We start from the raw sequence: 57,671 nt of genomic DNA on the forward strand, positions 1-57,671 counted from the left end.
GATCGCGCCCATCGCCATGGAAGAAGGCCTGCGCTTTGCCATCCGCGAAGGCGGCCGCACCGTCGGCGCCGGCGTCGTGGCCAAGATCATCGAGTAATCGGTTCGGGTCCGCCCGGGCAGAGAAAGCAACGTAGGGGTATAGCTCAATTGGCAGAGCGTCGGTCTCCAAAACCGAAGGTTGGGGGTTCGATTCCCTCTGCCCCTGCCACCTGACAGGAACCGAAAGAGCCCAACAACGCTCTCTGTCTCGTGCGCCACAAGCCCACCGAAGTCGTCAAGACCTCTGGTGGGCTTGCGTGTCTCATGCCTCGGTGGCTTGAGGCGCGCTGTTCGAAAACCTTAGTCTTAGTCCACATGGCTTCCTCCGACGTTCAAACCGTTCACTCCGGTGCCGACAAGGCCAAGCTTGCCTTGGCCGTCGCGCTCGTGGTCGTCGGTTTCGTGGCCTTCTACCTGCTCACGGGCCGTGGCGCGTTGGCGCAGTGGGGCGCCCTGCTGGTGGCGCTCGCGGCGGCCGTCGGGGTGTTCGTGGCGTCCGAGTCGGGCCGCCAGCTCATCGCCTTTGGCCGCGATTCGTGGAAGGAAGTCAAGAAGGTCGTCTGGCCCGCCCGCAAGGAGGCCATGCAGATGACGGCCTATGTCTTCGCCTTCGTGGTGGTGATGGCCTTGTTCCTGTGGCTGACGGACAAGACCCTGGAGTGGGTCTTCTACGACCTGATCCTGGGCTGGAGGAAATAAGCGATGACCGAAGAACACAGCCCCCTGGCCACGCTGGCGCCCGCCGAAGGCATGCGCTGGTACGTCGTGCACGCCTACTCGGGCATGGAAAAGGCGGCCGAGCGCAACATCATCGAGCGCATCACGCGCGCCGGCATGCAAAGCAAGTTCGGCCGCATCCTGGTGCCGACTGAAGAGGTGGTCGAGGTCAAGAACGGCCAGAAGCGCACCACCGAGCGCAAGTTCTTCCCCGGCTACGTGCTGGTGGAAATGGTGATGGACGACGACACCTGGCACCTGATCAAGCACACCAACAAGGTGACGGGCTTCGTGGGCGGTGCCAAGAACCGCCCGGTGGCCATCTCCGAAGAGGACGTGCAGAAGATCGTCAGCCAGATGCAGGAAGGCACCGACAAGCCCCGCCACAAGGTGGAGTTCGTCGTCGGCGAGTACGTGCGCGTCAAGGAAGGCCCGTTCACCGACTTCAACGGCACGGTCGAGGAAGTCAACTACGAGAAGAACAAGATGCGCGTGTCGGTGACCATCTTCGGTCGCGCCACGCCCGTCGAGCTCGAATTCAGCCAGGTCGAGAAGACCTGATGCCCTTTCAGGCGCAGGTGGGCCGGCCCGACACCTGCGCTGTTGTCCTTACCGGGTCCCAACCGCGAGGAGGTGGTGTCAAGCCCACCGTTTGCACTCGCAGGAGCTGAAAAATGGCGAAGAAAATCGTCGGCTTCATCAAGCTGCAGGTGCCAGCTGGTAAGGCCAACCCCTCCCCCCCGATCGGTCCGGCGCTGGGTCAGCGCGGCCTCAACATCATGGAGTTCTGCAAGGCGTTCAACGCGCAGACCCAGGGTGTGGAGCCGGGCCTGCCGCTGCCGGTGGTGATCACCGCGTTCGCGGACAAGAGCTTCACCTTCATCATCAAGACGCCGCCGGCGACCACCTTGATCAAGAAGGCCATCAAGCTCGACAAGGGCTCGTCGGTGCCCAACAAGAACAAGGTCGGCAAGATCACCCGGGCCCAGCTCGAGGAAATCGCCAAGACCAAGATGAAAGACATGACCGCCGCCGATCTGGACGCGGCCGTCAAGACCATCGCCGGTTCTGCCCGTTCGATGGGCGTGATCGTGGAGGGCGTGTAAATGGCCAAGCTCACCAAAAAACAGAAAGCGCTCGAAGGCAAGGTCGACAGCACCAAGCTGTACCCGCTGGCCGACGCGCTGAAGATCGTCAAGGAAGCCGCCACCGCCAAGTTCGATGAGTCCATCGACGTGGCGATCCAGCTCGGCGTGGACGCGAAGAAGTCCGACCAGGTGGTGCGTGGCGCCGTCGTGATGCCCAACGGCACCGGCAAGACCAAGCGCGTGGCGGTGTTCGCCCAGGGCGCCAAGGCCGAAGAGGCCAAGGCCGCCGGTGCCGACATCGTCGGCATGGACGACCTGGCGGCCGACATCAAGGCCGGCAACATGAACTTCGACGTCGTGATCGCCTCCCCCGATGCCATGCGCATCGTGGGTACCTTGGGCCAGGTGCTCGGCCCGCGCGGCCTGATGCCCAACCCCAAGGTCGGCACCGTGACGCCCGACGTGGCCACCGCGGTGAAGAACGCCAAGGCCGGCCAAGTGCAGTTCCGCGTCGACAAGGCCGGCATCGTGCACGGCACGATCGGCCGCCGCTCGTTCGACGCCGCGCAACTCCAGGGCAACCTGGTGGCGCTGCTCGACGCGCTGAACAAGGCCAAGCCGGCCACCAGCAAGGGCATCTACCTGCGCAAGGTGGCCGTGTCGTCGACGATGGGTGTCGGTGTCCGCGTGGACACCCAGACCATCTCGGCGTGATGAATTCGGGCGCCCTGGGGCGCCCGGGTGTGGTGGGTTCGCGGCGCGCCTTCGGGTGCACCGTGAAGCCATCCAAGACCGTTGGCGCCGGCCCTCGCGGGTCGGCTTAATCGTCAAGGCCAACGCAGATGGCGATCCCGCCGCTGAAGGATTCGAGAGTGTCCTGCAACGGTTGATCGCTGCAATGAGGCGTGTGGCGGGTGGTGACACCCCCGCACATTGAAGGAGTGAACCTTGAGTCTGAATCGCAGTGAGAAAGAAGCGGTCATCACCGAAGTGACCGGCCTCGCCGCCAAAGCTCAAACCCTCGTGATGGCGGAGTACCGCGGCATCACGGTTGCCTCCATGGACAAGCTGCGCGTGAGCGCCCGCAACAGCGGCGTGAGCCTGAGTGTGTTGAAAAACACCCTGGCCCGCCGTGCGGTCGCCGGCAGCCCGTTCGAGGTGGTGGCCGACAAGATGACCGGTCCGCTCGTCTACGGCTTCTCCGAAGACGCCGTGGCCGCCGCGAAAGTGGTGGCCGAGTTCGCGAAGACCAACGACAAGCTGGTCATCCGCGGCGGTGTCTACGCGGGCAAGGCCCTGGACGTCGACGGTGTGAAGCAGCTCGCCAGCATCCCCTCGAAAGAGGTTCTGCTCGCGCAGCTTTGTGGCCTGCTCAAGTCGCCGATCTCGCGCACCGCGGTGGTGCTCGGCGCGCTGGCCAAGAAAAAAGGCGAAGGCGAAACGGCTGCCGCCTGACGGTCGCAGCTTCCCGCAAACATCAACCGATTGATTGGAAATTCAAATGGCATTCGATAAAGACGCATTTCTGACGGCCCTGGACAGCATGTCCGTCATGGAACTCAACGACCTGGTGAAAGCCATCGAAGAGAAGTTCGGCGTGAGCGCCGCCGCCATGGCCGCCCCGGCCGCCGGTGGCGCGGGTGGTGGCGCCGCCGCCGCCGCGGAAGAGAAGACCGAATTCAACGTGGTGCTGGCCGAAGCCGGTGCCAACAAGGTCGCCGTGATCAAGGCCGTGCGCGAAATCACCGGCCTGGGTCTGAAGGAAGCCAAGGACCTGGTCGACGGCGCGCCGAAGAACGTGAAGGAAGGCATCGCCAAGGCCGACGCCGAAGCCGCCGTGAAGAAGCTGGTGGAAGCCGGCGCCAAGGCCGAGCTGAAGTAAATCGGCCCGGGCCTACTGCGCGACCCGATCTCGGCGCGGCGGTGCTCACCGTACATCAGTACGGTTGCGCTCCTCGCACCGACCTCGGGCCGCTCGCGACGGCCCGCATCCGATTTACACCGGGCAGGTTGCGTGACCTGCCCTTTGCGCTTTCAGAGCGCACCTGGAATCGCTGCCGCGCAGCGCTTCCAAGTGTCTTCTGAACCCGACTGCAGAAGACCACTTGGTTCGGGCCCGCGTGCAACGCGCGGGCCGTCCGCCATCGGTTGGTAGAGGCCAGCCACCAAGCTCGTCAGCGCAGCGCGCCGCTGACCGACAGTCGCCAAGACCTCAAGCCCGGAGATCTCATGGCATCGAAGTACTCATACACCGAACGCAAGCGCATCCGAAAGAGTTTCGGCACGCGCGAGAACGTGCTCGCCATCCCTTATCTGCTGCAGATGCAGAAGGATGCCTACACCGCCTTCCTGCAGGCGGACGTGATCCCCAAGCAGCGCACCACCGAAGGCCTTCAGGCCGCATTCACCGCCGCCTTCCCGATCGTCTCGCACAACGGTTTTGTCGAGATGAAGTTCGTGGAATACAACCTGGCCAAGCCCGCGTTCGACGTGCGTGAGTGCCAGACGCGCGGCCTGACCTTCGCGTCCGCCGTGCGCGCCCGCGTGCAGCTCATCATCTACGACCGCGAGTCCTCCACGCCGCAGTCCAAGGTGGTCAAGGAAGTGAAGGAGCAAGAGGTCTACATGGGCGAAGTGCCGCTCATGACCGACAAGGGCTCCTTCATCATCAACGGCACGGAGCGCGTGATCGTCTCGCAGCTGCACCGCTCGCCGGGTGTCTTCTTCGAACACGACAAGGGCAAGACGCACAGCTCGGGCAAGCTGCTGTTCTCGGCCCGCATCATTCCCTACCGCGGCTCCTGGCTGGACTTCGAATTCGATCCGAAGGACGTGCTGTTCTTCCGCGTCGACCGTCGCCGCAAGATGCCGGTCACGATCCTGCTCAAGGCCATCGGCCTGACGCCGGAAACCATCCTGGCGAACTTCTTCGTCAACGACCACTTCCGCATCATGGACAGCGGCGCGCAGATGGCCTTCGTGCCCGAGCGCCTGCGCGGCGAAGTGGCGCGCTTCGACATCACCGACAAGTCGGGCAAGGTGGTGGTGGCCAAGGACAAGCGCATCACCGCGCGCCACACGCGCGAGCTGGAGCAGTCGGGCACCACGCACGTGAGCGTGCCCGAGGACTTCCTCATCGGCCGCGTGGTGGCCAAGAACATCGTTGACCCGGACAGCGGCGAGATCATCGCCAAGGCCAACGAGGAAATCACCGAAGCCCTGCTCAAGAAGCTGCGCGCCGCCGCCATCCAGGAACTGGCCTGCATCTACACCAACGAGCTGGACCAGGGCGCCTACATCAGCCAGACCCTGCGCATCGACGAGACCGCCGACGAATTCGCCGCGCGCGTGGCCATCTACCGCATGATGCGCCCCGGCGAGCCGCCGACCGAGGACGCGGTGCAGGCCCTGTTCCACCGCCTGTTCTACAACCCGGACACCTACGACCTCTCGCGCGTGGGCCGCATGAAGTTCAACGCCCGCGTGGGCCGCGACGAGGCCACCGGCCCCATGGTGCTGTCCAACGACGACATCCTGGCCGTGGTCAAGATCCTCGTGGACCTGCGCAACGGCCGTGGCGAAGTCGACGACATCGACCACCTGGGCAACCGCCGCGTGCGCTGCGTCGGCGAACTGGCTGAGAACCAGTACCGCACCGGCCTCGCCCGCATCGAGAAGGCCGTGAAAGAGCGTCTGGGTCAGGCCGAGCAAGAGCCGCTGATGCCGCACGACCTGATCAACTCCAAGCCGATCTCCGCGGCGCTCAAGGAGTTCTTCGGTGCCTCGCAGCTGTCGCAGTTCATGGACCAGACCAACCCGCTGGCCGAGATCACGCACAAGCGCCGCGTTTCGGCCCTGGGCCCGGGCGGTCTGACGCGCGAGCGCGCCGGCTTCGAGGTGCGCGACGTGCACGTCACGCACTACGGCCGCGTCTGCCCGATCGAAACGCCTGAAGGTCCGAACATCGGCCTGATCAACTCGCTGGCCCTGTACGCCCGCCTCAACGAGTACGGTTTCATCGAGACGCCGTACCGCCGCGTGGTGGATGGCCAGGTCACGAACCAGATCGACTACCTGTCGGCCATCGAGGAAGGCAAGTACGTCATCGCGCAGGCCAACGCGGCGCTCGACAAGGACGGCCGCCTGGTGGGCGAGCTGGTCTCCGCGCGCGAGAAGGGCGAATCCATCCTGACCGGCCCCGACACCATCCAGTACATGGACGTGTCGCCGGCGCAGATCGTGTCGGTGGCCGCCTCGCTGGTGCCCTTCCTGGAGCACGACGACGCCAACCGCGCGCTGATGGGCGCCAACATGTCGCGCCAGGCCGTGCCCGTGCTGCGCCCCGAGAAGCCCTTTGTGGGCACCGGCATCGAGCGCGTGGCCGCGGTCGACTCCGGCACGGTGGTGACGGCCACCCGCGGTGGCGTGGTCGACTACGTCGACGCCACCCGCATCGTGATCCGCGTCAACGACGAGGAAGCGGTGGCCGGCGAAGTGGGCGTGGACATCTACAACCTCATCAAGTACCAGCGCTCCAACCAGAACACCAACATCCACCAGCGCCCCATCGTCAAGAAGGGCGACAAGCTGGCCAAGGGTGACGTGATCGCGGACGGCGCGTCCACCGACCTCGGCGAGATCTCGATCGGCCAGAACATGCTGATCGCCTTCATGCCCTGGAACGGGTACAACTTCGAGGACTCGATCCTCATCAGCGAACGCGTGGTGGCCGACGACCGCTACACCAGCATCCACATCGAGGAGCTGGTGGTGATGGCGCGCGACACCAAGCTGGGCGCCGAGGAAATCACCCGCGACATCCCGAACCTGGCCGAGCAGCAGCTCAACCGCCTGGACGAGTCCGGCATCATCTACGTGGGCGCCGAGGTGCTGCCCGGCGACGTGCTGGTCGGCAAGGTCACGCCCAAGGGCGAGACCACGCTCACGCCCGAAGAGAAACTGCTGCGCGCGATCTTCGGCGAGAAGGCCTCCGACGTGAAGGACACCTCGCTGCGCGTCGAACAGGGCTCGCAGGGCACGGTGATCGACGTGCAGGTCTTCACCCGTGAAGGCATCCAGCGCGACAAGCGCGCCCAGCAGATCATCGACGACGAGCTCAAGCGCTTCCGCCTCGACCTCAACGACCAGCTGCGCATCGTCGAGGCCGACGCCTTCGACCGCATCGAGAAGCTGCTGGTGGGCAAGGTCGCCAACGGCGGTCCGAAGAAGCTGGCCAAAGGCACCACCATCGACAAGGCCTACCTGGCCGATGTCGAGAAGTACCACTGGTTCGACATCCGCCCGGCGGACGACAACGTGGCCGCGCAGCTCGAGTCGATCAAGAACTCGATGGAGCAGACGCGCCACAGCTTCGACCTCGCGTTCGAAGAGAAGCGCAAGAAGCTCACGCAGGGCGACGAGCTGCCCGCTGGCGTGCTCAAGATGGTCAAGGTCTACCTGGCCGTCAAGCGCCGCCTGCAGCCCGGCGACAAGATGGCCGGCCGCCACGGCAACAAGGGCGTGGTCTCCAAGATCGTGCCGGTGGAGGACATGCCGCACATGGCCGACGGCACCCCCGCCGACGTGGTGCTCAACCCGCTGGGCGTGCCTTCGCGCATGAACGTGGGCCAGGTGCTGGAAGTGCACCTGGGCTGGGCCGCCAAGGGCCTGGGCCAGCGCATCGGCGACATGCTGCAGCGCGAAGCCAAGGTGGCGGAGGTGCGCCAGACCCTCGAGTCCATCTTCAACACCATGGGCAAGAAGGAAGACTTCGCCGGCCTGTCCGACGCCGAGGTCATCGAGATGGCGCAGAACCTGCAGCACGGCGTGCCCTTCGCGTCGCCCGTGTTCGACGGTGCCTCGGAAGACGAGATCCGCGCCATGCTCAAGCTGGCCTACCCGGACGACATCGCCGCGATCAAGGGCCTGACCGAGACGCGCACCCAGGCGCAGCTCTACGACGGCCGCACCGGCGACGCCTTCGAGCGCAAGACCACCGTGGGCTACATGCACTTCCTCAAGCTGCACCACCTGGTCGACGACAAGATGCATGCCCGCTCCACCGGCCCGTACTCGCTCGTCACCCAGCAGCCGCTGGGCGGCAAGGCGCAGTTCGGTGGCCAGCGTTTCGGCGAGATGGAGGTCTGGGCGCTGGAAGCCTACGGCGCGTCCTACATCCTGCAGGAGATGCTCACCGTCAAGTCCGACGACGTGCAGGGCCGCACCAAGGTGTACGAGTCCATCGTCAAGGGCGAGCACACCATCGACGCGGGCATGCCCGAGTCGTTCAACGTGCTGGTCAAAGAGATCCGCTCGCTCGGCATCGACATCGAACTCGAGCGTTCGTGATCCACTGAAGTAAAGGAAAGCTCACATGAAATCCTTGCTCGACCTGTTCAAGCAGTTCACGCCCGACGAGCATTTCGATGCCATCCGCATCGGCCTGGCCTCGCCGGAAAAAATCCGCTCCTGGTCCTTCGGTGAAGTCAAGAAGCCCGAGACCATCAACTACCGCACCTTCAAGCCCGAACGCGACGGCCTGTTCTGCGCCAAGATCTTCGGTCCCATCAAGGACTACGAGTGCCTGTGCGGCAAGTACAAGCGCCTGAAGCACCGTGGCGTGATCTGCGAGAAGTGCGGCGTCGAAGTGACCCAGACCAAGGTGCGCCGCGAGCGCATGGGCCACATCGACCTGGCCGCGCCCTGCGCGCACATCTGGTTCCTGAAGTCGCTGCCGTCGCGCCTGGGCCTGGTGCTCGACATGACGCTGCGCGACATCGAGCGCGTGCTGTACTTCGAGGCCTACGTGGTGACCGACCCCGGCATGACCCCGCTGAAGAAGTTCGGCATCATGTCCGAGGACGATTTCGACGCCAAGCGCAAGGAGTACGGTGACGAGTTCGTCGCCAAGATGGGCGCCGAGGGCATCAAGGAGCTGCTGGAGAACATCGACCTCGACATCGAGATCGAGAAGCTGCGCAACGACCTGACCGGCTCGGAACTGAAGATCAAGAAGAACGCCAAGCGCCTGAAGGTGCTCGAGGCCTTCAAGCGCTCGGGCATCAAACCCGAGTGGATGGTGCTCGACGTGCTGCCCGTGCTGCCGCCGGACCTGCGTCCGCTGGTGCCGCTGGACGGCGGCCGCTTCGCGACCTCCGACCTCAACGACCTGTACCGCCGCGTCATCAACCGCAACAGCCGCTTGAAGCGCCTGCTCGAACTCAAGGCGCCCGAGATCATCGCGCGCAACGAGAAGCGCATGCTGCAGGAAGCCGTGGACAGCCTGCTGGACAACGGCCGCCGCGGCAAGGCCATGACGGGCGCCAACAAGCGCGCGCTCAAGTCCCTGGCCGACATGATCAAGGGCAAGAGCGGCCGCTTCCGCCAGAACCTGCTGGGCAAGCGCGTCGACTACTCGGGCCGTTCGGTCATCGTGGTGGGCCCGACGCTCAAGCTGCACCAGTGCGGCCTGCCCAAGCTGATGGCGCTGGAGCTGTTCAAGCCCTTCATCTTCTCGCGCCTGGAAGCCATGGGCATCGCGACCACCATCAAGGCCGCGAAGAAGGAAGTGGAAGCCGGCACCCCCGTGGTGTGGGACATCCTCGAAGAGGTCATCAAGGAGCACCCGGTTCTGCTGAACCGCGCGCCCACGCTGCACCGCCTGGGCATCCAGGCCTTCGAGCCCATCCTGATCGAGGGCAAGGCGATCCAGCTGCACCCGCTGGTCTGCGCCGCCTTCAACGCCGACTTCGACGGTGACCAGATGGCCGTTCACGTGCCGCTGTCCGTGGAAGCGCAGCTCGAAGCCCGCACCCTGATGCTGGCCTCCAACAACGTGCTGTTCCCGGCCAACGGCGAGCCCTCCATCGTGCCCTCGCAGGACGTGGTGCTGGGCCTGTACTACGCCACGCGCGAGAAGATCAACGGCAAGGGCGAAGGCATGATCTTCGCGGACCTGCCCGAGCTGCAGCGCGCGCTGGACAACGGCGTGGTGGAACTCACCGCGCGCGTGAGCGTGCGCCTGGTCGAGTGGACCAAGGACAAGACCAGCGGCGAATTCGTCGCGGGCCTCAAGCTGGTCGACACCACCGTGGGCCGCGCGCTGCTGTCCGAGATCCTGCCGAAGGGCCTGCCCTTCTCGGTGCTGGACAAGCCGCTCAAGAAGAAGGAAATCTCGCGCCTCATCAACGCGAGCTTCCGCAAATGCGGCCTGAAGGAGACCGTGGTCTTCGCCGACAAGCTGCTGCAGAACGGCTTCCGCCTGGCCACGCGCGCGGGCATCTCGATCGCCGTCGACGACATGCTGGTGCCCAAGGAGAAGAGCGGCATCATCGAGCGCGCCGAGTCCGAGGTGAAGGAAATCGCCCAGCAGTACGCCTCCGGTCTGGTGACCGCCGGCGAGCGCTACAACAAGGTGGTCGACATCTGGGGCAAGGCCGGTGACGAGATCTCCAAGGTCATGATGGCCCAGCTGGCCAAGCAGAAGACCACGGACCGCAGCGGCAAGGAAGTGGACCAGGAGTCGTTCAACTCCATCTACATGATGGCCGACTCGGGCGCCCGCGGTTCCGCGGCGCAGATCCGCCAGCTGGCCGGCATGCGCGGCCTGATGGCCAAGCCCGACGGCTCCATCATCGAGACCCCCATCACGGCGAACTTCCGTGAAGGCCTCAACGTGCTGCAGTACTTCATCTCCACGCACGGCGCCCGCAAGGGCCTGGCCGACACGGCGCTGAAGACCGCGAACTCGGGCTACCTGACGCGCCGCCTGGTGGACGTGACGCAAGACCTGGTGGTCACCCACCAGGACTGCGGCACCTCCAACGGCACGCTGATGCGCGCCATCGTCGAGGGCGGTGAGGTCATCGAGTCGCTGCGCGACCGTATCCTGGGCCGCACCACGGCCGAGGAAGTGATCCACCCCGAGACGCGCCAGCAGCTCGTGCCCGCGGGCGAAATGCTCGACGAGGACACCCTCGACCTGCTCGAGGCCGCCGGCGTCGACGAGGTCAAGGTGCGCACCGCGCTCACCTGCGAGACCCGCTACGGCCTGTGCGCCAAGTGCTACGGCCGCGACCTCGGCCGCGGTGGCCTGGCCAACATCGGCGAGGCGGTGGGCGTGATCGCCGCGCAGTCGATCGGCGAGCCCGGCACGCAGCTGACCATGCGCACCTTCCACATCGGCGGCGCGGCCTCGCGCGCGGCGGTGGCCTCCAGCGTGGAAGCCAAGTCCAGCGGCGTGATCGGCTTCAACGCCACCATGCGCTACGTGACCAACTCCAAGGGCGAGCTGGTGGTGATCGCGCGTTCGGGCGAGATCATCATCCAGGACGAACACGGCCGCGAGCGCGAGCGCCACAAGGTGCCCTACGGCGCCATCCTGGCGATCAAGCCCGACCAGCAGATCAAGGCCGGCACCATCCTGGCCAACTGGGACCCGCTGACCCGACCCATCATCACGGAATTCGCCGGCACGGTGAAGTTCGAGAACGTGGAAGAGGGCCTCACGGTCGCCAAGCAGGTCGATGATGTGACCGGTCTGTCCACGCTGGTGGTGATCGATCCCAAGCGCCGCGGCGCCACGAAGGTGGTGCGCCCGCAGGTCAAGCTGATCGACGCGTCCGGCAGCGAGGTGAAGATCCCCGGCACCGACCACGCCGTGACCATCGGCTTCCAGGTCGGCGCCCTGATCCAGGTGCGCGACGGCCAGGACGTGGGCCCCGGCGAGGTGCTGGCCCGCATCCCGGTCGAAGGCCAGAAGACCCGCGACATCACGGGTGGTCTGCCGCGCGTGGCCGAGCTGTTCGAGGCGCGTTCGCCCAAGGACGCTGGCATCCTGGCCGAGATGACCGGTACCGTGTCCTTCGGCAAGGAGACCAAGGGCAAGATCCGCCTGCAGATCACCGACCCCGAGGGCAAGGTCTGGGAAGAGCTCATCCCGAAAGAGAAGAACATCCTGGTGCACGAAGGCCAGGTGGTCAACAAGGGCGAGAGCATCGTCGACGGTCCGGCCGATCCGCAGGACATCCTGCGCCTGCTGGGCATGGAAGAGCTCGCGCGCTACATCGTCGATGAGGTGCAGGACGTCTACCGACTGCAGGGCGTGAAGATCAACGACAAGCACATCGAGGTGATCGTTCGCCAGATGCTGCGCCGCGTCGTGGTCGAGAACCCCGGCGATTCGTCCTACATCGGCGGCGAGCAGGTGGAGCGCTCGGAGATCCTCAACACCAACGACGCCCTGCGCGCCGACGGCAAGATCCCCGCGACCTACAGCAACGTGCTGCTCGGTATCACCAAGGCCTCGCTGTCGACCGACTCGTTCATCTCCGCGGCCTCCTTCCAGGAGACCACGCGCGTGCTGACCGAAGCGGCCATCATGGGCAAGCGCGATGAGCTGCGTGGCCTGAAGGAGAACGTCATCGTCGGCCGCCTGATCCCCGCGGGCACCGGCATGGCCTACCACGAGGCGCGCAAGGTCAAGGAGAAGATGGACGACGAAGAGCGCCGCGCCATCGCCGAGGCCGATGCCCTGTCGCTGGCGGCCGACCAGGCCGACGCGGCGGCTGGCGAGTCCGCCGAGTAAGCGGCCCGACGCCGGTCACCGCCGACAAGCCCCCGGTCGACAGGCCGGGGGCTTTTTCTTTGGGCGCGCATACCCCGCGCGCTATAGTCCCCCGCCCGCCAATCGCGGGCGAGCGAGGAGGAAACACACGATGGGTGTTCTGCAATGGGTGCTGCTGCTGGCGGCGCTGCTGGTCTTCTTCTGGGCGGTCGGGGCCTACAACCGGCTCGTGCGCCTGCGCAACGGCATCGCCAATGCGTTCGCGCAGATCGACGTGCAGCTCAAGCGCCGGCACGACCTGATCCCCAACCTGGTCGAAGTGGCCCGCAAGTACCTCGAGCACGAGGCGCAGACGCTCGAGGCCGTGATCGCCGCGCGCAACCAGGCGCGCAGCGCCGAGCAGGCCGCCGCCAGCGCGCCGCTGGCGCCCGGCGTCATGGGTACCCTGTCGGGCGCGGAGCAGCTGCTGGGTGGCGCGCTCGGTCGCCTCATGGCGGTGGTGGAGAACTACCCCGAGCTCAAGGCCGACCAGAGCATGCGCGAGCTCAGCGAAGAGCTGGCCAGCACCGAGAACCGCATCGGCTTCGCGCGCCAGGCCTACAACGACCAGGCCAACGACTTCAACGACGCCGCGCAGCAGTTCCCCACGCTCCTCGTCGCGCGCCTGTTCAATTTCCTGCCCCAGGCCATGCTGGAAGCGACCACCAGCGAGGCCGAGCGCGAGCCGGTCAAGGTGCGGTTCTGAGCCACCGACACTGACGCGGGCGGCGCATGCGGTTCATCGACTCTCAGCGCGAAGCGCGCGCGCGCAGTCGCCGGCTGGTGGCGGCCTTCGGCCTCACCGTGCTGCTGCTGGTGCTGGCCGTCAACGCGGCCCTCGCCGTGGGCTGGCTGCTGTCGGGGCCACTCTGGCTGGCGGGCGGGTGGTACTTCCCGCGGCACTTCTGGGCCGTGAACACCGGCGTGACCCTGCTCTTCGTGCTGGGCGGCTGGTGGCTCGAAACCTCGCAGCTGGAACACCAGGGCGGCGTGCGGCTGGCCGAGCGCATGGGCGCGCGCGCGGCCCGGCCCTCGGGCCGGCTCGACGAGCAGCGCTTCGTCAACATCGTCGACGAGCTGTCCATCGCCTCGGGCCTGCCGCGCCCCACCGCCATGGTGGTGGCGCGCGACCAGGCCATCAACGCCTTCGCCACCGGCTGGACGCCGCAGGACGCGGTGGTGGCCGTCACCCAGGGCGCGCTCGACCACCTCACGCGCGAGGAGCTGCAGGGCCTGGTCGCGCATGAACTGGGTCACATCGGCGAAGGCGACACGCGCCTGAACCTGCGCCTGGCGGGCATGGTGTTTGGGCTGGAGATGGTCCATCGCCTCGGCCAGCGCCTGGCCGAGCCGGGCGAGGACGGCCGCCGCTTCATGGGCGCGCTGATGGGCCTGTGCCTCATGGGCGTGGGCTGGCTCGGCTGGGTTGCGGGCCATGCGCTGCAGGCCGCGGTGTCGCGCCAGCGCGAGTACCTGGCCGACGCGCGCGCCGTGCAGTGGACGCGCAGCCGCGACGGTCTGGGCGGCGTGCTGCGCAAGGTCATGACGCAGCAGCGCGAGGGCCTGCCATCGCGCGCGGTGGGCCCCTCGCTGCAGCACCTGCTGCTGGTGGGCAACGGGCATGGCGCGCTCGCGCGCCGCTTCGACTCGCACCCGCCGCTGGCCGAGCGGGTGCGCCGCATCTACGGCCGGCACATGGGCCCCTTGCCACTGCCGGCGCAGCGCACGGTGGGCGACCCCACCGTGGTGCACGCATGAACACGGGTGCCCACGCGCGGCCACCGCACGGGTCGCTGCAGGCGCCCGCGCTCAGCGAGCAGCTCGCGCTGGCGGCCCAGGCGGTGCTCGCGGTGCGCCAGGGCCGCTCCCTGGGCGACGCACTCGCGGCCGTGCCCGCGCCGCTGCGCCCGGGCGTGCAGGCGCTGGTCTTTCACAGCCTGCGCCTGCTGGGCCACTGCGAGGCGCTGGTGGCCCGCCTGGCCGACCGCGCGCCGCCGCCGCCCCTGCGCTCGCTCATGTGCGTGGCGCTGGCGCTGCTGCTGGCGCCCGACGCCCCCGGCGCCAGCTACGCCGCGCACACCGTGGTCGACCAGGCCGTGCGCGCGGCCCGGAAGGACAAACGCTGGCAGCGCCAGGCCGGTTTCCTCAACGCCTGCCTGCGCCGCTACCTGCGCGAGGCCGCTTCGCTGCAGGCCCCGCTGGCCCAGGACCCGGTGGCGCGCTGGAACCACCCGAGCTGGTGGATCGAACGCCTGCGGCGCGACCACCCGGCGGACTGGGAGCGCCTGCTGCTGGCCAACAACCGGCCCGGGCCCATGACCTTGCGGGTCAACCGCCGCCGCACCGATCGCGAGGCCCTGGCCCGCGCGCTGGCCGACCAGGGCGTGGCCAGCCGGCCCGTGGGCGAGGACGGGCTGGAGCTGGCGCGCCCGCTGCCGGTCGACCAGATCCCCGGTTTCGCCGAGGGCCACTGTTCGGTGCAGGACGAGGCCGCCCAGCTGGCCGCGCCGCTGCTGCTTGACGGGCTCGCCGCGCGCCCGCGCGTGCTGGACGCCTGCGCCGCGCCCGGCGGCAAGACCGCCCACCTGCTGGAGCGCGCCGATGCCGAGCTGCTGGCGCTGGACGTCGACGCCGCGCGCTGCACCCGCATCAGCGACAACCTGCGCCGCCTGGGTCTGGTGGCCGAGGTGCGCCACGCCGACGCCGCCCGCCCCGCCGACTGGTGGGACGGCCGGCCCTTCGACGCCATCCTGCTCGACGCCCCCTGCACGGCCTCGGGCATCGTGCGCCGCCACCCGGACGTGCGCTGGCTGCGCCGCGACAGCGACGTGGCGGCCCTGGCGGGCACCCAGCGGGCCCTGCTCGACGCCCTGTGGCCGCTGCTGCGGCCCGGCGGGCGCCTGCTCTACGCCACCTGCTCGGTGTTCCGCGCCGAGGGCAGCGAGCAGGCCGAGGCGTTTCTTCAGCGCCACACCGACGCCCGGGCAGGCGCCGCTCCCGGCCATCTGTTCCCCGGTACACCCGGGGGTGCCGGACAGTTCAACGACAATGCCTCGGGTGGACCGGACGGCTTTTTCTACGCACGTTTTGACAAGGCCCGCGGCGGCTGATCGGGTCCGAAGCCTTCTTCGCCCCCGGCATTGGCTGCTGCTGGTGCTGGTCGGCCTGGCCCTCGCGCTGGCCCGCGCCCAGCCGCCCCAGGTGCAGCAGCTCGCCCTGCAGCGCACCTCCGACGGCTTGTTCCTGAGCGCTCGCTTCGAGCTCAGCCCGCATGGCGCCGTGCAGGACGCCCTGATCAAGGGCGTGCCGCTGTACTTTGTCTGGCAGGCCGACGTGCTGCGCGAGCGCTGGTACTGGACGAACAAGCGCGTGGCCGGTGCCACCCGCACCCTGCGCCTGGCCTACCAGCCGCTGACCCGCCGCTGGCGCGTCAGCATCTCCACCGAGGCCGGCGGCGGCACCGGCGGCGGCGCCGGCCTGCCCTACGCCTTGCACCAGAACCACGACACCCTGGAGGAGGCCCTGGCGGCGGTGGGCCGCGTCTCGCGCTGGCGGCTCGCCGACGCGGGGCAGCTGGAGCCGGGCGCCTCCCACCTGGTGGAGTTCGGCTTCCGCCTCGACCTCAGCCTGCTGCCGCGCCCCTTCCAGATTGGCCTGGGCAACCAGGAAGAATGGTCCATGGCGCTGGAGCGCGAGCTGGGCGTGCCCGAGGCCGCCACGCCCGAGCTGCCCGCGCCGGCCGAGCCGCGCGCCACGTCCCCCGCTGCCGAGGCCAAGGCCGGCGGTGAGGCGCCCGCCGCCGAATCCCCGTCCCGCTGAGCCCCGCGCCGCCACCCCGCACGCCCTCCGTGCCGTGAACACCCTCACCCCGCCCCACTCGCGCAAGCCCGCCGCCACCCGCTGGGCGGTGGTCGCCGGCCTGATCTTCATGACCGGCCTGGGCATGGTGTTGCTGTTCCTGCTCACTCTGGGCACGCGCAACAGCGTCTTCTACGAGCGCAACTTCGAGCTGCTGGTCGGCATCAACGTGGCCGCCGCCGTGGGCCTGGGGCTGGTCATCCTGTGGCTGGGCGCGCGGCTGTTCATGCGCCTCAAGCGCGGCAAGTTCGGCAGCCAGCTGCTGGTCAAGCTCGCCGCCATCATCGGCCTGGTGGGCATCCTGCCCGGGCTGCTCATCTACACCGTGTCCTACCAGTTCGTCTCGCGCTCCATCGAAAGCTGGTTCGACGTGCGCGTGGAGTCCGCGCTGGGCGCGGGCCTGAACCTGGGCCGCACCACGCTCGACACCCTGGTGGCCGACCTGTCGAACAAGACCCGCCTGGCCGCCGACGGCCTGGCTCGCCAGAGCAACAGTGGCGCCGTGCTCGCGCTCGACCGCGTGCGCGAGCAGCTCGACGCCAGCGACGTGGTGCTGTTCGGCGCCACCGGCCAGCTCCTGGGCAGCTCGGGCAGTTCGCGCTTCGATCTCGCGCCCGAGCGGCCCAGCCCCGCCACCCTGCGCAACGCGCGCGCCAACCGCGTGCTCGCGCAGATCGAGGGCCTGGAGGAGGGCGAGGGCGGCGACCTGCACGCCGCGCTGGCTGCGGGCCAGGCGCGCATCAAGGTGCTGGCGTTGGTGAACCCGCCCAGCTTCGCCGTCAACGCCGAGCCGCGCTACCTGCAGGTCTCGGCGGCCCTGCCCTCGGCGCTGATCGTGGACGCGCTGGCCGTGCAGGTGGCCAACCGCGAGTACCAGGAGCGCGCGCTGGCGCGCGACGGCCTGCGCCGCATGTACATCGGTACGCTCACGCTGGCGCTGTTCCTGGCCGTGTTCGGCGCGGTGCTGCTGGCGGTGCTGCTGGGCAACCAGCTGATCCGCCCGCTCATCGTGCTGGCCGAGGGCATGCGCGAGGTGGCGGCCGGCAACCTCGCGCCCAAGGCCGCGCTGCCCTCGCGCGACGAACTCGCGGGCCTCACGCGCACCTTCGCCCTCATGACGCAGGACCTGTCCGACGCGCGCGAGGCCGTGCAGCACAGCATGGAGCAGGTGGACGCCGCGCGCGAGAACCTGCAGACCATCCTGGACAACCTCACCGCCGGCGTGCTGGTGTTCGACGAGCGGGGCCACCTGCTCAGCGCCAACCCCGGCGCGGCGCGCATCCTGCACGCCGCGCTGAACGCGCACATCGGCCAGCCGCTGGACCAGGTGCCCGGCCTGGAGCAGATCGCTGGCGGCGTGCTGCAGCAGTTCGAGCGCTTCCTGGCCGAGGACTCGCCGCACGAGGGCGGCTACTGGCAGGAATCCTTCGAACTCAGCGCGGGCGAGGGCTCGCCCTTCGAGCAGGGCATCACCCTCATCGCGCGCGGTGCCCTGCTGCCCGACAACCAGCGCCTGCTGGTGTTCGACGACGTGTCCGAGGTCGTTTCGGCCCAGCGCGCCAAGGCCTGGGGCGAGGTGGCGCGCCGCCTGGCGCACGAGATCAAAAACCCGCTCACGCCCATCCAGCTCTCGGCCGAGCGCCTGGCCATGAAGCTGGACGGCAAGCTGCAGCCACCCGAACAGGCCCTGCTCGACAAGTCGGTGCGCACTATTGGCGATCAGGTCGAGGCCATGAAGCGTCTGGTCAACGAATTCCGCGACTACGCGCGCCTGCCCGCGGCCCAGCTCGCGCCGCTGGACCTCAACGCCGCCGTGCGCGACATCCTCAGCCTCTACGACAACGCCGCCGTGCCCGTGCGCTGCGAGCTCGCCGAAGACCTGCCCAAGGTGCGCGCCGACGCCCAGCAGGTGCGCCAGATCGTCCACAACCTGGTGCAGAACGCCCAGGACGCCATGGGCGGCATGGCCGGCGCCGAGGTGGTACTGCGCACCCGCCGCTCCGACAGCGGCCAGTGGGTGCGCCTGGTGGTGTCCGACAGCGGGCCCGGTTTTGGCGAGAACATCCTCAAACGGGCCTTCGAGCCCTACGTCACCACCAAGGCCAAGGGCACCGGCCTGGGCCTGGCCGTGGTCAAGAAGATCATGGACGAACACGGCGGCCGCGTGGACTTGTCGAACCGCGTGACGGAAGGGCGCGTCATCGGCGCGCAAGTGTCGTTATCATTCGCAGTTGCAAATTGACAACAGGTACCGAGGGACTCCGCACGCAATGGCAACGATTCTGGTCGTAGACGACGAACTGGGCATACGGGACCTGCTGTCCGAAATCCTCAACGACGAAGGCCACGCCGTCGAACTGGCGGCCAATGCGGCCGAGGCGCGTTCGCTGCGCCAGCAGATGCGGCCCGATCTGGTGCTGCTCGACATCTGGATGCCCGACACCGATGGCGTGACCCTGCTCAAGGAGTGGAGCAGCACCGGCCTGCTGACCATGCCGGTGATCATGATGAGCGGCCACGCCACCATCGACACCGCCGTCGAGGCCACGCGCATCGGCGCCTCGGCCTTCCTTGAAAAGCCGATCACGCTGCAGAAGCTGCTCAAGGCCGTGGACCAGGGCCTGAACAAGGTGCCCAAGGCCGCGCCTGGCGGCGCCGCGCTGGTGCCGCCGCGCCTGGTGGGCATGGAGGTCACGGTCGAAGAGGCCATGACCCACCACCACGTCAACGGGGTGGCCCCGGTGAACGGCAACGGCCTCATGCCCACGCTGCCCATGGGCCCGCAGGCGCAGCAGACCTTCAACCTCGACAGCCCCCTGCGCGAGGCGCGCGACGAGTTCGAGAAGGCCTACTTCGAATACCACCTGGCCAAGGAGTCCGGCTCCATGACCCGCGTGGCCGAGAAGACCGGTCTGGAGCGCACCCACCTCTACCGCAAGCTCAAGCAGCTGGGCGTGGACCTGGCCCGCGCCAAGCGCAACGGCCTGGGCTGAGGCGGGGTCCGCCAAGCTGCTATACTCCTGGGCTTCCCAAGGCCCGGTAGCTCAGTTGGTAGAGCAGCGGATTGAAAATCCGCGTGTCGGTGGTTCGATTCCGCCCCAGGCCACCAAGATTCAACGCCCAACCCTTCCGGTTGGGCGTTTTGCTTTCCAGGTCTCTCCCGCAGCTCGCAGCCAGATGAACCGCTCCGCGTTGATCGACAGCCTCAAGGCCCTGGCCTCGCAGCTCATCGTGCTGCACCACCTCTCGCTCTACGCGCCCATGACCGACTGGATCGCGGACGCCTGGCCGCGGCTGGTGCAGTTTCTGTACGAGGACGGCCGTTACGCGGTGCAGCCCTTTCTGGTCATCGGCGGCTTTCTCACCGCGCAATCGCTCAGCAAGCGGCGCGACCTCGCCCCGGTGCCGCTGATCTGGCAACGCTACCTGCGCCTGGTGCCCCAGTTCCTGGTCGCGCTGGCGCTGGTGGTGCTGGCCACCGGCTGGCTGGGCCCGGAGCTGGCGCAGCACGACTGGGTCTCGCCCCTGCCCTCGGTGGGCCAGTTCCTCGCGCACCTGTTCTTCCTGCAAGACGTGCTGGGCGTGCCTTCGCTGTCGGCCGGCGCCTGGTACGTGGCCATCGACCTGCAGCTGTTCGGCCTGTTCGCCCTGCTGGCCTGCTTCGCGGCGCGCTCGTCCACGCCCTTGGCCGATTCTTTCGTGCCCCTGGTGGTGGCCGTCGCCACGGTGGCGTCCATCGAGGTGTTCAGCCGCCGGCCGACGCTGGACGTCTGGGCCATCTACTTTCTCTCGGCCTACGGCCTGGGCGCGTTGGCGGCCTGGGCGCGCGGCGGCGCGCGGGCGGCCCTGTGCTGGTGGCTGGTGGCCGCGCTGCTGGCCCTGGACTGGCTGCAGGACCCGCGGGCCCGGCCCATCCTGGCCCTGGCGACCGCGCTGGCCCTGTACGCGGGCTCGCACCTTTCCTGGCGCGCCGTCCTGGGTCCGGTGCGCCGCGCGGTGGAGCACCTCAGCGACGTGTCCTACAGCGTCTTCGTCTGCCACTTCGCGGTGATCATCGTGGTCAGCGGCCTGTGGGAGCGGCTCGACCGCGGCGGCCTGGGCCAGGCCTGGCTGTGGACGGCACTGGCCTGGGCCGCGGTGCTGCTGCTCGGCACCGGCGTGCAGCGGCTGTGCGACCGCTGGGTGCCGGCGTTCACCCGAACGCTGTCCCTGGCCGGTGGTTCGCGATGAATACCGGCTCGATCACCCGCGCCGGTGCCCTGTGCCTTGCGCTGCTGCTCGCCGCCTGCGGCGCGGATGCGGTGGGCTCGGCCGCCACCGGCGCCGCCGTGAAGCAGCAGGAGCTGGAGAACGCCCAGCGCACCCAGCAGCAGGTGCAGCAGGACCTGCAGAAGGCGCTCGAGATGCCGGCCGAGCGCGCGAAGCGGCTCGATCAGTGAACGCCCGCCGAGCTCAGCGCGGCAGGACCATGGTGGCCTCCACCTCCACCAGCACCTCGTCGCCCGGCAGGAAGCGCGAGACCTCCACCACCGTGCTCACCGGCGGCTCGTCCGGGTAGAACAGGCCGCGCACGCGGTTGTAGGGCGCGTAGTCGCGCAGTTCGCGGAAGTACTGCACCAGCTTGACCACGTCGGCCATGCGCCCGCCATGTTCCTCGGCCAGCTGGCGGATGCGGTCGAGCACCAGCCAGCTCTGCGCCACGATGGGCGCCTCGAAGATGTCGACCGACATCTGCCCGGTGTCGTAGCCCAGCGCGCGCAGCGCCGTGCGGGCGGCCTCGGGCAGGTCCTCGTAGCGCCGCACGGCCTCGCGCGTCGCGGGGTTGACGGCGACCACGCCGCTCATGAAGACGATGTCGCCCACGCGCCGCGCGGCGGCGTAGCGGGCCATGGGTTGGCCGGTGCTCATGGAGAACCTCCTCGCTCAGTGGGGCAGCTTCCAGGCGCGCATCTTGCCCGGGTTCAGCAGACCCGCGGGGTCGAAGCGCTGCTTCATGTCGATCACGCTTTGCGGCAGGTCGCCGCCCACCTTGCCTTCTTCAATGATGTAGGTGTGCGGGTTGTTCACGCGGATGCCGTTGTCGCGGAAGGTCTGGATGATCTGGTTCAGCCGCTCCTCGGTGCTGAAGCGCACCAGCGGCAGCGAGGTGCAGGTGGTGAAGCCGTCCATGCTGCGCAGGAACTCCACGTGCATCAGCACCTCGTCGCCGAACAGCGATTGGATGGTGCGCACCTGGTCCAGGTGCTTGCCGGGCGTGAAGGTGGTCTGCAGGTAGGTCAGGCCCTTGTCGGCCTTCAGCGCGTTCAGCGTGGTGTGGTTCCAGCAGTACTCCAGCAGCGTGTGGTGCTGGGCCTGCACCTCGTCGGCGGTGCGGCGGTAGGTGATGCGTCCGCCGTGCGCGGCCACCAGCTGCAGCGCGGCGGCTTCCGAGAACTCGGCCACCAGCAGCAGCGCGGCGTGGCAGCCCTGCGGCAGGTGCTCGGCCAGCGGCGCCATGTAGCCCGGGATCGGGTCGGCCAGCAGGGCGATGTTCTTCTTGACGATGCCCGGCGCGTGCGCGAGCGCGTTGCCGAAGGTCAGCGCGCGGTCCATGTCGTCGAAGGCGACGATCATCTCCAGCCAGGGATGCGCCGGCGCCAGGGCCATTTCCACTTCCAGCACCAGGCCGTTGGTGCCCCACAGGTGGTGCAGCAGCAGGGCTTCGGGGCCGCGCAGCTCCACCACCTGGGGCTCGGCCTCGACGCTCATGGCGCGCACGCCGAGGATGTTGCCAGGCGCGCCGATGGGGCCGTAGTTGATGGAGCCCGCGCCGCCAAAGCCGCCGCTGAACAGGCCGCCGAGCGAGGCCGTGCGGAAGGTGGAGGGGATGCAGCGCAGCTCCCAGCCGCTCGGGCGCGCGGCGGCATCGAAGTCGCCGATGCGGATGCCGGCCTGCGCGCGGCCCACGCCGGGACGCGCCCACAGAAACTGGTTGTAGCCGCTCATGTCGAGCAGCACGCCGCCGTGCAGCGGCACGCACTGGCCGTAGTTGCCGGTGCCGCTGCCGCGCGGCGTGAGCGGCACGCCCAGGCGCGCGCAGGCCGAGGCCAGGCGGCGCAGCTCGTCTTCGGTGCGCGGGCGCGCGGCGATGTCGCCGCGCTTGCCCAGCAGCTGGCGCTTGAGCACGGGGCTGAACCAGGAGAAGTCCTGCGACAGCCGGCCGACCTTGATGGGGTCGGTGACCCAGTCAAGATCGGGCAGCTCCTGCTGGAGCGATTGGATGGAAGCGTTCATTCAGATTCCTTGCGTCAGCCGTGCCTCGTCGAGGGCACCGCGGAACCGGCTCTGCCGGGCCGCAGGTGCCGCCCCCTTGAGGGGGACGCGCGAAGCGCGGCGGGGGTGTTCAATCCTGCGCGATCTCGCTGGCGTGCCAGGAGCCGAGCGCGAGCTTGGTGAGCCAGGCCATGAGCACGAACAGGAACACGCCGGCCAGCGAGATGAGCAGCAGGGCGGCGAACATGCGTGGGATGTCGAGCTGGTAGCCGGCCATCAGGATCTGGTAGGCCAGGCCGGTGTTGGTGCCGCCGGTGCCGGCGACAAACTCGGCCACCACGGCACCGATCAACGCCAGGCCCGAGGAGATGCGCAGGCCGCCGAAGAAGTAGGGCAGGGCGCTGGGGATGCGCAGGCGCCAGAGCATCTGCGCGCGCGAGGCGCGGTTCATCTTGAAGTAGGCCTGCAGGTCGGGGTCGACGCTGCGCAGGCCCAGGGTGGTGTTCGAGATGATGGGGAACAGCGCGACCAGCGTGGCACAGACCACCAGCGAGGCCGTGGGCTGCTTGACCCAGATGATGATCAGCGGGGCGATGGCCACGATGGGCGTGACCTGCAGCAGCACCGCGTAGGGGAACAGCGCGGTCTCGATCAGGCGGCTCTGCACGAACAGGAAGGAGATCAGCACGCCGACCACCACCGCGACGATGAAGGACAGCACCGTGATCTTCATGGTGATCATCAGCGAGTCGAACAGTGTGCCCCAGTCGCCGATCAGGGTCTGCATCATCAGCAGCGGCGAGGGGATGAGGTAGGGCGGCAGCGCCAGGCCGACGACCAGCGCCTGCCACAGCGCGATCAGCACCACCGCGACCAGCGAGGGGTAGAGGACGCGCTGCACGCGCGGCTGGGCGAGCAGGGAGGGTTGGGGCACGGTGTTCATTGCGACACCTCCTCGTTGGTTTCCTGGGTGTCGCGGCTGGCGCGGTGCAGGCTGTCCTGCAGGTTCTTCGCGTGGTGGCTGAAGTCGGTGCTGACCATGAACTCGGGGCGGCGGGGATAGGGTTCGTCGATGCGGAATTCCTCCACGATGCGGCCCGGGCGCGCGGCCATCATCACCACGCGGCTGGAGAGGAACACCGACTCGTGGATGGAGTGCGTGACGAAGACGACGGTGAGGTTCTTCTTCTGCCAGAGCTCCAGCAGGTCGGCGTCGAGCTTGTGGCGCGTGATCTCGTCGAGCGCGCCGAACGGCTCGTCCATGAGCAGCAGCGTGGGCTCCACCACCAGGCCGCGCGCGATGGACACGCGCATCTGCATGCCGCCCGAGAGCGAGCGCGGCAGCACCTTGGCGAACTTGGACAGGCCCACCAGCGCGAGCGCGTCGGCCACGCGGGCGTCGGCCTCGGCGCGCGGCACGCCGGCCAGGTCCAGCGGCAGGCGCACATTGGTCTGCACGTTGGCCCAGGGCATGAGCGTGGGCGCCTGGAAGACGAAGGACAGGCGGTGGCCCGAGCGTTCGAGCTGGTTCACGCCCTCGCCCCAGAGCTTGAGGCTGCCGCTGCTGGGCTCCAGCAGGCCCGCGATCATCTTGAGCAGCGTGCTCTTGCCGCAGCCCGAGGGGCCGAGCAGGGTGACGAACTCACCCTCGCGAACGCTCAGGTCCACCGGCTGCAGGGCCACGGTGCCGTTGGGGTAGGTTTTCTGGACTTGTCGGATGTCGATGGCCACAGGGGGCGCAGCGGCAGGCGAGGGCGGGCTGGTCATTGTTGGGTGCGGGTTCTTGGAAAGAGAAGGGCCCGCGCCACGAAGCGGCGCGGGCCGGGGAAAGGCTCAGGGCAGGACCTTGATGTCGCGGATCAGGTCGAAGTCGTAGGCCTGGTCGAGGTTGACCTTGGCCGGGTCGATGAGCTGGTTGTCCACCAGGAAGGCGTGCGTCTTGAGCAGGCGTTCGCGCGTGATGACGCCGATGCCCAGCTTCTGCGCGTCGCCGCTGGTGATGATCCCCATCTCCTTGAGCTTGCCGACGCCGTAGGCGAGCTGCTCGTCGGTCATGTTGGGGTTGTCCTTCTTGATGAGCGCGTTGCCGGCGCTGGGGTCGGCGAGGTAGGCCTTCCAGCCCTCGGCGCTGGCGCGCACGAAGGCAGCCACGGCCTGGCGGCGCTCCTTCACCGTCTTGTCCATGCAGGAGATGGTGTTGGCGTACGGGGGGTAGCCGTGGTCGGCGAGCAGGAAGGTGTTGGCCTTGATGCCCTGCTTCTGGATGGCGAAGGGCTCGGACGAGAGATAGCCCATCTGCACGATGTTCTTGTCGGCCACGAAGGGCTGGATGTTGTAGGTGTAGGGCCGCACCTGCGAGTCCTTGAAACCGTACTTGCCCTTGAGCCAGGACCAGTAGCCGCGCATGGCGGTGGGCGCGATCAGGATGGTCTTGTCCTTCATGTCCTCGAAGGACTTCACCTGCTCGTGCGCGATGAGCACCTGCGGGTCCTTCTGGAAGACCGCGGCCACGGTGACGATGGGCAGGCCGTTGTTGCGCGCGACCATCATCTGCGTGTCGGTGGCGCCCATGATGCAGTCGGTCTGGCCCGCGCCCATGATCTGCAGGATGTTCACCTGTGGGCCGCCCATGCGCAGGCTCACGTCCAGGCCGTGCTTCTTGTAGAGCCCGGTGGCCAGGGCGGTATAGAAGCCGCCGTGCTCGGCCTGCGCGTACCAGTTGGTCATGAAGGTGAACTTCTCCTGGGCCTGCGCGCTGGGGGCGAGGCCCAGCAGGCCGAGGGCGGTGGCACCGAGCGCGCGGCGCAGGCGGAACAGGGGGCGAGAGGTCATGGCGGGCCTTTCTGGCTTGGGGGTGGTGGGGACGGGATCGGTGGGTGGCCTCAGTCGGCCAGGGTCTGCTGGATGTGGCCCGTGTGGTGGCCGCGCTCCCAGGTGGTTTGTTCGCGCACGACCCATTGCATGGCGTGCAGCTCGGTGATGGCCTGGACCCAGCTGTTGGCCAGGCTGTCGAGGATGGCCTCGCCCTGCTCGCGCGTGGCCGTGGTGGGATCGCCGATCACGCCGCTGGGGCCGAAATCGCGCGCCACCCAGGCGCAGGCGGGGCGGCCGTCGGGCGAGAGGATCTTGGAGGGGAAGACCGGCGGGAAGGCGGCCTCGGCGCGCTCCATGTGCACGGTGTCGGGCGCCAGCGCGAGCATGAGCGCGGTCTCGGAATGGCCCGCGTGCATGGACTGCTTGCGTTCCTGGTCGCTGATGAACTGCCCGGACACGTTGGGCACGCGCGAAACGCCGAAGGGCACGATGACGAAGTCGCCGTGGCGCAGGCGCAGCTCGCGCGCGGCCATCTCCAGCACCTGGGGCTGGCCGCCGTGGCCGTTGGCGAAGACCAGCTTGCGAAAGCCCGAGCGGTAGACCGATTCGCCGAGCTCGATCATGGTGGAGAGCAGCGTGGTGCCGCTCAGCGTCATGGTGCCGGCGAAGTGCAGGTGCTCCTCGGACTTGCCGTAGCTGATGGGCGGCAGGCCGAAGGCGCGCACCTCGGCGGGCAGGCGCTCGAAGGCCTTGCCGATCACGCCGGCCGCGATCACGGTGTCGACCGAGCAGGGCAGGTGCGGGCCGTGCTGCTCGGTGGCGCCCACGGGCAGCACGATGACGGTGTTCTCGCGCTCGGGCAGGGCGGTGATTTCGGTCCAGCTCAGGTAGGGCAGGAAGCGGTGCGGGGGGAAGTAGCCGTGCAGCATGGGTGGGGTTCTCTGGGGGGTGGCGGGTTCAGCGCGCGGGGGTGCCGCTGTCGCTGGTGTCGGTGTCGGTGTCGATGGCGCGGCCGCCGCGCAGCACGCGGCGCGGCGCGGCGCGTGAGGGCCAGGCCGTGGCTTCGGCGCGGTCGAAGATCACCAGGTCGGCGGGCCGGCCTTCGAGGCCGGGCGCGGCGGCCGGTGCCTCGCGGCCCAGCCAGTCGGGGCGGCACACGGCCATCGACCAGTGGTCGAAGGCCTCGTCGAGCTGGCCAGCGAGCACCGCGGCCTGCATGGCCTCGACCGGGTCGAGGCTGCCGACGCGGCAGAACGGGTCCTGCACGTTGTCGCTGCCGATCAGCAGCGGGATGCCGCGCGCGCGCGCTTCCTTGATGAGGGTGAGGCCGCGCTGGCGCGGCGTGCGGCCGGTGGCGGCGTCCTGCAGCAGCAGGTTGGTGATGGGCAGCGACACCAGGGTGATGGGCGCGCGCGCCACCGCGTCCAGCGTGGCCAGCGCGCGCGATTCCGGCTGGGCCGCCAGCGCGCAGGTGTGGCCGCAGACCACGCGGCCGTCGAAGCGCGTGGCGCGCAGGTTGCGGGCGAGCCAGGCCAGGCCCTCGGCGTCGGGGTTGAGCTCTTCGTCCACGTGCAGGTCGAGGTCCAGGCCCGCGTCCTGCGCGGCGCGCAGCAGTTCGCGCAGCGCGCCGGGGTTCCACTGGCTGCTGTGCACGAAGCCGCCCAGCAGGGCACCCGGTCCGTCGGCGGCGATGCGCCTGGCCAGGGCCTGCGCCACGGCGCGGTCCTCGCAGGGGCCGAGCTTGACCAGCGCGACGCGCTCGATCGCCAGGCGATCGCGCCATTCGTGCGCGAGCTCGCCCATCACCTCCCAGGCCAGTGGCGTGGCCTGCGGGTCCCACCAGTCGATGTGCGTGCGCAGCCGCGTGGTGCCGGCCTGCCAGGCCCAGTGCAGGCCGCGCCGCATGCGCGCGCGCAGGTCCTCGCGCGTCCAGCGCTCGCGGTCGGCGATCACCGCCTCGATGGCGCCGAGCAGGCCCGGGCGCACCGCGCCCAGGCGGGGGCCGATGAAGGCCTTGTCGAGGTGGGCGTGGGCTTCCACGAAGCCGGGCAGCACCGGCGCGCCGTGCAGGTCCCAGCGCGCCTGGCCGGCGGGCCCCTCGGCGGTGGGCAGCGGGCGCACGCGGGCGATGCGGCCGTCGGCCAGTTCGAGGCGCGCGAGCGCGGGTCGGCCTTCGTGCGTCGGCCAGTCGGCGGGCAGCAACCAGCGCGGCAGGCGCGCGCCATGCAGCGCGGCGGGCGTGTCGGTGTCGGGCGCGGGGGGCTGGGGGTTCATGCGGGGCTCGTGTGCACCGTGTCAGATGTCCAGCGTGAGGGTGGGCGTGAGCGCGCGCGCGCAGCACACCGCCACGTGCGTGGCGCGCTCCTCGTCGGTGAGGCAGCTGTCCTGGTGGTCGGGCGTGCCATCGAGGTAGGGCGTGATGCAGGACGCGCAGATGCCCTGCTCGCAGACCGTGTCCACCGGAATGCCCGCGCCGTGCAACACCATCGCGATGCTCTTGCCCGCGGGCACGTGCAGGCGCTGCTGGCGCCGCGCCAGGATCAGCTCGAAGCCGGCGCCGGTGCCGGGCGTGGCCGCTGCCGGGGGCGCGCCGAAGTGCTCGAAGTGCACGCGCTCGGCCGGCCAGTCGCGGCTGGCTTCGCGCAGGGCGGCCATGAAGCCCTCGGGACCGCAGTAGTAGAGGTGCGCGCCGGCCGGCGCCTGGGCCACCAGGGCGGCGGGGTCGGTGCGCGTGGCGGGCGCGTCGTCGCGGTGCACCGTCACGCACCCGCGCCAGGGCGCGGCCTCCAGCGCCGCGCGCAGCGGCAGGTGCTCGGCGCTGCGCACGAACACGTGCAGGTCGAAGGCCGCGCCGCGCGCATGCAGGGCGTGGGCCATGGCCACCAGCGGCGTCACGCCGATGCCGCCGCCCAGCAGCCGGTGGTGCGGCGCCTGGGGCGCCAGCGGGAACAGGCAGCGCGGGCGGCCGATGCGCAGCAGCCGGCCTTCGCGCAGATGCTCGTGCACCGCGCGCGAGCCGCCGCGGCCGGCGTCCTCGCGCTTGACCGCGATCTCATAGCCTTCGGCGCTCAGCGCCGGCTCGCCGCAGAGCGAGTAGCTGCGCGCCAGGCCGCCGGGCAGGTAGAGATCGATGTGGGCGCCGGCTTCGGCGGCGGGCAGCGCCTGGCCGTCGCAGCGCTCCAGCCGATAGCCGCTCACCTCGGCGGTGTGGCGCAGCACGCGGGCCACGCGGACGGTGAATTCTCCCCGGGTGGGGTCGGCGGAAAGGGCGGCCGGCAGGGCCGTGGTGTCGGGGGCGTTCAATTTTGACCGAATACTTTGACCAATTGGTCAGTATAGAGACGGAACCGCGCCTGCACAGGCGGGAATACCCGAAGCAAGAAGGGAGGGCGCCGGGGCCGCGGGGCGGCGCTCAGGGGGGCAGCAGGCCGCAGCCGCGCAGCACGAAGGGGATCAGCTCGCTGGCCACGGCCTCGCGGTCCAGCGGCGCATGGGGCCCCTGGCCGCAGATCTCGCGCACCTGCAGCGCGAAGTCGGCGTGGTGCTGCGTCATGGCCCAGATGTGCATGAGCAGCAGGTGGGCGTTCATGGGCCGCATCAGGCCGCGCGCCATCCAGCCGTTGATGATGGCCACCTCTTCCTCGACCCAGATCCGTGCCTTGGGCCAGTAGCGGTCAAGGTTGTGGCCGCCGTCCAGGATTTCACGCGTGAAGATGCGCGAGACGGTGGGCTGGTCGAAGGCGTGGTCCAGCTTCAGGCGGATGTAGTGGGCCAGGATCTCGGCCGGCTCGGTCATGCCGGGCGGGGCGAACTGGATCTTCCAGGCCATCATCACGGAGTCGAGCAGCTCGGCGTAGAGCTCCTCCTTGCCGGCGATGTAGTAGTGCAGCTGGGGCTTGGTGAGGCCCGCGCGTTCGGCGATGGCCTGCGTGGACGTGCCCTTGAGGCCGTGCAGGCTGAACTCCTGGATGGCGGCTTCGCGGATGGCGGCGAGGATGCGCTGGCGGCTTTCGCGCGCGGGGCGTCGCGCCGGGGGTGGGGCTGCTGCGGTCATGGCGGGCGGGCATGATAGCTCGCCCGCCCCGGGGACCGCCGGCGCGGACTCAGGCCCGCGGCTTGAGCGCCACCGCCTCGATCTCCACGCGCACCGGCGCGATCAGGCCGGCGATCACGGTCGAGCGCGCCGGCGCCGTGGCGGCCGGGAAGCGCTCGGCGTAGGCCGCGTTGAAGCCGGGGTAGTCCTGGCCGTCGACCAGCCACACGGTGGTCTTCACCACGTCGGCCAGCGTGCAGCCGGCGCGGCGCAGGATGTCTTCGATCAGGTCGATCGTGTAGTGCGTCTGGCTCACGATGTCCTCGCCCGCGGGCTGGCCGTTGCGCATGGGCACCTGGCCGGCGACGAAGACCAGGCGCTGATCGGCCACCACGGCGGGCGAGATCGGTTGCACCACGCCGGCCCGCTGAACGGGCGGGCCGATGTGGCGGATGTCGGGGTTGCTCGGCATCGCTGGGCGGGACTCAGTCGGGCTTGACGCCAGCGGTCTTCACGATGGTGGCCCACTTCTTGTTCTCGGCCTCGATGAAGGCCTTGTACTCGGCCGCGCCGCTGCCGCCGAGCTTGAAGCCGCGCGAGACGAAGTACTCCTGGATGTCGGCGCTGGCCAGCGCGGCGTTCACGTCCTTGTTGAGCTTGTCGACGATGGCCGCGGGCGTGCCGGGCGGCGCGAACAGGCCCTGCCACGACAGCGCCTCGAAGCCCGGATAGCCGCTCTCGGCCACGGTGGGCACGTTGGGGAACATGGGGTGGCGTTCCTTGGAGGTGACGGCGATCGGCGTGAGCTTCTTGGCCTCGATCTGCGGCATCACCACCAGGATGTCGCCGAACATCAGGTCGATCTGGCCGCCCATGAGGTCGCTCAGCGCGCCGGCGCTGCCGCGGTAGGGGATGTGCAGCAGCGCGGTCTTGGTCGCCAGCTCGAACATCTCGCCCGTGAGGTGCATGGACGTGCCCGTGCCCGGCGAGCCGTAGGTGATGGAGCCTGGCTTGGCCTTGGCGGCGGCCACCAGCTCGGCCACCGTCTTGGCGGCCACGCGCTCGCCCTTCACCAGCAGCAGCGGTGCGGTCACCACGGCCGTCACGGGCGTGAAGCCCTTCACCGGGTCGTAGGGCAGGTTGGGGTACAGCGAGCCGGCGATGCCGTTGCTGCCGGTCACGCCCAGCAGCAGCGTGTAGCCGTCGGGGGCCGACTTGGACACGTGGTCCGCGCCCACCGTGCCGCCCGCGCCGGGGCGGTTGTCCACGATGACGGTCTGCTTCCATTGCGCGGCGAGTTTCTCGCCGAGCTTGCGCGCCAGCAGGTCGGTGCTGCCGCCGGGCGGGAAGGGCACGACGATGCGAACGATCTTGCTCGGGTAGGCGTCCTGCGCGGACGCGGCCAGCGGGGTGAGCGCGGCCAGGCCCAGGGTGGTGCCCGCGGCCAGCGCGCTGACCAGGGTTCTGCGGTTGAGGGCGAAACGTTTCATCGGGGATCTCTCTTTCAAATGGGTGGGTTCATTGGCGTGGCATGGCCTCGCCCCATGCGCCTCCTCCGGCCGTTTCTATGACGAGCCTGTCTCCCGCGGACCAGTCGACGCGCGCCCTCGCGGGCAGCACGTCGACGCGTCCATCGGTTCTTTCGATGCGCGCGGCCGAGGGCGCGCCGTCGCCGCCCCCTTCGCTGCCGCGCGCACGGCTGACATGGCGCTCGCCCCGGTAGGAGACGCTGCCATGGCCTTCCAGCAGTTCATACACCCGGCGCACGCCATGGCCGCCGCAGAAGCGGCCCGCGCCGCCCGATCCCTCGCGGATCGCGTAGCAGTGCACGCGCACCGGCGCCTCCGACTCGATCACCTCGAGCGGCGTGTTGCGCGCGTTGCCCACGTCGGTGGACACGCCGCTGGTGCCGTGGCCGCGCGCGCTGGCGCCGGCGCCGCTGGCGATGATCTCGGTGAACAGCCAGCGCTGACCGTCGGCGCGCGCGCCACCGAGCGAGAGCACCGTGGCCACGCCGGCGTTGGCGGCCATGGGCTCGCGCGCCGCGCCCGAGGACCAGGCGCCGAGCAAGGCGTTGCAGGCCAGCTTGAGCGTGGCGGTGCGGGCATTCACGGCGGCCGGCAGGCGCGGGTTGACCACGCTGCCCTCGGGCAGCACCCAGCTGGCCGGCGCCAGGCAACCCGCGTTGTTGGGCGCCTGCGGCGCCAGCGAGCGCATGAAGAACAGGATGGCCGACACCATGCTGGAGGGCGAGGCGTTCACCGGCCCGCGCGTCTGCGGCGAGGAGCCGGTGAAGTCGATGTGCAGCGTGTCGCCCCGCTTGCGCAGGGCCACCGCGATGCGCACCGGCGTGTCGCTGATGCCGTCGCCATCGAGCTGGTCCTGCCAGTGCCACTCGCCATCGGGCGCGGCGCGCAGGGCCTCGCGCGTCAGGCGCTCGGACTGCGCGAGCAGCGCCTCGCACACGGCCTCGAAAGCCGCGCCGGTGCGCGCGCGCAGCGCGGCGGTTTCCTCGGCGCCCAGGCTCACGGCCGACCATTGCGCGTTCAGGTCGCCCAGCAGGTTGCCGGGCGTGCGGCTGTTGGCGGTGAGCAGGGCCTCGATGTGCGGATCGGGCGCGCCGGCCACGCGCCAGCGCACCGGCGGTATGCGCAGGCCTTCCTGGTAGATCTCGGTCGCGTCGGGCGGGATGGAGCCGGCCGCGACGCCGCCCACGTCCTGGTGGTGCAGGATGGCTGCGGCCAGCGCGATCACCGCGCCGCCGCCGAACACCGGCCGCACCACGATCAGGTCGGGCAGGTGCGTGCCGCCCGACCAGGGGTCGTTCATCAGCCAGGCATCGCCATCGGCCATGGCCTCGACGGGGCAGCGCTGGAGCAGGCCCGCGACCGCCGGAATGAGCGAGCCGAGCAGCAGCGGCAGCGAGCGCGCCTGCGCGAGCAGGCGGCCGTCGGGCAGGAAGACCGCGGCCGCGCAGTCGCCGCCCTCGCGCGCGATGGAGGAATAGGCCGCGCGCATCATGCGGCTCTGCATGCGGTCGGCGATGCCCTGCAGCGCCAGCCGCACGGGCTCCATGAGGATCAGGTGCTCGTGGTTCATGCACTGGGCTCCCGGGCCCCGTCGCGCGACAGCAGCAGCGCGCCGTCGGCCACCAGCGCCCAGCGCCAGCCCGCGGGCACCCACACCGTGGTGGTGGCGGCGAACAGCGCGCGTGGGCCCAGGCCCTCGGCCGGACAGCCGGCCCACAGCGCGGGGTCGGGGCGCAGGTGCCGGGCGCCCACGCCGGGCTGGGGCAGGGCCTGTTCGAACACGCCGCGCAGCAGCAGGGCCTGCACATCGAAGCGCGCGGGCAGCTGTCCGCGCAGGGCCTCGTAGCGCTCGGCGAAGCGCGCGCGCAGCGCGGCCAGATCGTCGCCGGCCTCCCAGGGCACCTCCACCGGGTTGCCCTGGCCCACGATCAGCAGTTCCAGGCTCCAGCGCGGCGTGCCCTCGCGCACCGAGCGGCGCAGCGCCTCGCGCCGTTCGCTCAGTGCGCCGAGGCCCTCGTGGTCGAGCGCCAGCGCGCAGGACCATTCCAGCGTGCGCGTGGGCGGCGAGGCCAGCAGGCCCAGCGCGGCGATCACGCCGGCGTGGGGGATCACGCGCACGCGCGGCACGCCCGCGAGTTCGGCCACCTCGGCCACGTGCTGGGCCCCGCCGCCGCCGGCGGCCACCAGCTCGCAGTCGGCGGGGTGGATGTCGCGCTGGAAGGCGCGCATCTTCACGCTTTCGGCCATGGCGGTGGCGGCGGTGGCGACGATGGCGCGCGCGGCGTCCTGCGCGTCCAGGCCCAGCGGCGCGGCCACGTCCTTCTGAATCGCGGCGCGCGCACGCGCCGCGTCCAGCGCCACGCCGCCCGACAGCCGCTCGGGCAGGCGGCCCAGCAGCACCAGGGCGTCGGTCAGCGTGGCCTCGGTGCCGCCCAGGCCGTAGGCCGCGGGGCCGGGCCAGGCGCCCTGGGAGCGCGGGCCCAGGCGCAGGCCGCCGCCCGCGTTCACCGTGGCCAGGCTGCCGCCGCCGATGGACAGCGATTCCACGTCGGCGCAGCGCAGGCGCAGCGTGAGCTCGCCGCACTGCAGCGCATCGGTGAACAGCGGCCGGCCGCCGTCGAGCAGGCCGATGTCGGTGCTGGTGCCGCCCACGTCCACGGACATCACCACGCGCGGTTCGTCGGCGGGCAGGCTCGCGGCCACGCCTTGCAGGGCCGCGCAGGGGCCCGACATGGCCAGGCCGATGGGGCGCGAGGCGGCCTCGGGCCAGGGCGCGATGCCGCCCTCGGAGCGCATCAGCGCGGGCTCGGGCAGGCCGCGCTCGCGCAGCGCCTCGCCCAGCGTGCGCAGGTAGCGCTGCACCAGGGGCTTGCTGTAGGCGTCGAAGGCCGTGACCAGAAAACGTTCGAACTCGCGCGGCTTGGGGTCGACCTCGCTGGAGAGCGAGACCAGCAGCCCGGGCTCGGCCTGCAGCAGCCAGTCGCGCACCTGTTGTTCGTGCGCGGGCCGCAGGTGGGCGAACAAGAGACACACCGCCACCGAGGCGATGCCGCGCGCGCGCAGCTGGCGCGCGATCGCCGCCACCTGCTCGCGGTCCGGTGCCTCGACCTCTTCGCCGCGCGCGCCGATGCGGCCCCGGATCTCGAAGCGCAGTTCGGCGGGGAACAGCCGGCGCTCGGGCGTGGGCGGCGCCACCACCGGGGTGTAGAGGTCGCGGCGGTCCTGGCGCGCGAGCGCAAGCACGTCGCGCAGGCCGGCGTTGGTGAGCACGGCCACGGGGCCGGCGTCCTGTTCGAGCAGCAGGTTGGTGACCACGGTGGAGCCGTGCACCAGGCGCGCCACCTGCGCGGGCGCGATCTTCTGTTCGTCCAGCAGGCGCTGCACCGCGCCCAGGATGGGCTGCACCAGCTCACCCGCTTCGCGCGGGTGTTTGAGGGCGCGCAGCTCGCCGTCGCTGGAGCAGGCGACCACGTCGATGAAGGTGCCCCCCATGTCCACGCCGATGGCCCACTGCGTGTTCATGGCCGTCCTCAACGGAAGCGGGACGCGCGAAAGGGCGCCAGGTCCACCTGCGTGGCGCGGCCGGCCACCAGGTGCGCGACTTCGCGGCCGGTGGTGGCGCCCATGCACATGCCCATGTGGCCATGGCCGAAGGCCATCCAGGCGTTGTCCGCGCCGCGGCTGCGGTCGATCACCGGCAGGCTGTCGGGCATGCAGGGGCGGTGGCCCATCCACTGCGTCACCTCGGAGGTGTCCAGGTGCGGAAACAGGCGCAGGCCCTGGCGCAGCAAGGCCTGCGCGCGTTCGTAGTTGGGCGCGGGTCGCAGGCCGGCGAACTCCACCGTGCCGGCCAGGCGCAGGCCCATGGCCATGGGGTTGATCATGAGGTTGGCCTCGGAGGCCATCACCGTGTGGCGCAGCTTCAGGTTGGAGCTGCGCACCGTGACGTGGTAGCCGCGCTGCGTCTCCAGCGGCACGCGGTCGCCGAGCTGGGCCGCGAGCGCGCCGGACCAGGCGCCGGCCGCGATCACCACGCCGTCCACCGCCAGCGGCTCACCGCTGTCCAGACGCAGCCCGGTCACGCGCCGGCCCTCGCGCTCGAAGCCGGTGACCGAGCGGTGGTCGTGGCGCGCGCCGTCGCGCAGGGCCTGGCGGACCAGCGCCTTCACCAGTTGCGAGGGGTCCAGCGTGGAGCCGTTGTCGGGCGCCAGGATGCCGAAGCGGAACTGGCCTTTCAGGTCGGGTTCGAGCTCTTCGAGTGCTTCGCGCTCCACGTCGACCAGGTTCACGCCCAGCGAGCGGCGCAGGTCCATGCCCCATTTCCACTGCGCCGCGGCCTCGCGAGAGGAGTAGACGTACAGGCAGCCGGTGCGGCGCACCAGTTCGTTGGCCTGCGCGTGGTCCAGCAGCGGGCCGTAGCAATCGAAGATGGGGCGCAGCAGGGTCTGCAGCGCGGTGGCGATGCGCGTGACCTCCTGCGGCGTGGAGTGGCGCAGCATCTGCACCAGCCAGGGCAGCACGCGCGGCAGGTAGCCGGTGCGCACGGTCAGCGGGCCCAGCGGGTCGAGCAACCACTTGGGCACCTTGCGCCACATGCCCGGCATACCCACGGGCAGGCAGGCGCTGGGCGAGAGCGAGCCCGCGTTGCCGAAGGAGCAGGCCTCGCCCGGCTCGAGCGGGTCGACGAAGGTGATCTGGTGGCCGTCGCGCTGCAGCCAGGCGGCGCTGCAGGCGCCCACGATGCCGGTGCCTATGACGGCGATGTGCATGGAATCAGGGGAGAAAAATCGACAGGGGATGGGACGGTGCCGGGCATTCTAGGAACGGGCTTACCATCAACCAAGCGAATTGTTTTGATAGATCAATCATGAAACCTGATGGTGGTGCACGCGCGCGGCGGATGCACCGGCATCGATCGCGGGACACGCCATGAACATCAGCCTGCGCCAGATGCGCGCCTTCGCCGCCGTCACGCACAGCGGCAGCTTCACGGGCGCGGCGCGCCAGCTCAACCTCACGCAGTCGGCGGTGAGCATGCTGGTGCAGCAGCTCGAACAGGAACTGCACCTGCAGCTCTTCGACCGGGGCCGCACGGCGATCACGCTCACCGAGGCGGGGCGCAACCTGCTGCCGCTGGCGCAGCGCATCCTGGAAGACGTGCGACAGGTGGTGGACGGCGCCTCCGAGATCCGCGCGCTGCGGCGCGGTTTCCTGCGCGTGGCCACCTCGCAGATGATGGCCTGCACCTGGGTCGCCTCCATCCTTGGCGAGTTTGGCGAGCAGCACCCGCAGATCAGCGTGCGCCTGAAGGACGCGGTGGCCGACGACGTGGTGGACACCGTGCGCCACGGCGCGGTGGAACTGGGCATCGGCCCCGACCGCCCGAGCGGCGACGACGTGACGCGCAGCTTCCTCATGAACGTGCCGCTGCGCTTCGTCTGTCCCCAGGGGCACCCGGCCTACGGGCGCGCGAGCGTGCCGTGGAAGGACCTGCGCGAGGAGCGCTGGATCGGCTACTCCAATGAATTCAATCGCTACCTGGAGCGCAGCCTGCACGCGCACGGCCACGACTTCGCGCTCAACACGGTGAGCGACGTCGGCTTTCTCACCACCGCGCTGGCGCTGGCCGGGCACGGCCGGGGCGTGCTGGTGGCGCCGGAGTACGCGCGCTCCTTCGCCGACAACTTCGGCGTGCGCTTCGTGCCGCTGCGCGGGCCGGCGGTGCAGCGCGAGTACTTCGTCTACCAGCGCAAGGGGCAGTCGCTGTCGCCGGCGGGGGCGGCCTTCCTGGCGCTGCTGCGCCAGCGTGGCGGGGTGCCCCGGCGGGCGGCGGCGAGGTAGCCGCCGGCTGCCTGTTCGGTGGGCAAGGGGGCCGCTCCAGTGGTCCGCCAAGGGGGGGTGAACGCCCCAGATTGGGCGGCCCTGGCGCCCTCCTGGGGGCTTGGCCCCTCGGGACGGGGTGCGCGGTCAATGCAAAATGGTGCGTTTTTCTATCCAACGCACCATTTTGGAATCACCGTGAAGTACACGTCCGCCGAGCAGTTCCTGCACACCGTCGCCGAGCGCAACCCTGGCCAGCCTGAGTTCCTTCAGGCCGTGACCGAGGTGATGGAGAGCCTATGGCCCTTCATCGCCCAGCACCCCAAATACGCCGAGCACAGCCTGCTGGAACGCCTGGTGGAGCCCGAGCGGGTGGTGATGTTTCGCGTGTCCTGGGTCGACGACCACGGCCAGGTGCAGGTCAACCGCGGCTACCGCATCCAGCACAGCATGGCCATCGGCCCGTACAAGGGCGGCCTGCGCTTCCACCCCTCGGTCAACCTGTCGGTGCTGAAGTTCCTGGCCTTCGAGCAGACCTTCAAGAACGCGCTCACCACCCTGCCCATGGGCGGTGGCAAGGGTGGTTCCGACTTCGATCCCAAGGGCCGCAGCCCGGGCGAGGTGATGCGCTTCTGCCAGGCCTTCGTGAGCGAGCTGTTCCGCCACGTCGGCTCGGACACCGACGTGCCGGCCGGCGACATCGGCGTGGGCGGGCGCGAGGTGGGCTTCATGGCCGGCATGGCCAAGAAACTCAGCAACCGCGCCGACTGCGTGTTCACCGGCAAGGGCCTGAGCTACGGCGGCTCGCTGATCCGCCCGGAGGCCACGGGCTACGGCACGGTGTACTTCGCCGAGGAGATGCTCAAGACGCGCGGCATGTCCTTCCAGGGCATGCGCGTGTCGGTGTCGGGTTCGGGCAACGTGGCCCAGTACGCGGTGGAGAAGGCCATGGCCCTGGGCGCCAAGGTGGTCACCGTGTCCGACTCCAGCGGCACCATCGTCGACGAGGACGGCTTCTCGCCCGACAAGCTGGCCGTGCTGATGGACGTGAAGAACCACCACTTCGGCCGCGTCAGCGACTACGCCGAGCGCACCGGCGCGCACTTCGAGGCCGGCAAGCGCCCCTGGCATGTGCCGGTGGACGTGGCCCTGCCCTGCGCCACGCAGAACGAGCTGGACGAGCACGACGCCGCCACGCTGATCGCCAATGGCGTGAAGTGCGTGGCCGAGGGCGCCAACATGCCCTCGACCATCGCCGCGGCCACCGCCTTCGAGGCCGCGGGCGTGCTGTTCGCGCCGGGCAAGGCCAGCAACGCGGGCGGCGTGGCCACCTCGGGCCTGGAGATGAGCCAGAACGCGCTGCGCCTGTCCTGGCCGCGCGACGAGGTCGACGGCCGCCTGCTGCAGATCATGCAGGGCATCCACACGGCCTGCGTGCGGCACGGCCGCCGCGCCGATGGCCGCGTGAGCTACATCGACGGCGCCAACATCGCCGGCTTCGTGAAGGTGGCCGACGCCATGCTGGCGCAGGGCGTGGTCTGATGGGTCGGACCGCCTGAGGCGGCCCGGGGCCTCAGCGCCAGCCCGGGGCCTTGTCCAGGCGGAACCGCAGCACCGGCTCGGGCGCGCGGGCGGTCTCGCTGGGGCGGCGCGTGCCGGTGATGCTCAGGCGTCCGCCGCAGTCCTCGGCCACGCCGCTCCACACCGCCGCCATGCCGACGCCGTCGTCGGACTCGTCGAAGTGGAACTCGCCGTCGGTGACGTCGCCCGACACGATGGAGCGGCGCACCCGCTCGCCGGTGCCGCGCCGCAGCTCCCCGCGCACGCTGCCCCCGTATTCGGGGTGGCGCTCCAGGTGCAGCACGCCGCTGTCGCTCGGGCGCTCGGGCGATCCGCCCTCGTCCCAGAAGCGGGCGCTCCACTCGCCGCTCAGGCGCGCCGGCGGCAGCTGGTCGGGCACGGTGCAGGTGGCCGGGGCCTGCGCGGCCGCCCAGGCCGGCAGCAGGCCCAGCGCGATGGCGGTCAGCGCGCGCCGCATCAGGCCGTCGCCTTCTGTTCGGCGCTGCCGTCCTGCGCGCGCTTGGCGAACTCCGCGCGCAGGGCCTTGAGCTTTTCGCGCGGGTCTTCCTTCACGGTGGCCTTGTCCAGCGCCATCTCGGCGATGAAGCGGCTGGCCGCGCCGGGCACGCTTTCGCGGCCCTTCTTGCGGCGCTTGAGCCAGCTCACGGCCAGCGTGCGCTGCGCGCGCGTGATGCCCACGTACATCAGCCGGCGCTCCTCCTGGATGCGCTGCTGCTGCACCTCACCGCTCAGCTCGTCGTCGTCCACCTTGAACGGCAGCAGGCCTTCGTTCACGCCGGCCAGTGTCACGTGCGGCCATTCCAGGCCCTTGGACGCGTGCAGGGTGGACAGCGTCACCACGTTCTGGTCCTGCTCGCGCTCGGACAAGGTGGAGATCAGCGCGATGGTCTGCACGACCTCGAGCAGGGTCTTGCGTTCGGTCTCGGTGGTGGTGCCGCCCTCGTCCTCGATCTTTCCGCCGCAGCGCCCGGCCACCCAGTCGCAGAACTCCATCACGTTGGTCCAGCGCGCGGCGGCCACCTTGTCGTTGTCCTCGTTGTCGTACAGGTGCTGCTCGTAGCCGATGTCCTTGAGCCATTCGGTGAGGAAGCTGCGCGCCGCCTCGTGCCCGACGGTGTGCCGCGCGCGGTACTCGAGGTCGTTCACCTGGCGGCCGAACTCGTGCAGCGCGCCGATGGCGCGGTTGGACACCGCGCTGGGCAGCGAGTGCGAGAACAGGGCCTCGAACAGGCTCAGCTTGTACTGCGTGGCGAAGTTGCCCAGCTGCTGCAGCGTGGTGTGGCCGATGCCGCGCTTGGGCGTGGTGGCCGAGCGCAGGAAGGCCGGGTCGTCGTTGTTGTTGGTGAGCAGGCGCAGCCAGGCGCAGAGATCGCGGATCTCGGCCTTGTCGAAGAAGCTCTGGCCGCCCGACACCTTGTACGGGATCTGTGCGCGGCGCAATGACTGCTCGAAGGTGCGCGCCTGGTGGTTGGCGCGGTAGAGGATGGCGAAGTCGCGCCACTCCTTGTGGGGGGAGCTGGCGCGCAGGCTCTGGATGCGCGCCACCGCGCGCTCGGCCTCGTGCTCCTCGTTGTCGGCGTCCACCACGCGCACCGGCTCGCCCTCGCCCAGTTCGCTCCACAGCGTCTTGGGGAAGAGCTTGGGGTTGGGGCCGATGACGTTGTTGGCCGCGCGCAGGATGGCGCTGGTGGAGCGGTAGTTCTGCTCCAGCTTGATGACCTTGAGTTCGGGGAAGTCCTGCGGCAGGCGCTTGAGGTTGTCCAGCGTGGCGCCGCGCCAGCCGTAGATGGACTGGTCGTCGTCGCCCACGGCGGTGAAGCGCGCGCGCTCGCCCACCAGCAGCTTGAGCAGCTCGTACTGCGTGGCGTTGGTGTCCTGGTATTCGTCTACCAGCACGTGGCCCATCTTCTTCTGCCACTTCTCGCGCACCTCGGCGTGCTCGCCCAGCAGCTTGAGCGGCAGGGCGATGAGGTCGTCGAAGTCCACCGCCTGGTAGGCCACCAGGCGCTCCTCGTAGCGCTGCATGATCAGCGCCGTGGTGCGCTCGTGCTCGTCGCGCGCCTGGGCCAGTGCGGCGGCGCCGTTCAGGCCGGCGCTCTTCCAGGCGCTGATGGTCCACTGCCACTGGCGCGCGGTGGCGGCGTCGGTGGTGGTGCCGCAGTCCTTGAGCAGGCTGGTGATGTCGTCGGTGTCGAGGATGCTGAACTGCTTCTTCAGGCCCAGCACCTCGCCGTCCTCGCGCAGCAGGCGCACGCCCAGGGCGTGGAAGGTGCACACCAGCACCTTCTTGGCCTCGCGCCCGACCAGGTGGCCGGCGCGCTCGCGCATCTCGGCCGCGGCCTTGTTGGTGAAGGTGATGGCCGCGATGCGGTTGGCCTCGAGCCCGGCCTGGATCAGCCGCGCGATCTTGTGCGTGATCACGCGCGTCTTGCCCGACCCGGCCCCCGCCAGCACCAGACAGGGCCCACCCAGGTGGTTCACGGCTTCAAGCTGGGCGAGGTTCAGACCGGCGGACATGGGAGGCAGCGAGGCAAAGCGGGGGATCATAGCGGCCAGGGGTGTCGCGCCCGGGTCAGCCCCAACCGCGGCCCGCCGGGGGGCTGACACAATCCCGCCCGTGCTGCACGTCCTGCTGGTCACCTTTCCCTTCTTCGCGCTCGTGCTCGCCGGCTACCTGGCCGCGCGGCGGCGCCTGCTGCCGCTGGAGGCCATTCCCGGGCTCAACGGCTTCGTGCTGTTCTTTGCGCTGCCCTGCATGCTGTACCGCTTCGGCTCCACCACGCCGATCGCGCAGCTGTTGGACGCCCGCGTCGCCGGCCTGTACCTGCTGTGCGGGCTGCTGGTGGTGGCGGCCACCATCGCCTTCACGCTGAACCCGCGCATCCGCTGGAACGACGCCGCCTTCGGCGCGCTGGTGGCCGCCTTTCCCAACTCGGGCTTCATGGGCGTGCCCCTCATCGTGGCCCTGCTGGGCGATTTGGCCGCCGGCACGGTGATCCTCACCATGGTGGTGGACATGGTGGTCACCAGCTCGCTGTGCATCGCGCTGTCGCGCCTTGACGGGGCCGGCGGCAGCGGCCGCGCCGCCGTGTTCGGCGCCGCGCGCAAGGCGCTGCGCGGCGTGCTCACCAATCCCATGCCCTGGGCCATCGGCCTGGGTGGCGTGGCCTCGGCCTGGGCCTTCCGCTTGCCGGTGCCGGTGGAGAAGACCGTCTGGCTGCTGGCCGACGCGGCCTCGCCGGTGGCGCTGTTCACCATCGGCGCGGTGCTGGCGCGCGCGCAGATGACGGCCAACCACCCCATGCCCACCAGCGACTACCTGCCGGTGGCGGTGATGAAGCTCGTCGTGCACCCGCTGCTGGTGCTGGGCACGGGCCTGGTGGCGATCCGCCTGGGCCTGGGCCTGTCCACGGCCGCGCTCACGGTGATGGTGCTCACCGCGGCCCTGCCCAGCGCCAGCAACGTCTCGTTGCTGGCCGAGCGCTTTGGCGCCGACAACGGGCGCATCGCCCGCATCATCCTGGTCACCACCGCGGCGGCCTTCCTCACGTTCTCGGGCGCCGTCACGCTGCTGACCTGAAGCGGCGCCCCGGGCGGCAGGCAGTCATCGATAGCCATGAACTATCGATAACATTCAATCTATTAGGTGGACTTGGTCCAGCGGCCTGACCAGAATGCCTCGGTCGCTTCCAGGAGTTGCACCATGAGCACCACCCCTTCGCCAGGCAGCGCCTTCGCGCAGTGGATCGAGCGCCTCGCCTGCCTGCCGCTGGCGCACTGAGCTCATTGCCGCTGCGCGCGACCCACACCAACCCCCACCAGGAGACCACGATGTCAGAAGCCAAGTGCCCCTTCCACCCCGCCGCTGGCGGCGGCACGTCCAACAAGGACTGGTGGCCCAACCAGCTGCGCCTGGACCTGCTGAACCAGCACTCCAACCGGTCCAACCCCCTGGGCGCCGCCTTCAACTACGCCGAGGAATTCAAGAAGCTCGACTACAAGGCCCTCAAGGCCGATCTCAACCGACTGATGACGGACTCGCAGGACTGGTGGCCGGCCGACTTCGGCAACTACGCGGGCCTGATGGTGCGCATGGCCTGGCATGCGGCCGGCACCTACCGCGTGGGCGACGGCCGCGGCGGCGCCGGGCGCGGCCAGCAGCGCTTCGCGCCGCTGAACTCCTGGCCCGACAACGTGAGCCTGGACAAGGCCCGCCGCCTGTTGTGGCCCATCAAGCAGAAATACGGCCAGAAGATCTCCTGGGGCGACCTGATGGTCCTGGCCGGCAACGTGGCCCTGGAGAACTCGGGTTTCCGCACCTTCGGCTTCGCCGCCGGCCGCGAGGACGTGTGGGAGCCCGATCAGGACGTGTACTGGGGCAAGGAGACCACCTGGCTGGCCGGCAGTGGCACGCCCAACAGCCGCTATTCGCACAACAAGCCCGGCGAGCGCGACCTGGAGAACCCGCTGGGCGCCGTGCAGATGGGCCTGATCTACGTCAACCCCGAAGGCCCGGACGGCAACGGCGATCCGCTCGCGGCGGCCAAGGACATCCGCGAAACCTTCAAGCGCATGGCCATGGACGACGAGGAAACCGTGGCGCTGATCGCCGGCGGCCACACGCTGGGCAAGACCCACGGCGCGGGACCGGCCAGCAACGTCGGCCTCGAGCCTGAGGCCGCCGCGCTGGAGGCCCAGGGCTTCGGCTGGGAGAACAAGTTCGGCAGCGGCAAGGGCAAGGACACCATCACCTCGGGGCTGGAGGTCACCTGGACCAGCACCCCGGTGCGCTGGAGCAACGACTTCTTCCAGTTCCTCTTCAAGTACGAGTGGGTGAAGACCAAGAGCCCGGCCGGCGCCATCCAGTGGGAGGCCAAGGACGCCGAGGCCATCATCCCCGGCCCCACGCCCGACTCGCCCAAGCGCAAGCCCACCATGCTGACGACCGACCTGTCGCTGCGCTTCGATCCGGCCTACGAGAAGATCTCGCGCAAGTTCCTCAACGACCCGCAGGCTTTCGCCGACGCCTACGCGCGCGCCTGGTTCAAGCTGACGCACCGCGACCTGGGGCCGAAGTCGCGCTACCTGGGCCCCGAGGTGCCGAAGGAAGACCTGATCTGGCAGGACCCGCTGCCGGCGCCCACGCACAAGCCCACGGCGGCCGACATCGCCGACGCCAAGGCCAGGATCGCCGCCGCGGGCATTGCCGTGTCCGACCTGGTGGCCACGGCCTGGGCCTCGGCCTCCACCTTCCGCGGTGGGGACAAGCGCGGCGGCGCCAACGGCGCGCGCATCCGCCTGGCGCCGCAGAAGGACTGGGCCGTCAATGCCGTCGCGGCCAAGACCCTGCCCAAGCTGGAGGCCATCCAGAAAGCCAGCGGCAAGCTCTCGCTGGCCGACGTGATCGTGCTGGCCGGCGGCGTGGGCATCGAGCTGGCCGCCAAGGCCGCCGGCACCCCGCTGGAGGTGCCCTTCGCGCCGGGCCGCGTGGACGCCACGGCCGAGCAGACCGACGTCGAGTCCTTCTCGTACCTGGAGCCGTTTGCCGACGGCTTCCGCAACTACCTCAAGGCCCGCTCCGAGGTGCCGGCCGAGCACCTGCTGGTCGACAAGGCCCAGCTGCTCACGCTCACCGCGCCGGAAATGACGGCGCTGGTCGGCGGCCTGCGCGTGCTGGGCGCCAACTTCGACGGCGGCAAGCTCGGCGTGCTCACCGCCAGGCCGGGCACGCTGACGAACGACTTCTTCGTCAACCTGCTCGACATGGCCACGGCCTGGGGGCCGGCGGGCGAGCACTTCGAGGGCCGCGACCGCAAGACGGGCGCGGTGAAGTGGACCGGCAGCCGCGTCGACCTGGTGTTCGGCTCCCACTCGGTGCTGCGCGCCCTGGCCGAGGTCTACGCCAGCGCCGACGGCAAGGACAAGTTCGTCAAGGACTTCGTGGCCGCCTGGGTCAAGGTGATGAACCTGGACCGTTTCGACCTGGCCTGAGGCCGGTGCGCCGGGCTCAAGCCCCGGCGCGGGCGGCCGATATCCCGGGCATGGGCACTTCGTCCGTGCCCGGGATTGCGCCATGATCACCGCCCCTATCCCCAGCGACGAGGACATCCGCCTGCAGGCGCTGCGCGAATTGCTGCTGCTCGACACGCCGGCCGAGGAGCGCTTCGATCGGCTGACGCGTTTTGCCATGAACGAGTTCGACGTGCCCATGGCCACCGTCTCCTTCGTGGACCGCGACCGCGAGTGGTTCAAGTCCAACTTCGGCCTGGACCAGCGCGAGACCCCGCGCGACGTGTCCTTCTGCGGCCACGCCATCCTGGAGCGCCAGACCCTGGTGGTGCCCGACGCGCTCAAGGACGAGCGTTTCCGCGACAACCCCCAGGTGGTGGGCCCGCCCTGGATCCGCTTCTACGCGGGCGCGGTGCTGCGCATGCCCTGGGGGCCGGCGGTGGGCACGCTGTGCATCATGGACCGCCGGCCGCGACGGATCGACCGGCTGGGCCTGAGCATCCTGTGCTCGCTGCGCGATCTGGTGGTCGATGAGCTGGTGCGCCGCGAGGAGGTCGCCTCATGACCGTCACCACCGTGCAGGGCAACCTGCCGCAGCTGCTGTTGATCGAGCCGGACCGCATGGTGCGCAGCACCGTCACGAGCGTCTGCCGCGGCCTGGACCTGGCCCAGGTGCACCAGGCCGCCAGCCTGGCCATCGGCCAGCAGATGCTGCAGGCGCAGCGCATGGCGGCGCTGCTGATCTCGCTGGCCGAGGGCGAGGCCGCGCTGGCCCTGGTCGCGCGGCTGCGCGAGGCGCGGCCGGAGATGCCGGTGGCGGTGATGGCCGCGAGCGCCAACGCCGAGGTGGTGCAGCGCCTCAAGGCCCTGGGCATCCGCCGGCTGCTGCTGCAGCCGTTCAAGATCCGCGACGTGGTGATGACGGTGGAGGCCCTGTGCACCATTGCGCCGCTGGAGGCGCTCGCCGGCTCATAGGGACAGCGGGTCCACGTCCACCGCGAAGCGGATCAGGCCGCGTGCCTCGGGCAGGCCGCGGCATTGCAGCAGCACCGGCTGCCAGGCGGCCAGGAAGCGCTGCAGCGCCGCGCGCGAGGGGCTTTCCACCAGCAGCTGCGCGCGTTCCACATTGGCCACGCGCTGGATGGTGAGCGGCACCGCCGGGAACAGCGTCACCGCCTCGCGGTGCGGCAGGTCCTGCGTGGCGGCGGCGGCCGCGTTCAGGAAGGCCTGCGCGGCCTCCTGCGTGCGCGCATCGGCGCGCAGCAGCGCCTGGTGGGCGAAGGGCGGCATGCCGGCCGCTTCGCGCTCGGCCAGCTCGCCGCTGGCGAAGGCGGCGAAGTCGTGCGTGCGCAGGTGCGCGAACAGCGGGTGTTCGGGGTTCCAGGTCTGCACCCAGAGCTCGGCCGCGCCGCTGTGCGCGGCGTCGCGCCCGGCGCGCCCGCCGGCCTGCATGAGCAGCGCGAACAGGCGCTCGGGCGCGCGGTGGTCGGCCGCGAACAGCGCGGCGTCGGGCTGCACGGCCGCCACCAGGGTGATGCGGCGGAAGTCGTGCCCCTTGGCGATCATCTGCGTGCCCACCAGCACGTCCACCTCGCCGGCGTGCAGGGCGGCCAGCTGCGCTTCCAGGCTGCCCTTGGCCTTGGTGGTGTCGGCGTCCATGCGCGCCACGCGCACCGGGCCGCCGTCGGGGCGCTTCACGTCCGCCAGCAGGCCGGCGAGTTGCTCCTCCACCTGCTCGGTGCCGCGCCCCACGGGCTCGATGTCGAGGTTGCCGCAGTCCGGGCAGGCGCGAGGCACGCGCTGGGTGAAGCCGCAGTGGTGGCAGCGCAGGGTGCGGTCCAGCTTGTGGAAGACGCGGTAGGCGCTGCAGTGCGGGCAGCCGCTTTTCCAGCCGCAGGCGTGGCAGGCGAGCACGGGCGCGTAGCCGCGCCGGTTGATCAGCACCAGGCACTGCTCGCCGCGCGCGATGCGCTCGCCCATGGCCGCCAGCAGCGGCGGCGCGATCAGCGCGCCCTTGGGCTGGTGGTTCATGTCGACCAGGCGCAGGCGCGGCAGCGAGCCGCCGCCGATGCGCGCGGCCATGGCCAGGCGCCGGTAGCGTCCCTGCTCGCTGGCGTGCCAGCTCTCCAGCGAGGGCGTGGCCGAGCCCAGCAGCACGCGCGCGTTCTGCAATTTGCCGCGGTAGATGGCGAGGTCGCGCGCCGAGTAGCGCGCGCCGTCCTGGCTCTTGTAGCTGGGGTCGTGCTCCTCGTCGACCACGACCAGCCGCAGGCCGGGCAGGCTGGCGAACACCGCCAGCCGCGTGCCCAGCACGATGCGCGCGCGCCCGGTGTGCGCGGCGATCCAGGCCGCCAGGCGCTGCGCGGGCGTCATGCCGCTGTGCAGGCAGACCACGGCCTCGTCGCCAAAGCGGGCGCGAAAACGCGCCTCGAGCTGGGGCGTGAGGTTGATCTCCGGTACCAGAATCAGGGCCTGGGCGCTGGGGTCGGCCGCCAGCGTGCGCGCGGTGCCCTGCAGATAGACCTCGGTCTTGCCGCTGCCGGTGGCGCCGAACAGCAGGGCGGGGGCGGTGTCGGCGGCGGACAGGGCCTCCAGCGCGGCGGCCTGCTCCGGCGTGAGCGCGCGGGCGCTGTCGGGGTCCACGGCGGCCGGCGCGGCGCGCGCGGGGCGCTTGAGCCGGCGCGCCAGCTGGCTCGGGTCCAGTTCGCGCAGTGGCGGCGGCAGCGCGGCCAGGGCCACCTCGCCCAGGGCCCGCTGGTAGTAGCGCGCCGCGAAGCCCACCAGGTCTCGCCAGGCGGCGTCCAGCGGGGGCAGGGCGTCCAGCACCTGGGCCACGTCGCGCGCCTGCCCCTCGGCCAGGCCCTCGGGCGGCGCGTCGTCGTTGCGCCACACGATGCCCAGGACCTCGCGCGCGCCCAGGGGCACGCGCACCAGCGTGCCGGGCGCCAGGGCGCGTTCGCTGCGGTAGCTCAGGGCGTCGCCCACCCCGCTGTGCGCGGGGGTGGCCACGACCACGGCGGGCCAGTGACACATGTTTAGCGGTAGTTCCTCACGTTCGTCGGCGAAATCGGCGCTAAGTGCTTGATGTAAAAGCCTTGGCGGACATATCCAAAGCTTCTGTGGATAACTTTGTTGATAGTCTGCCCCTGTGGGCTCGCAGCCCTTGCAAATCAAGGCTTTGCTTAAACTGCCTCAAAAAAAGGCAGCGGACAAAGCGCTTATGAATCAATGGCTTACGGAATTCTCCCTGGGGCGTGCCCGCGCCGCAGGGGGCTGCTGAGGGATGGCGCACCGCAGCACAAATTTTGTGCATAACTGGCGCCTGTCAAGCACTTTTTGTGGCCCTTTTTGTGCTAAGTGGGCCGCGATGACCGGGTGATGACACGGGGCCGCCGGTCGTCGCACTCCTGAAATGGGAGCGTGTTCCGCCGCGCCATCAGGCCGTCTGGCGCAGCCGGCGCGAATGCGAATGCACGGCGTCGACCAGCGCGCTCACGTGCTCGGGCGGGGTGTGCTGGCTGATGCCGTGGCCCAGGTTGAAGATGTGCGTGGGGCCGGTGCCCGGGCCGGTGTGCGGGCGGCCGAAGCTCTCCAGCACCTTGACCACCTCGGCCTCGATGGCCGCGGGCGGGGCGAACAGCACGTTGGGGTCGATGTTGCCTTGCAGGGCCTTGGCCCCGGGACCTTCGCCCACCTGCGCGCGCGCGCGGGCCAGCGAGACGGTCCAGTCCAGGCCCAGCACCTCGCAGTCGAGCGGCTTCATGTCGTCCAGCCACAGCCCGCCGCCTTTGGTGAAGACGATGCGTGGGATGGTGGCGCCCTCGTGCTCGCGCTTCAGTTGCGAGAGCACGCGTTTCGTGTAGGCGAGGCTGAAGGCCTGGAAGGCGCCGTCGGCGAGCACGCCGCCCCAGCTGTCGAAGATCATCACCGCCTGCGCGCCGGCCTCGATCTGTGCGTTCAGGTAGACGGCCACGGCGTCGGCGTTGGTGGCGAGGATGCGGTGCATCAGGTCGGGCCGCGAGTACATGAGCGACTTGACCAGGCGGTAGTCATCGGAGCCACCGCCTTCGACCATGTAGCAGGCCAGGGTCCAGGGGCTGCCGGAAAAGCCGATCAGGGGCACGCGGCCGTCCAGGGCTCTGCGGATGGAGGTGACGGCGTCGAAGACGTAGCGCAGCTTGTCCATGTCGGGCACGGCCAGCGCGGCGACGTCGGCCTCGGTGCGCACGGTCTTTTCGAACTTGGGTCCCTCGCCGATCGCGAAGGACAGGCCCAGGCCCATGGCGTCGGGCACGGTGAGGATGTCGGAGAAGAGGATGGCGGCGTCGAGCGGGTAGCGTTCCAGCGGCTGCAGGGTGACCTCGGTGGCGTGGTCGACGTTGGTGGCCAGGCCCATGAAGCTGCCGGCCTGGGCGCGCGTGGCGCGGTACTCGGGCAGGTAGCGGCCGGCCTGGCGCATGAGCCACACGGGGGTGTGGGCCGTGGACTGGCGCAGGCAGGCGCGCAGGAAGCTGTCGTTCTTCAGGGGGGCAAAGGGCATGGGGTCTCTGGATGCCGGGCGGGGGTATGTAAAGGCCGGGGGATTATCCCCTTGGGGGGCCGGGGGACGGATGGGGTGGGCTTCTTGCTTGGCTGGGTCCTTGCCCTTTGCCTTGCCTTCTGGCTTCTGCGTCGCATGGGGCGCCGGTGTGGGTGCCCGTTCTCCGGCCCACGCTCGCGGGCGACCGCCCGGGCACCCACACCGCCGTCCCCGAGACGGACAGGCCAGCCAACGAAAACCAAACACCCTTCGAGTGCTGGGCCGATGGAATCCGACCTCGCCCGTCGTCAGCGCGAGGTCTGGGAGCGAAACAGCCGCCGCTCAGAGCGCCGCCAGCGCCGCGCGGACCTCGTCCACGCGCAGCACCTCGGTCAGCACCTGCACCGGCTGACCGGTTTTGTAGAGCGCGTACACCGGCACGCCATTGCGGCCCAGCCCGGCCAGGGCCTGCGTCACCGTGGGGTCGCGGCGCGTCCAGTCGGCACGCAGCAGCGCCACGTTCTTGCCGGCGGCGTCGGCCAACACGCGCTCATCGGCCAGCGTGGTGCGCTTGTTGTACTGGCAGGTGACGCACCAGGCCGCCGTGAAGTCGACGAACACCGGGCGGCCCTGCGCCAGCAACTCGGCCTGGCGCTGCGGGCTCCAGGTCTCCCAGGCCAGGCCGGCCACGCCGGTGTCGGTGCGCGCGGCGGCGGCTTCCTCCGGCGCGCGCAGCACGCTGGGGCCGATGCCCAGGGCCAGCGCCAGCAGCGCCGCCAGCGACAGGCCGCCCATCACCACCCGCCCCCGGCCGCGCAGGCCCAGGGACCAGATGGCCAGCGCCAGCGCCACCAGCAGCATGAGCAGCGCGGCCGCGCCGTCGATGCCGCTCTGCTGGCCCAGCACCCACAGCAGCCAGACCACGGTGGCGAACATGGGGAAGGCCATGAACTGCTTGAAGCGCTGCATCCAGGGTCCCGGGCGCGGCAGGGCGCGCGCCACGGCGGGCACGGCGCTGGCCAGCAGGTAGGGCAGGGCCATGCCCAGGCCCAGCACACCGAAGATCAGCAGGGCCTGCGGCGTCGGCAGGGCGATGGCCAGGCCCAGCGAGGCGCCCATGAACGGCGCGGTGCACGGCGAGGCCACGGCCGTGGCCAGCACACCGGTGAGGAAGGCGTCGGCCGTGGGGTGGCGGGCCTGCAGCGTGGCCACGCGGCTGGGCAGCACGTTGCCGAACTCGAACAGGCCGGCGAGGTTCAGGCCGATGAGGGTGAACAGCGTGGCCAGCGCGGCCACCACGGCCGGGCTCTGCAGCTGGAAGCCCCAGCCGAGCTGTTCGCCGGCCGCGCGCAGGGCCAGCAGCAGGCCGCCCAGCGCCAGGAAGGACAGCACCACGCCCGCCGTGTAGGCCAGGCCATGGGCGCGGTGCGCGCGCGCGTCGCCACCGTGCTGGGCGAAGCCCGTCACCTTGATGGCCAGCACCGGGAACACGCAAGGCATGAGGTTGAGGATCAGGCCGCCGATGAGCGCACCCAGCAGGGCCGCGCCCAGGGTCAGCGCGCTGGCCGGTGTGGCGCCGCCGGGCGAGGCCGCCGAGGCGCGCGCGGCATTGGCGTCCAGCGCGGCCTGCAGGGCGTCGGGCACGGTGGCCGTGGGCAGCGGGGCGGCGGCCGGCCAGCCGCCGTTCACCGGCACGGCGGCCAGGCGCGCGCCGGGCTCGCCCGGGCCCTCGCCGGCGGGCCGGGCCGGTGCCACCACCAGGTCCATGCTGGCCGGGCTGTCGAAGCGCTGCGGCGAAAGCGGCACGCGTGCCGTCCAGCGCGCGCCGTCCCAGGCCTGGGTCCAGGCCGCGCCAGGTTCGATCACGCCGCCGAGTTCGGGGAAGAACTCCAGGTCGCGGCCGCGCCAGGCGGCGGGCAGGCCGTCGAGCGCCACGCGCAGGAAGCCGTCCTCGGGCACGAGCTGGCTGGCGCCGGCGGGCTGCTCGCGTGGCCGGGCCTCGCGCATGGCGGCGAACAGATCGCCGTGCCCGGCGCTGCCGCCCTGGACCGGCAGGCTCAGGGAGAAGCTGGCCTCTTCGGGGATGCATTCCTGGCGGCAGACGAGCCAGCTCGCCTGCAGCTTGACGTCCAGGGCATTGCCACGGAAGTTGTCGCTCACCTTCAGCGGGACGGGCAGCACCACCGTGCCGTCGTAGCCGTAGTTGGCCAGGGTGCCGATGGGGAACTTGCGCGGCGTGGGCCAGTGAATCTCGCCCGCGCTCACCCCCTCGGGCAGGGTCCAGCGCAGCTCGGTGGGCAGGCCCGAGTCGCCGGGGTTTTTCCAGTAGGTGTGCCAGTGCGGGGCGTGGTCCAGGCGCAGGCCCAGCCAGACCGTGCGCCCGGGGCCGGCGCCGTCGGGCGCGTGGGCCAGCAGCTCGGCCCTTGTTTGATCCGATTGGAATACGCCGGCCGGGGCCGCGTTCATGATGGCGCCCAGGTTCTGGGCCGGCGCGGCGACGGGCAGGCTCAGGGCCAGGCCACCCAGGGCGGCGAACAGGAGGCGCCGCGCGCGTGCGGCCAGGGATAGGGGCAGGGTCATGACGGGAGGGATTGTCGGGCGCTTGCGCGCGTCGGGTAGGAGCGGGCGGTGGCACCCGAGTTCCGCCGGGGCCTTTGCCGGGCACGGCCTTTGCCCATCCGCGACCGGTGTCGATTTGTCATCGGCGGTTCACGGCGCCGGTTTTTTCGGTAAAACCGGGACTGGCTTGACGTCAATACCACCATTGGAGGGGTCCTGCATGGGAGCAATCGTGGAAATGGCGCTGATGCCCTGGGCACGGCGCATGCAAGACAAGGTCAACCTGCCGGTGCGGCTGTACTGGCGCGACGGCGGCGAGCCGATCGACCTGGGCCGCTTCGAGCGCCCCCAGGTCACCATCCGCGTGAAGGACGCGAGCGGGCTGCCGCTGCTGATCGACCCCAACCTCGACACCCTGGGCCGCGCCTATGTGGAAGGCCTGATCGACGTCGATGGCTCGCTGGGCGACGTGCTGGCGGCGGCGCACGGCCTGGCCAACCACGCCCAGCCCGAGAGCGGCCTGATGGGACGCATCAAGCGCAGCTTCCGGCACACGCGCGAGACCGATTCCGAGGCCATCCAGTACCACTACGACGTCTCCAACGCCTTCTATGGCGAGTGGCTGGACCGCAACATGGTCTATTCCTGCGCCTACTTCGAGAACGGCGACGAAAGCCTGGACGAGGCGCAGGAGAAGAAGATCGACCACATCCTGCGCAAGGTCCAGTTGCGGCCGGGCCAGCGCCTGCTCGACATCGGCTGCGGCTGGGGCGCGCTGGTGCTGCGCGCGGCCGAACGCTTCGGCGCGCACTGCGTGGGCGTGACGCTGTCGAAGAACCAGTTCGAGCTGGCCACCGAGCGCGTGCGCCGCGCCGGCCTGCAGGACCGCATCGACATCCGCCTGCAGGACTACCGCGACATCGCCGACGGCCCCTTCGACCGCATCACCAGCGTGGGCATGTTCGAGCACGTGGGCCTGGAGCACCTGGTGCCGTACTTCCAGCAGATCCGAAAGCTGCTCAAGCCCGATGGCTGGGCCATGAACCACGGCATCACCAGCACCGACGCCAACGACGGCGAGACAGCCAACGGCGGCGGCAGCTTCATCGAGCGCTACGTATTTCCTCACGGCGAGCTGCCGCACATCGCCACCGTGCTGCGCACCCTGCAGGAGGGCGGCCTGGAGGCCTTCGACATCGAAAACCTGCGCCGCCACTACGCGCGCACCTGCGGGCTGTGGAGCGAGCGCTTCGAGGCCAAGGCCGCGGCGCTGCGCGCCATGGTGGACGAAAAGACCTGGCGCATCTGGCGCGTCTACCTCGCTGGCTGTGCCTGGGCCTTCGAGCACGACGAGATCGCGCTGTTCCAGGTGCTGTGCCGTCCCTCGGGCCGGCTGGCGGCGGAGCTGCCGTGGTCGCGCCGCTGGCTCTACCGCTGAACCGCGGGCGGCGGCGCCCGTAAGATCGGGCGATGTCCGCCGCCACCCCCTCCTCGCGTTACTGGCAAGACCTCGGCAGCGCCGAGTTCGCTGCGCTCGACCGCGGGCGCGCCATCGCCGTGCTGCCCGTGGCCGCCACCGAACAGCACGGGCCGCACCTGCCGCTGTCGGTGGATGCCGACATCGCGCGCGGCGTGATCGAGGCCGCACAGGGGCACCTGCCGGCCGATCTGCCCGCGCTGTTCCTGCCGCTGCAGGCGGTGGGGTTCTCGCCCGAGCACACGGCCTTCGCGGGCACGCTCACGCTCAAGGCCGACACGCTGATGCGCCTGTGGACCGAGCTGGCCGAGTGCGTGGCCGACGCGGGCGTGAAGAAGCTGCTGATCTTCAATACGCACGGCGGCCAGGTGGGCCTGCTGGACCCCGTGGCGCGCGACCTGCGCGCGCGCCGGGGCCTGCTGGTGGTGAGCACGAGCTGGTTCCAGCTGCCGCTGCTCGACGCCCATGGCCAGGACGTGAACGCGCGCTTTTCCGCGCACGAGCAGCGCTTCGGCGCGCACGCGGGCGAGGTCGAGACCGCGCTCATGCGGGTGCTCAACCCGGGGCGGGTGCGCATGGAGCTGGCGCGCAACTTCGCCTCCAGCAGCGAGCAGCGCGCCCAGCGCTTCGAGATTCTGGGCAACGGCCGCAGCGCGAAGTTCGCCTGGCAGGCGCAGGACCTCAACCCGGTGGGCGCGGCGGGCAATGCGGCCGCGGCCACGGCGGAGAATGGCCGTGCGTTGCTCGACGCGGCGGGGCGGGCGTTGGCCCGCTTGCTGGTGGAGATGGACCAGTTGCCAGGGGACACGCTTCGGGGGGCCTGATCTGGCGGGCCGGCTGGTTGGTGGGGGTGGCGGGCCTCTGCTTCGCATGGGCCGACGGTGCGGGGGCCCGTTCTCCGGCCCACGCCAGCCGTCGGTGCGGGGTCTTCGCGGGAGGCCACCGCGAGAGGCCATCCGTCGGCGCGAGCTCGGAAGCAGCGGTCGGCAAACACCTCAGGCGTACGTGACCCAGTCCCTGTACTCCGCGCCGTCCAGGTGCGGCAGCGTGTTGTAGGTCAGCAGGCTGTGCCGCTTGGGCGTGAACTGCAGCTCGGTCACGGCGCTGTTGCGAATGCGCAGGTTCAGCTCGATGCTGGCCTCCGGGCTCAGTCCCAGCACCTGGCCCACGGCGGTGGCGATGGGTCCCCCGCTGGACACGATCAGCACGTTCTTCCCATGGTGCGCGCCGCGCACGTGCGTCAGCGCCTCGGCCACGCCGCGCGCGAAGCCGTCGTAGCTGGGCATGCCCTGCGGGCTCACGGTGCCCGCCATCCACTGCGTCAGGCCGTCGCGCAGCAGGCGGAAATGCTGGCGGTACTGCTCGGGCGTGTCGGGCCTGGGCAGCGGCTGCGGGTGCACGCAGCGGATCACCGCATCCGCGTCGTACTCGTTCAGGCCTGGCATCACCAGCGGCTGCAGCGCCAGCCCGGCGCCTTCGGCGATGCCGGCCCAGGTCTGCTGGTGGCGCCGCAGCGAACCGGTGATCACGGCGTCGAGGCCCAGCCCGCGCTCGGCCCAGTAGCGGCCCAGGCGCAGCGACTGGCGCCGCCCCAGCTCGCTGAGCTGGTCGTAGTCGGCGGCGCCGAACGAGGCCTGGCCGTGTCGCACGAGGTAAAGCGTTCCCATGGCGCGATTCTGGGTGGCGGGCCGCGGCGGCTTTTGTCCCGGCAGCGACTGGACCCGGCCCTGGCTGTCACCTGTGCGAAAGCGCACCATCTGCCGCGCGGCGCGCGCGGGGGGAGCGGTTTGCACCGTTTTCGTGCCGCTTATCCGGGCGCCGCGCGCGGGGGCGCGTGCTGCAATCGGCCCTTCTTCCCAAAGGCGTCGCCGGCGCCCGGTCTGCGTTCCCCTTCCTTCGATGGCCACCGGTATCCCCGAACTCATGTGGTTTCACCTGCCCACGCTGTTGGCGGTGTGGACGGGCATCGACGTGGTCATCGGCCTGGCCTTCTGGGCCCAGCACCGGCGCCTGCGCCACGTGGGCGGCCTGGGCTGGTGGGCGCTGGCCTGCCTCACGCACACCAGCGCCGCGGCGGCCATGATGGCGCGCCCGCTGCTGCCCGGCTGGGTGGGCATGCCGCTGAGCAACCTGCTGTTCTCGCTCACCTTCGCGCTGCTGTGGGTGGGCTTCCGCGCCTACCTGGGCCTGTCGGTGCGCCGCGTGGTGACCGGCGTGTTGCTGCTGTTGCTCGTGCAGTGGCCGGTGAACGTGTTTTTCATCGAGGTCGTCGACAGCCTGCCCGCGCGCCAGCTGCTGTGGCTGGGCACCAACGTCGCCCTGTTGCTGCTCATGATCGGCGACGCGCGCGCCCACCGCCCCTGGCCGGCGCCGACGGAGTTCCGCGCACTGGAAAGCGTGCTGTGGCTGCAGGTGGCCCTCCTGCTGGGCTATGCGCTGATCGCGGTGGTGCTGCGCTGGCCCTTTTTGCCCTCGGTGGCGCTGCTCACCTTCTGCTTCCTGATCGCCTACCTGCTGTGCGTGCTGGCCTTCCAGTGCCTGTTGATGCTGCGCCTGCGCGACGAGGCCCAGGCCGCGCGCGCCGTGCAGCGACAGCGCGAAGCCGACCTGCAGCGCCTGGTGGACAACCTGGACGCGGGCGTGATGGTCTTTCACCCCGACCACACGCTGTGGCGCATGAACACCGCGGCGCGGCGCTTCCTCACCTGGAGCGCGGTGGGCGCGGACGGCGTGGTGCCTGAGCCGAGCTACGAGAGCTGGCTCATGCTGGACGAGAACGGCCAGCCGCTGCGGCGCCACGACCGGCCCTTCGAGCGCGTGCTCATCACCGGCCAGCCAGTGCGCGACGTGGTGGTGGGCCTGCCGATCGATGGCGGCGCGCGCCTGCGCTGGGCGCTGTGCAGCGGCTATCCCGAGAACGATTCGCAGGGTGGCCTGCGCCGCGTGGTCCTGACCTTCATCGACATCACCGCCATGAAGGACGCGCAGTCGGAGCAGAAGGCGCTGGAGGCGCGGTTGTCGCAGTCGCAGAAGATGCAGGCCCTGGGCACGCTGGCCGGGGGCGTGGCGCACGACTTCAACAACATCCTGACCGCCATCCTGGGCAACGCCGACCTCGCGCGCGAGGACCTGCCGGCCAAGGCGCGGGCGCACGAAAGCCTGGGCGAGATCAGCACCGCCGCGCGGCGCGGACGCGAACTGGTGCGCCAGATCCTGACGTTCAGCCGCCAGCAGCCGCTGGCGCGCGCGCGCGTGCCGCTGGCCGCGGTGGTGGTGGAGTCCTGCGCGCTGCTGCGCGCGGCGCTGCCCTCGCAGGTGCAACTGGTGCAGACCATCGTGCCGCCGCTGCCCGAGGTTTCGGGCGACGCCACCCAGCTGCAGCAGGTGCTGGTGAACCTGGGCACCAACGCGCTGCACGCGCTGCCCGCGGCCGGCGGGCGCATCGAAGTCGCGCTGGACAGCCTGCCCGTGTCGCAGGCGCGGCTGCCGCCGGCGCTGGCCCAGGCCTGCCGGGCGGCGGGCCTGCCCGCGCTGCGGCTGCGCGTGATCGACGATGGCTGTGGCATGGACGAGCGGGTGCAGCGCCGCATGTTCGAGCCCTTCTTCACCACCAAGCCCGTGGGCCAGGGCACCGGCCTGGGCCTGTCCGTGGTGCTGGGCCTCGTGGAGGCGCACGGCGGCCACATCGAGGTGTGCAGCACGCCCCAGAAGGGCACCACCATCACGCTGTGGCTGCCGCCCCTGCCCGCCGACGAAGCGACAGCCGAAGACAAACCCGTCACAATGCCCGCCGTGGAAAATCCTCAGCCCCGACCCGACGCCCCGGCCTCGCCGGAGGCCGCCCCCCACATCCTCTACCTCGACGACGACGACACGCTCGTCTTCCTGGTGCGGCGCCTGCTGGAGCGGCGCGGCTACCGCGTGACGGCCCTGTCGGTGCAGGCCGACGCCCTGGCCGCGCTGCGCGACAAGCCCGGCGAGTTCGCCCTGCTGCTGACCGACTACAACATGCCCGGCATGTCGGGCCTGGAGGTCGCGCGCGAGGCGCTGACCATCGAGCCACGGCTGACGGTGGCCGTGGCCTCGGGCTACATCACCGACGAGCTGCAGGCCGAGGCGCGCGCCGCCGGCGTGCGCGAGGTGGTCTTCAAGACCGACGCCGTCGAGCAGTTCTGCGAGATCGTGGCGCGGCTGGTCAAGTCGAGCGACTGAGCTCGCGCGCGAAGGCCGCGCCGTCCAGCACCCGCGCGAAGGCCTCGCTGTCCACGTTGCCGCCGCTGAGCACGGCGCCCACCGCCTGGCCGCGCAAGCGCTCGCGCTCCTGCCAGGCCGCCGCGAAGGCCGCGGCGCCAGCGCCCTCGGCCACGTTGTGCGTGTCGGCGAACAGCGCGCGCATGGCCTCGGCCACGGCCTCGTCGCTCACCGGCACCACGTGGTCCAGGCCGTCGGCCAGCAGGGGCAGCGCGTCGGCCTCGGCCACGCGGCAGGCCATGCCGTCGGCCAGCACCGTGCTCACCGGTGCCGGTACCACGCGGCCCGCGGCCAGCGAGTCGGCGTAGGTGGTGGCGCCGCTGCTCACCACGCCCACGATGCGCACGCGGTGGCCCAGCGCGCGCTTGGCGGCGATGGCCGAGCACGCGCCCGAGCCCAGACCGATGGGCACGTAGGCCACGTCGAGTTCGGGCACGGCGCGCAGGAACTCCCACCAGGCGGTTGCCACGCCGCTCAGCAGGTCGGCGTGAAAGCTCGGCACCATGTGCGCGCCGCGCTCGG

At 70.4% G+C, this 57,671-nt stretch carries 47 protein-coding genes and 2 tRNA genes (1 of these 49 running past the window's edge); 28 read left to right on the plus strand and 21 right to left on the minus strand.

Annotation, left to right across the window (positions count from 1 at the left end):
• The 19 genes from DY262_RS08655 to DY262_RS08745 form a co-directional block, all read left to right on the plus strand.
• Positions 1-97: EF-Tu C-terminal domain-related protein (locus DY262_RS08655; protein ID WP_078453405.1), on the plus strand; the 97-nt coding region annotated here is incomplete at its 5' end.
• Positions 98-132: 35 nt separating this feature from the next.
• Positions 133-208, plus strand: a tRNA-Trp gene (locus tag DY262_RS08660).
• A gap of 146 nt (positions 209-354) precedes the next feature.
• The gene (gene secE, locus DY262_RS08665; RefSeq protein ID WP_116958540.1) at positions 355-738 is read left to right on the plus strand and encodes a preprotein translocase subunit SecE; all 384 of its coding nucleotides are present in this window, start codon (positions 355-357) and stop codon (positions 736-738) included.
• A gap of 3 nt (positions 739-741) precedes the next feature.
• Positions 742-1,317 (plus strand): transcription termination/antitermination protein NusG, encoded by a 576-nt coding sequence (gene nusG / locus DY262_RS08670; protein ID WP_116958541.1) that lies wholly within the window; start codon positions 742-744, stop codon positions 1,315-1,317.
• A 113-nt stretch (positions 1,318-1,430) separates the two neighbouring features.
• A complete protein-coding gene (gene rplK, locus DY262_RS08675) occupies positions 1,431-1,862 on the plus strand; it encodes a 50S ribosomal protein L11 (RefSeq protein WP_070400499.1) in 432 nt (143 codons plus the stop codon).
• On the plus strand, positions 1,863-2,558 hold the full coding sequence (gene rplA, locus DY262_RS08680) for a 50S ribosomal protein L1 (RefSeq protein WP_116958542.1): 696 nt from the start codon (positions 1,863-1,865) through the stop codon (positions 2,556-2,558). It abuts the gene before it with no gap.
• A gap of 234 nt (positions 2,559-2,792) precedes the next feature.
• Entirely contained in the window at positions 2,793-3,299 is a 507-nt protein-coding gene (gene rplJ / locus DY262_RS08685; RefSeq protein WP_116958543.1) for a 50S ribosomal protein L10, read from the plus strand.
• A 46-nt stretch (positions 3,300-3,345) separates the two neighbouring features.
• On the plus strand, positions 3,346-3,726 hold the full coding sequence (gene rplL / locus DY262_RS08690) for a 50S ribosomal protein L7/L12 (protein ID WP_070400496.1): 381 nt from the start codon (positions 3,346-3,348) through the stop codon (positions 3,724-3,726).
• A gap of 347 nt (positions 3,727-4,073) precedes the next feature.
• On the plus strand, positions 4,074-8,192 hold the full coding sequence (gene rpoB, locus DY262_RS08695) for a DNA-directed RNA polymerase subunit beta (RefSeq protein WP_116958544.1): 4,119 nt from the start codon (positions 4,074-4,076) through the stop codon (positions 8,190-8,192).
• 25 nt (positions 8,193-8,217) lie between these two features.
• The gene (gene rpoC / locus DY262_RS08700; RefSeq protein ID WP_116958545.1) at positions 8,218-12,429 is read left to right on the plus strand and encodes a DNA-directed RNA polymerase subunit beta'; all 4,212 of its coding nucleotides are present in this window, start codon (positions 8,218-8,220) and stop codon (positions 12,427-12,429) included.
• A 130-nt stretch (positions 12,430-12,559) separates the two neighbouring features.
• Positions 12,560-13,153, plus strand: coding sequence for a LemA family protein (locus tag DY262_RS08705; protein ID WP_116958546.1), 594 nt, complete (start codon positions 12,560-12,562; stop codon positions 13,151-13,153).
• Positions 13,154-13,179: 26 nt separating this feature from the next.
• Positions 13,180-14,205, plus strand: coding sequence for a M48 family metalloprotease (locus DY262_RS08710; RefSeq protein WP_116958547.1), 1,026 nt, complete (start codon positions 13,180-13,182; stop codon positions 14,203-14,205).
• Positions 14,202-15,557 carry a 16S rRNA (cytosine(967)-C(5))-methyltransferase RsmB gene (gene rsmB, locus DY262_RS08715; protein ID WP_116958548.1) on the plus strand — a complete coding sequence of 452 codons (1,356 nt, stop codon included), beginning with the start codon at positions 14,202-14,204 and terminating at the stop codon, positions 15,555-15,557. Before DY262_RS08710 ends, rsmB begins: the two co-directional genes overlap by 4 nt.
• A gap of 43 nt (positions 15,558-15,600) precedes the next feature.
• On the plus strand, positions 15,601-16,266 hold the full coding sequence (locus DY262_RS08720; protein WP_245980901.1) for a DUF4390 domain-containing protein: 666 nt from the start codon (positions 15,601-15,603) through the stop codon (positions 16,264-16,266).
• 34 nt (positions 16,267-16,300) lie between these two features.
• Positions 16,301-18,547 carry a sensor histidine kinase gene (locus DY262_RS08725; RefSeq protein WP_116958549.1) on the plus strand — a complete coding sequence of 749 codons (2,247 nt, stop codon included), beginning with the start codon at positions 16,301-16,303 and terminating at the stop codon, positions 18,545-18,547.
• A 28-nt stretch (positions 18,548-18,575) separates the two neighbouring features.
• Positions 18,576-19,298 (plus strand): response regulator, encoded by a 723-nt coding sequence (locus DY262_RS08730; RefSeq protein WP_116958550.1) that lies wholly within the window; start codon positions 18,576-18,578, stop codon positions 19,296-19,298.
• A 40-nt stretch (positions 19,299-19,338) separates the two neighbouring features.
• Positions 19,339-19,414, plus strand: a tRNA-Phe gene (locus DY262_RS08735).
• Positions 19,415-19,482: 68 nt separating this feature from the next.
• Positions 19,483-20,535: an acyltransferase family protein gene (locus DY262_RS08740; RefSeq protein ID WP_116958551.1), complete on the plus strand. Its 1,053-nt coding sequence runs from the start codon at positions 19,483-19,485 to the stop codon at positions 20,533-20,535.
• The gene (locus DY262_RS08745) at positions 20,532-20,744 is read left to right on the plus strand and encodes a hypothetical protein (RefSeq protein ID WP_116958552.1); all 213 of its coding nucleotides are present in this window, start codon (positions 20,532-20,534) and stop codon (positions 20,742-20,744) included. The genes DY262_RS08740 and DY262_RS08745 overlap by 4 nt, the downstream gene beginning before the upstream one ends.
• A gap of 13 nt (positions 20,745-20,757) precedes the next feature.
• Here the strand turns inward: DY262_RS08745 and DY262_RS08750 are convergent, their stop codons facing one another.
• From DY262_RS08750 to DY262_RS08815, 14 genes are all read right to left on the minus strand, one after another.
• Complete coding sequence (locus DY262_RS08750) at positions 20,758-21,213, minus strand: RidA family protein (protein ID WP_116958553.1); 456 nt, start codon at positions 21,211-21,213, stop codon at positions 20,758-20,760.
• Positions 21,214-21,228: 15 nt separating this feature from the next.
• A complete protein-coding gene (locus DY262_RS08755) occupies positions 21,229-22,578 on the minus strand; it encodes an FAD-binding oxidoreductase (RefSeq protein ID WP_116958554.1) in 1,350 nt (449 codons plus the stop codon).
• 109 nt (positions 22,579-22,687) lie between these two features.
• Positions 22,688-23,500: an ABC transporter permease gene (locus tag DY262_RS08760; protein WP_181936457.1), complete on the minus strand. Its 813-nt coding sequence runs from the start codon at positions 23,498-23,500 to the stop codon at positions 22,688-22,690.
• Positions 23,497-24,324: an ABC transporter ATP-binding protein gene (locus DY262_RS08765; RefSeq protein WP_116958555.1), complete on the minus strand. Its 828-nt coding sequence runs from the start codon at positions 24,322-24,324 to the stop codon at positions 23,497-23,499. Before DY262_RS08765 ends, DY262_RS08760 begins: the two co-directional genes overlap by 4 nt.
• A gap of 66 nt (positions 24,325-24,390) precedes the next feature.
• Entirely contained in the window at positions 24,391-25,389 is a 999-nt protein-coding gene (locus tag DY262_RS08770; RefSeq protein ID WP_116958556.1) for an ABC transporter substrate-binding protein, read from the minus strand.
• Positions 25,390-25,439: 50 nt separating this feature from the next.
• Positions 25,440-26,300, minus strand: coding sequence for a creatininase family protein (locus DY262_RS08775; protein WP_116958557.1), 861 nt, complete (start codon positions 26,298-26,300; stop codon positions 25,440-25,442).
• 28 nt (positions 26,301-26,328) lie between these two features.
• Positions 26,329-27,645 (minus strand): amidohydrolase family protein, encoded by a 1,317-nt coding sequence (locus DY262_RS08780; protein WP_116958558.1) that lies wholly within the window; start codon positions 27,643-27,645, stop codon positions 26,329-26,331.
• A 21-nt stretch (positions 27,646-27,666) separates the two neighbouring features.
• Positions 27,667-28,674 carry a PDR/VanB family oxidoreductase gene (locus DY262_RS08785; protein WP_116958559.1) on the minus strand — a complete coding sequence of 336 codons (1,008 nt, stop codon included), beginning with the start codon at positions 28,672-28,674 and terminating at the stop codon, positions 27,667-27,669.
• Between the two features lie 109 nt (positions 28,675-28,783).
• A complete protein-coding gene (locus DY262_RS08790; RefSeq protein WP_116958560.1) occupies positions 28,784-29,425 on the minus strand; it encodes a TetR family transcriptional regulator C-terminal domain-containing protein in 642 nt (213 codons plus the stop codon).
• Between the two features lie 49 nt (positions 29,426-29,474).
• Entirely contained in the window at positions 29,475-29,876 is a 402-nt protein-coding gene (locus tag DY262_RS08795; RefSeq protein WP_116958561.1) for a RidA family protein, read from the minus strand.
• A 13-nt stretch (positions 29,877-29,889) separates the two neighbouring features.
• On the minus strand, positions 29,890-30,894 hold the full coding sequence (locus tag DY262_RS08800; protein ID WP_116958562.1) for a Bug family tripartite tricarboxylate transporter substrate binding protein: 1,005 nt from the start codon (positions 30,892-30,894) through the stop codon (positions 29,890-29,892).
• 28 nt (positions 30,895-30,922) lie between these two features.
• On the minus strand, positions 30,923-32,503 hold the full coding sequence (locus DY262_RS08805) for a hydantoinase B/oxoprolinase family protein (RefSeq protein ID WP_116958563.1): 1,581 nt from the start codon (positions 32,501-32,503) through the stop codon (positions 30,923-30,925).
• Entirely contained in the window at positions 32,500-34,455 is a 1,956-nt protein-coding gene (locus tag DY262_RS08810) for a hydantoinase/oxoprolinase family protein (RefSeq protein WP_116958564.1), read from the minus strand. The genes DY262_RS08805 and DY262_RS08810 overlap by 4 nt, the downstream gene beginning before the upstream one ends.
• An 8-nt stretch (positions 34,456-34,463) precedes the next feature.
• Positions 34,464-35,702: an NAD(P)/FAD-dependent oxidoreductase gene (locus DY262_RS08815; RefSeq protein ID WP_116958565.1), complete on the minus strand. Its 1,239-nt coding sequence runs from the start codon at positions 35,700-35,702 to the stop codon at positions 34,464-34,466.
• 160 nt (positions 35,703-35,862) lie between these two features.
• On the opposite strand from DY262_RS08815, the gene DY262_RS08820 reads away from it, so the two are divergent.
• Entirely contained in the window at positions 35,863-36,774 is a 912-nt protein-coding gene (locus tag DY262_RS08820; protein WP_116958566.1) for a LysR family transcriptional regulator, read from the plus strand.
• Between the two features lie 177 nt (positions 36,775-36,951).
• The gene (gene gdhA / locus DY262_RS08825) at positions 36,952-38,295 is read left to right on the plus strand and encodes an NADP-specific glutamate dehydrogenase (protein WP_116958567.1); all 1,344 of its coding nucleotides are present in this window, start codon (positions 36,952-36,954) and stop codon (positions 38,293-38,295) included.
• 31 nt (positions 38,296-38,326) lie between these two features.
• Here the strand turns inward: gdhA and DY262_RS08830 are convergent, their stop codons facing one another.
• Entirely contained in the window at positions 38,327-38,791 is a 465-nt protein-coding gene (locus tag DY262_RS08830; protein ID WP_116958568.1) for a hypothetical protein, read from the minus strand.
• Complete coding sequence (locus DY262_RS08835; protein WP_116958569.1) at positions 38,791-40,851, minus strand: ATP-dependent helicase; 2,061 nt, start codon at positions 40,849-40,851, stop codon at positions 38,791-38,793. Before DY262_RS08835 ends, DY262_RS08830 begins: the two co-directional genes overlap by 1 nt.
• A 100-nt stretch (positions 40,852-40,951) precedes the next feature.
• Between DY262_RS08835 and DY262_RS08840 the strand changes: the two genes are divergently transcribed.
• The 4 genes from DY262_RS08840 to DY262_RS08855 all read left to right on the plus strand — a co-directional run bounded on the left by DY262_RS08840 (position 40,952) and on the right by DY262_RS08855 (position 45,318).
• Positions 40,952-41,914, plus strand: a complete 963-nt coding sequence (locus DY262_RS08840; RefSeq protein ID WP_116958570.1) for an AEC family transporter — start codon at positions 40,952-40,954, stop codon at positions 41,912-41,914.
• Between the two features lie 251 nt (positions 41,915-42,165).
• Positions 42,166-44,325: a catalase/peroxidase HPI gene (gene katG / locus DY262_RS08845; RefSeq protein WP_116958571.1), complete on the plus strand. Its 2,160-nt coding sequence runs from the start codon at positions 42,166-42,168 to the stop codon at positions 44,323-44,325.
• 82 nt (positions 44,326-44,407) lie between these two features.
• The gene (locus DY262_RS08850) at positions 44,408-44,908 is read left to right on the plus strand and encodes a GAF domain-containing protein (protein WP_116958572.1); all 501 of its coding nucleotides are present in this window, start codon (positions 44,408-44,410) and stop codon (positions 44,906-44,908) included.
• Positions 44,905-45,318, plus strand: coding sequence for a response regulator (locus DY262_RS08855; protein WP_116958573.1), 414 nt, complete (start codon positions 44,905-44,907; stop codon positions 45,316-45,318). The genes DY262_RS08850 and DY262_RS08855 overlap by 4 nt, the downstream gene beginning before the upstream one ends.
• Here the strand turns inward: DY262_RS08855 and priA are convergent.
• The 3 genes from priA to DY262_RS08870 form a co-directional block, all read right to left on the minus strand.
• Positions 45,313-47,376 (minus strand): replication restart helicase PriA, encoded by a 2,064-nt coding sequence (gene priA, locus DY262_RS08860; protein WP_116958574.1) that lies wholly within the window; start codon positions 47,374-47,376, stop codon positions 45,313-45,315. The genes DY262_RS08855 and priA overlap by 6 nt on opposite strands.
• A gap of 403 nt (positions 47,377-47,779) precedes the next feature.
• Positions 47,780-48,883 (minus strand): uroporphyrinogen decarboxylase, encoded by a 1,104-nt coding sequence (hemE, locus tag DY262_RS08865; protein WP_116958575.1) that lies wholly within the window; start codon positions 48,881-48,883, stop codon positions 47,780-47,782.
• Between the two features lie 321 nt (positions 48,884-49,204).
• Complete coding sequence (locus DY262_RS08870; protein ID WP_116958576.1) at positions 49,205-51,442, minus strand: protein-disulfide reductase DsbD family protein; 2,238 nt, start codon at positions 51,440-51,442, stop codon at positions 49,205-49,207.
• 199 nt (positions 51,443-51,641) lie between these two features.
• On the opposite strand from DY262_RS08870, the gene DY262_RS08875 reads away from it, so the two are divergent.
• Together DY262_RS08875 and DY262_RS08880 are read left to right on the plus strand one after the other, a co-directional pair.
• Positions 51,642-52,859 carry an SAM-dependent methyltransferase gene (locus DY262_RS08875; protein ID WP_116958577.1) on the plus strand — a complete coding sequence of 406 codons (1,218 nt, stop codon included), beginning with the start codon at positions 51,642-51,644 and terminating at the stop codon, positions 52,857-52,859.
• Between the two features lie 32 nt (positions 52,860-52,891).
• The gene (locus tag DY262_RS08880) at positions 52,892-53,722 is read left to right on the plus strand and encodes a creatininase family protein (RefSeq protein ID WP_116958578.1); all 831 of its coding nucleotides are present in this window, start codon (positions 52,892-52,894) and stop codon (positions 53,720-53,722) included.
• Positions 53,723-53,893: 171 nt separating this feature from the next.
• Here DY262_RS08880 and DY262_RS08885 read toward each other — a convergent pair whose 3' ends face one another.
• A complete protein-coding gene (locus DY262_RS08885; RefSeq protein ID WP_116958579.1) occupies positions 53,894-54,565 on the minus strand; it encodes a histidine phosphatase family protein in 672 nt (223 codons plus the stop codon).
• 232 nt (positions 54,566-54,797) lie between these two features.
• Here DY262_RS08885 and DY262_RS08890 point away from each other — a divergent pair, with 232 nt between their 5' ends.
• Positions 54,798-57,110, plus strand: a complete 2,313-nt coding sequence (locus DY262_RS08890) for a hybrid sensor histidine kinase/response regulator (RefSeq protein WP_181936458.1) — start codon at positions 54,798-54,800, stop codon at positions 57,108-57,110.
• Here the strand turns inward: DY262_RS08890 and DY262_RS08895 are convergent.
• Positions 57,094-57,671 carry the 3' portion of a threonine dehydratase gene (locus DY262_RS08895; RefSeq protein WP_116958581.1) on the minus strand. Its footprint extends 421 nt past the window's final position, so the window shows 578 of its 999 coding nt (coding positions 422-999); the start codon falls outside the window, past its right edge; the stop codon is at positions 57,094-57,096. The two genes, DY262_RS08890 and DY262_RS08895, sit on opposite strands and share 17 nt — an antisense overlap.

Origin of the sequence: Hydrogenophaga borbori (assembly GCF_003417535.1) — a bacterium.
Taxonomy (GTDB): domain Bacteria; phylum Pseudomonadota; class Gammaproteobacteria; order Burkholderiales; family Burkholderiaceae_C; genus Hydrogenophaga; species Hydrogenophaga borbori.

Excerpts from the sequence above, each read along its gene's own strand:
- DY262_RS08795 (WP_116958561.1), bottom strand. The coding sequence starts at position 29,876 with ATGCCGAGCAACCCCGACATCCGCCACATCGGCCCGCCCGTTCAGCGG.
- DY262_RS08815 (WP_116958565.1), bottom strand. The coding sequence starts at position 35,702 with ATGCACATCGCCGTCATAGGCACCGGCATCGTGGGCGCCTGCAGCGCC.
- priA (WP_116958574.1), bottom strand. The coding sequence starts at position 47,376 with ATGTGTCACTGGCCCGCCGTGGTCGTGGCCACCCCCGCGCACAGCGGG.
- DY262_RS08880 (WP_116958578.1), top strand. The coding sequence starts at position 52,892 with ATGTCCGCCGCCACCCCCTCCTCGCGTTACTGGCAAGACCTCGGCAGC.
- rpoC (WP_116958545.1), top strand. The coding sequence starts at position 8,218 with ATGAAATCCTTGCTCGACCTGTTCAAGCAGTTCACGCCCGACGAGCAT.
- secE (WP_116958540.1), top strand. The coding sequence starts at position 355 with ATGGCTTCCTCCGACGTTCAAACCGTTCACTCCGGTGCCGACAAGGCC.
- DY262_RS08875 (WP_116958577.1), top strand. The coding sequence starts at position 51,642 with ATGGGAGCAATCGTGGAAATGGCGCTGATGCCCTGGGCACGGCGCATG.
- DY262_RS08770 (WP_116958556.1), bottom strand. The coding sequence starts at position 25,389 with ATGACCTCTCGCCCCCTGTTCCGCCTGCGCCGCGCGCTCGGTGCCACC.
- rpoB (WP_116958544.1), top strand. The coding sequence starts at position 4,074 with ATGGCATCGAAGTACTCATACACCGAACGCAAGCGCATCCGAAAGAGT.
- DY262_RS08830 (WP_116958568.1), bottom strand. The coding sequence starts at position 38,791 with ATGCGGCGCGCGCTGACCGCCATCGCGCTGGGCCTGCTGCCGGCCTGG.
- DY262_RS08800 (WP_116958562.1), bottom strand. The coding sequence starts at position 30,894 with ATGAAACGTTTCGCCCTCAACCGCAGAACCCTGGTCAGCGCGCTGGCC.
- DY262_RS08850 (WP_116958572.1), top strand. The coding sequence starts at position 44,408 with ATGATCACCGCCCCTATCCCCAGCGACGAGGACATCCGCCTGCAGGCG.
- DY262_RS08810 (WP_116958564.1), bottom strand. The coding sequence starts at position 34,455 with ATGAACACGCAGTGGGCCATCGGCGTGGACATGGGGGGCACCTTCATC.
- DY262_RS08765 (WP_116958555.1), bottom strand. The coding sequence starts at position 24,324 with ATGACCAGCCCGCCCTCGCCTGCCGCTGCGCCCCCTGTGGCCATCGAC.
- nusG (WP_116958541.1), top strand. The coding sequence starts at position 742 with ATGACCGAAGAACACAGCCCCCTGGCCACGCTGGCGCCCGCCGAAGGC.
- DY262_RS08740 (WP_116958551.1), top strand. The coding sequence starts at position 19,483 with ATGAACCGCTCCGCGTTGATCGACAGCCTCAAGGCCCTGGCCTCGCAG.
- DY262_RS08870 (WP_116958576.1), bottom strand. The coding sequence starts at position 51,442 with ATGACCCTGCCCCTATCCCTGGCCGCACGCGCGCGGCGCCTCCTGTTC.
- rplL (WP_070400496.1), top strand. The coding sequence starts at position 3,346 with ATGGCATTCGATAAAGACGCATTTCTGACGGCCCTGGACAGCATGTCC.
- rplK (WP_070400499.1), top strand. The coding sequence starts at position 1,431 with ATGGCGAAGAAAATCGTCGGCTTCATCAAGCTGCAGGTGCCAGCTGGT.
- DY262_RS08805 (WP_116958563.1), bottom strand. The coding sequence starts at position 32,503 with ATGAACCACGAGCACCTGATCCTCATGGAGCCCGTGCGGCTGGCGCTG.
- rplA (WP_116958542.1), top strand. The coding sequence starts at position 1,863 with ATGGCCAAGCTCACCAAAAAACAGAAAGCGCTCGAAGGCAAGGTCGAC.
- DY262_RS08745 (WP_116958552.1), top strand. The coding sequence starts at position 20,532 with ATGAATACCGGCTCGATCACCCGCGCCGGTGCCCTGTGCCTTGCGCTG.
- DY262_RS08730 (WP_116958550.1), top strand. The coding sequence starts at position 18,576 with ATGGCAACGATTCTGGTCGTAGACGACGAACTGGGCATACGGGACCTG.
- DY262_RS08755 (WP_116958554.1), bottom strand. The coding sequence starts at position 22,578 with ATGAACGCTTCCATCCAATCGCTCCAGCAGGAGCTGCCCGATCTTGAC.
- DY262_RS08775 (WP_116958557.1), bottom strand. The coding sequence starts at position 26,300 with ATGCTGCACGGCTACTTCCCCCCGCACCGCTTCCTGCCCTACCTGAGC.
- DY262_RS08705 (WP_116958546.1), top strand. The coding sequence starts at position 12,560 with ATGGGTGTTCTGCAATGGGTGCTGCTGCTGGCGGCGCTGCTGGTCTTC.
- DY262_RS08750 (WP_116958553.1), bottom strand. The coding sequence starts at position 21,213 with ATGAGCACCGGCCAACCCATGGCCCGCTACGCCGCCGCGCGGCGCGTG.
- DY262_RS08885 (WP_116958579.1), bottom strand. The coding sequence starts at position 54,565 with ATGGGAACGCTTTACCTCGTGCGACACGGCCAGGCCTCGTTCGGCGCC.
- DY262_RS08820 (WP_116958566.1), top strand. The coding sequence starts at position 35,863 with ATGAACATCAGCCTGCGCCAGATGCGCGCCTTCGCCGCCGTCACGCAC.
- DY262_RS08760 (WP_181936457.1), bottom strand. The coding sequence starts at position 23,500 with ATGAACACCGTGCCCCAACCCTCCCTGCTCGCCCAGCCGCGCGTGCAG.
- DY262_RS08790 (WP_116958560.1), bottom strand. The coding sequence starts at position 29,425 with ATGACCGCAGCAGCCCCACCCCCGGCGCGACGCCCCGCGCGCGAAAGC.
- DY262_RS08890 (WP_181936458.1), top strand. The coding sequence starts at position 54,798 with ATGGCCACCGGTATCCCCGAACTCATGTGGTTTCACCTGCCCACGCTG.
- DY262_RS08780 (WP_116958558.1), bottom strand. The coding sequence starts at position 27,645 with ATGAACCCCCAGCCCCCCGCGCCCGACACCGACACGCCCGCCGCGCTG.
- DY262_RS08855 (WP_116958573.1), top strand. The coding sequence starts at position 44,905 with ATGACCGTCACCACCGTGCAGGGCAACCTGCCGCAGCTGCTGTTGATC.
- DY262_RS08710 (WP_116958547.1), top strand. The coding sequence starts at position 13,180 with ATGCGGTTCATCGACTCTCAGCGCGAAGCGCGCGCGCGCAGTCGCCGG.
- DY262_RS08835 (WP_116958569.1), bottom strand. The coding sequence starts at position 40,851 with ATGTCCGCCGGTCTGAACCTCGCCCAGCTTGAAGCCGTGAACCACCTG.
- katG (WP_116958571.1), top strand. The coding sequence starts at position 42,166 with ATGTCAGAAGCCAAGTGCCCCTTCCACCCCGCCGCTGGCGGCGGCACG.
- hemE (WP_116958575.1), bottom strand. The coding sequence starts at position 48,883 with ATGCCCTTTGCCCCCCTGAAGAACGACAGCTTCCTGCGCGCCTGCCTG.
- rsmB (WP_116958548.1), top strand. The coding sequence starts at position 14,202 with ATGAACACGGGTGCCCACGCGCGGCCACCGCACGGGTCGCTGCAGGCG.